Here is a 57245-nt window from a genome sequence, read left to right as displayed (position 1 = left end):
GCGGCGCCTGCCGCGACAGATCCATGGCCGCCGAGGTGTGACAGTTGCGGCATTCCAGACTGTCATTGGCCTTGAGCCGCGCCCATTCGTGCTGCGCCAGTTCCAGCCGTTTTTCCAGAAACTCCTGTCGGGTGTCGATGGTGCCAAAGATCTTGCCCCAGACCTCTTTGCTGGCCTGCATCTTGCGGGCGATCTTTTGCGTCCATTCATGCGGCACATGACAGTCGGGACACGAGGCGCGCACCCCGGAACGGTTCGAGAAATGGATCGTGTGCGACAGCTCTTCATAGACGTTGTCGCGCATTTCATGGCACGAGGTGCAGAATTTCTCGGTATTCGTGACCTCGAGCGCGGTGTTGAACGCGCCCCAGAAAATCACCCCGCCGATGAACCCGCCCAGCACCAGAAACCCCAGGCCAAGCGTGCCCGCCGGCGTCCACAGCACCCGCCAGAGCCAGCGAAAAGGTTGCAATATCCTGCGCATCCTATTCGCTCCCGGCGCTGGTCACGCCCATCTGCGACATGTCGGTGAAGGTATTGCCGATCAGCTCTGGCGCATCGGCCTGGGGCACATGGCATTGCGTGCAGAAATACCGCCGGGGCGATACATCGGCCAGCATCTGCGTGTCGCGGCCCATGTAATGGGTCACCGAAATCATCGGCGCGCCGGCCCCAAGCGAATTTTCGCGCTTGTGACAGGACATGCAGCGGTTGGAATTGACCGAAAGCTGATACCCTTCGATCGAATGCGGGATGACCGGCGGCTGTTCGGGATAGGCCCGCATCAGCCGCTTGTCATCGGTGACGTATTTTTCCAGCGGCGCCGCGGCAATCGGCTTCATCGGGTCGGGCGCGGGGCCATTCAATTCGGGCACGTTCTGGGCCAGCACGAAGCTGGCCGTAAAACAGGCGGCGAGAATGGCGATCAGGCGAAACGGTTTCATCACACGGCCTCGATCTTGACTGCGCATTTCTTAAAGTCGGTCTGTTTGGAAATCGGGTCGGTGGCATCCAGCGTCACCTTGTTGATCAGCTGGCTGGCATCGAACCAGGGCACAAAGATCACGCCCTTGGGCATGCGGTTGCGGCCACGGGTTTCGACCCGCGAACGGATCTCGCCCCGGCGCGAGATGACGCGCACCTCGGCCCCCTGATTGAGCCCGCGTTCCCGCGCGTCGATGGCATTCATGAACACCTTGGCGCCGGGAAAGGCCTTGTACAGTTCCGGCACCCGCATGGTCATGGAACCGGAATGCCAATGTTCCAGCACCCGCCCGGTCACCAGCCACATGTTGTATTCGTCATCCGGGCTTTCGGCCGGCGGCTCATATGGCAGGGCGATGATCACGGCCCGACCATCCGGGCGGCCATAGAATTCGACATCCGTACCCTTGGTGACATAGGGGTCATAGCCTTCGCGGAACCGCCAGCGGGTTTCCTGCCCCTCGACCACGGGCCAGCGCAGGCCGCGCACCTCATCGCTTTGATAGGTGTCATAGGGCGCCAGATCATGGCCATGGCCGCGGCCAAAGGCTGCATATTCCTCGAACAGGCCCTTTTGCAGGTAAAAGCCCAGTTCGCGCGATTCCTGGTTAGCGTAATCTTCACGCAGTTCGGAAATCGGGAACTTGTCGACCTGACCATTGGCGAACAGCACCTGGAACAGGGTCTTGCCCTTGTATTCGGGATTGGCCTCAAGCAGCTCGGCCGGCCACACCTCATCGGTGGTGAAGCGTTTCGAGAACTCGACCAGCTGCCAGGTGTCCGAACGCGCATCGCCGGGCGCATCGACCAGCTGGTGCCAGGCCTGGGTGCGGCGTTCGGCGTTGCCATAGACGCCTTCTTTTTCCACCCACATGGCGGCGGGCAGGATGATGTCCGCGGCCAGCGCGGTGACCGTCGGATAGGCGTCCGAAACCACGATCATATTGTCGGGGTTGCGATAGCCGGGATAGGTCTCGTTCTGGGAATTCGGCGCCGCCTGCAAGTTGTTGGTGACCTGAATCCAATAGAAATTCAGCACCCCATCCTTCAGCATCCGATCCTGCAACACGGCGTGAAAGCCGGGCTTGGTATTCAAAAGACCCTTGGGCAGCTTCCACAATTCTTCGGTATGGGCGACATGTTCGGGATTGGTCACCACCATGTCGGCGGGCAGGCGATGGGCAAATGTGCCTACCTCGCGCGCCGTGCCGCAGGCCGAGGGCTGACCGGTCAGCGAGAACGGCGAATTGCCCGGCTCAGAGATTTTGCCGGTCAGCAGGTGGATGTTATAGACCATCTGGTTGGCCCAGACGCCGCGCACATGCTGGTTAAAGCCCATGGTCCAAAGCGACATGACCTTTTTGGTCGGATCGGCATAAAGCTCGGCCAGCTCTTCAAGAAAGCCCGGTTCGACCCCCGATAGCTCGCTGGTATATTCCAGCGTATATTCGGCCACATGCGCCTTGAAGCTTTCGAAATCCGAAGGCTCCATCTTGCCGGGATCGGAATTGCCGGTCGCCGCCTGTTCCAGCGGATGTTCGGGGCGCAGGCCATAGCCGATATCGGTCTGGCCCTTCATGAAGGTGGTGTGCTTGGCGACGAAATCCTCGTTCACCCGGCCGGTCTGGATGATGTGATTGGCGATATAGTTCAGGATCGCCAGATCGGTGCCCGGTTTGAACACGATCGGAATATCGGCAAGGTCCATGCTGCGATGGGTGAATGTCGACAGCACCGCGCATTTGACCCCCGGTGTGCCCAGCCGGCGATCGGCCAGCCGGGTCCACAGGATCGGGTGCATTTCCGCCATGTTCGACCCCCACAGAACAAAGGCGTCGGCATGTTCGAAATCGTCATAGCAGCCCATCGGCTCGTCGATGCCAAAGGTGCGCATGAAAGCCACCGCCGCCGAGGCCATGCAGTGGCGCGCGTTCGGGTCAAGGTTGTTCGACCGGAAGCCGCCGCGCATCAGCTTGCTGGCGGCATAGCCCTCCATCACGGTCCATTGGCCGGAACCGAACATGCCGACGCCCTGCGGACCCTTGGCCTTGAGCACCTCTTTGGCCTTGGCGGCCATGGTGTCAAAGGCCTCGTCCCAGGTCACCGGTTCGAATTCGCCGTTCTTGTCGAACTTGCCGTTGGTCTTGCGCATCAGCGGCGTGGTCAGCCGGTCCTCGCCATACATGATCTTGGACAGGAAATAGCCTTTGACGCAGTTCAGGCCGCGATTGACCTCGGCCTGCATGTCGCCGTGGCTGGCCACGACCTTGCCATCCTTGACGCCCACCATGACGCCGCAGCCGGTGCCGCAGAAACGGCAGGGGGCCTTGGACCACTTGATCTGAAGCGCTTCGACACCGCCCGGCACCGGCTGCGCCCCCGCAACCAACGGCACCCCCACGGTCGAGGCCGCAAGTGCGGCTGCATGCGCCTTGAGCAGGCGACGTCGGGTAATATCCATGCTCATCGGAAGTCCTCCGTTTCTTCGGCATGTTCATAGACCATGTTCGCGGTCTGAACGCCGGGCATCAGGTTGATACGGGTGAGTTGATCGCCAAGGGCGCGCGTGCTTTGGCCCTCGATCGTGACGATCAGGCGGCTTGCGTCACGGCCGTGAATTTCGACCCCTTCAAGCCCTTCGATCTGTTGGCAAAGCGCCTCCATCGCGCCCGGTGTGACACCGATGACGGCGGATGAGATATGCCAGCGCGGTTCAGGCATCTGCGGGTTCCTTTCGGATGGGCACGATGGCATCGGCGGGACAGGGGGCAATGCAGGCGCCGCAGCCCGTGCACAGCGCCGCGTCCAGCACCGGGTGAAAGGGCGCGCCGATGCGTGACTGCATGCTGATCGCGGCCTCGGGACACATGTCGCGGCAGGACATGCAGGCGATGCCCGCACGGGTCAGACAGTCATCGCCGATGCGGACAAGATGCGCCATGACGCGCGGGGCGACAAAGACCGGCTCGGGACAGGCGTCGGCGCAGGCATTGCAAAAGGTGCATTCGCCCTGTTCGGGAACCAACAGGACGGCATCGTCGCGGATTGTCAGGATATCTTGCGGACAGGCATCGACGCATTGCCCGCAACCCGTGCAGGCGGCAAGACTTTCCGGCAGTGCCCCCGGCGGCAATGTGCGCAAAGGCAAAGCCTGCGCGTGGCCGGCAAGCAAGCGACGGCGGGATATGCTGGCATGGGCTGGCATATCGCCTCAGTGCGACGGAGGCCCCGGAGGCCCGTTCAGGATTTGCAGCATCCAGACCAGGAACCCGTATCCGCCGACGGCGCCAATGGCGACAATCGGCCAGATCCCGAAGGCCAGGACAAGGAATGCCATGATTTCGCTGAACCGGCTGGCGGGGGCCGCTGCTTCGTTTTGTTGCGTCTGCTGGTTATCGGGCATGCGGACCTCGACTGGGTTTGATTGACCGATGCGCCATGCTACAATTTTTAGTTGAAACTCTCAACACAGATATCCCGCCAAGTTCTTAAAAAGACGATGAAACCGCCCTGCTCCCAAGGTTCGCCCCACCGGCGAAGCAATGGAATGCGCCCCGATTTCTAGCGCTGCGGGCGGCGGGCGCCTTGATCTTGCGCAAATTTTGATCCGGATTTTCAAGAAAAGTTATAATGACGCCGCGGGCGAAAAACGCGGCCTCGTTGCACGCATCGACCGCGCGGGAACGCCGGTCCTGTGGTTTTAAGCGCAAGCCTTGGTGCGCCCTGCCCCCGGGGATCCGGCCGCGTGGTTTGGCCCCGGGAACCTGGCCTCGGGGCCTTGGACCAAACCACGCGGCCGGATATCCAGCTTCGCAACGCGAAAGCCACGCATCCCACGAGAACGGGCAAAGACACAACGACGGGCAACCGAAGGAACCTCCAAGCGGATCGATCAAGTCCCTGCGCATAGCGACCGGGGCAAACGCCCCTCGGCGCGCCAGACCCGGTTGCACCAAACCCGGCCATCCGCCTCGGAAAGCCCGCTGATTGGCGGCAGACATCCCTCCAATCACGATCCGACTGAAATCACAGGCGGATCGGCCGAACACAATGTGCATCGTCCCCGTGCCAATCCGAGAAAACAGGGCCGATTGCCCGGCGATCCGACAGCGGCGACAGGCGCAGTCCCCAAACTATATTGTATGGTACGGATGAACGATTGTTTCGCCCCGGCATGCCCGGACGATCCGGCCAAACACACGATTCGGCCGACTTTTCGGGAAACAAGCACCCATGCCCAGAAAGCCTTCGCGCCCTTCGCGCACCATCTGCGGCAGCAAACCGGACCGAAGGCCCGGGTATGATCCCCGGAGACGAGTAAATCCTGCCTGGAGCCGCGCCGACAAACACGGATCGCAGCGCCGGGGACGAAAATCGCCGCTAACCTATATCATTGGTCAGCTTGCGGATTCGGTCCGCCTGATCCCCCTCTGCCGAGCTGGCATGCAGGTTTTTCAGCACCTCTGCCCTGCCAAATTCGCGCATGGCGCGTTGACGCGCGGCATCAAAGCCCGGCAATAGCCTTTGAAGATCCGCCTCTGCGGTCAAAAGCGCCTGACTTTTTTCGCAGGCAATCGCATTGGTCAACCGGGCCTCATTGACCGAAAACGGGCTGTCCGAGCGATAGATCGCCTCCAGTTCCCCCTCGATCCTTGTCACACGCTCGCGCGCCGCAATCAGATGCGCGCGAAACGCGGAAAAGCGGCGCATCTCCAGATCGGATTTCAGCCGCGCAATTCGTTCAAGCTTGCCCAATGCATCTGTTTTTCGGCTCATGTCCGAGGTCCCTTGCGAATCGCCAGACCGCCCCAGCCGTCGCGCGCCTTCTTGCGCACGGCTTCGGCAAATCGGATCGCCGCGGCGACGGGACCGAAATGCTCTGCCCGGATCTCTTCGCCGATTTCCACAGTGGCGTGCAGCGCCCGCGCACAGGGCGGGTCCGACCAGATCGGCACCTGATGTTCGTTCGCGCGTTCACGGATGCGCCGCGCAACCTCGTCAACGCCTTTGGCAAGACAGACCGGCGCCCGACCGCTGCCCCGCTTCCATTCCAACGCCACCGCGTAATGGGTCGGGTTGACGATGATGACATCCGCCTTTTCCACATCCGCAAGCATCGAGTTCAGCACGATATCGACGCTTTTTTGCCGGCGTGCGGCCTTCAGATGCGGATCGCCCTCGCTCTCTTTATGCTCGTCCTGCATTTCGCGCCGTGTCATGCGCTGGCGCTTGAGATATTCCATCCGCTTCCATAGCAGATCGACACAGGCAAAGACCGCACCAATCCCCAGCGCCAGCATCAGCACACGCCGCAAAATGACGGCAAGCCCCTGCACCCATTGCATATCCGCCATGGCATCCGCCGTCAGCAACCAGGACAGCAGCGAGGCATAAAGCAACCAGCCGCCGATCCCGACCAGAATGACCTTGCACAAGGAGATCGCAAAGGTGACGAGTCCGCTTTTGCCAAACTTCTGGCCGGCATTTTTGACCGGGTTGATGCGCTTGATGTCAGGGATCAGCTTCTTGGGTGTAAAGACCAATGACCGCTGCGCCACCATCCCCAACAGAACAGGCATTGCCATGATGCCCACGACAGCCAGCGTCATCAGCCCGGCATATCCGGCAATTCCATGCGCGATATCCATGACCGATTGCCCTCGGGCATCGGGCCAAGGCTCACTTCCCAAAGCCCGCGCCGCCATGCCCATCCAGCCGGGCACCGCCCAGGATATGGCAAAGCTCGCCGCAAGCCATACCCCCAGATACATCAGGACCGACTGCAATTCGGTCGAACGTGGAATATCCCCTTCGCGCCGTGCCTTGCGCAGTTTGCTTTCAGAGGCATCAAATTGTTTGTCGTCCTGGCTTTCCTCGCTCATGGCAGGTCCGTCTGCATGATGCCCATGACCGCCTCTGCCCAGATCGAAATGATCGACGGCACCAGAATGACAAGCGCAAGCAGCGCAAGAAGGATCGCACCGGGCGCGGCGATAAAGACGACAGGAAGCGCCGGCATAACCTTGCTGATCATGCCGGACAGCAGCTGGAACAGGAAGCCGCCCAGAATGAAGGGCGCAGCAAGCATCATCGCAAGCATGAAGCCGCGCTGCACAAAGGAAATCGCCACCGGGAGGATCGCGGTCACGTCAATCGCACCACCTAACGGACGCAAGACAAAGCTTTCGCGCAGCAGGTCACAAACCAACAACGGAAAGCCCAGCGCCATGATCAGGGCAAGCCCCGCCAGATGCAGAATCCCACCGATCGGATGCGGGGAATATTCCGTCGCGACACCAACCAGTTGTGACAGCGAGGCCGTCGCGGCGATGGCCGACGCGGCGACATCAAGGGCGACAGCAAACAACCGGACAAGTCCACCAAGCGCAAGACCGGACACAACCTCAGCCGCTGAAAGCATCGCAAGATGCGCAACCGATTCCGGAAGCCCCCCAATTGTCGCATGTTCGGCCAATAGCGGAGTCAATGACATCGCCAATGCCACGCGCACCCGCATCGGCAACAAGCGCTCGGACAGAACCGGCAATGCCAAAAGGCAAGCCTGAACCCGACAATAGGTCAGCAGAAAACCTATCAGCATCGAATTCATGCCCGGATCCATAGCAGGGAGCATTAGGGATTGACCGTGCCGCAGAGCCGGACCTGCGCCGAAGGGTCGATTTCCTCCAAGCCCATGACAGGAATTGCGATGCCGGAAGCAGACAACATCATCCGTACCAATCGGCGACGGTGATCGGGAACCGCGAGCACCGCATCTGTCGCCGCCGGAGTGTTCGCCAATGTGGCTTGAACAGCATCAGCCAATCGTTTCTGGATGTGCGGAATGGGCGCATTTCCGGTGCGGCCTGCCTCACTTTCGGCGCGGGCGATCTCGGCCTCCCATTTCGGATGAAGTTGCAGAATGTCCAGGTGGCCGTCCTGACCCAGAAACTGTTCGGTAATCTGGCCACGCAGACGCTTGCGAACCAGTTCATAGATAGCTTCCGGGGTGGATGCATTGCGCGCCTCATGGACGGCATCCGTGATCAGGACAAGATTGCGAATGGAGAGCCGCTCATCGAGCATACCTCGCAGCACCGTCAGCAAGAGTTCGGGCGCCACCTTGTCTGGCACCATTCCGTCGAAGAACCGCTGGTTCAATTGAGCTCGATGCTCATCCGAGACATTGCACAGCTCGCGGATCATGCGCTGCATCGAAGACATGGTCAGCAAGACCGACAGATTGGATTTCACAACCTCCATCAAATGGGTGGACAGCACCTCCATAGGTGTAACGACTGTCGCCCCAGCGATCGCAGCTTCATCCTGCGAATCCGGTCCTATCCAACGTGCCGGACTGCCATAGACCGGTTCACGAATACTCTCACCCGGAAGGCCAGCCAACACCGGATCAGCACCTAGTGCTAGGACATATTGCGGATGCAACAGTCCGCGCCCCCGAACCACGCCTTGCAGCCGAATGACATATTCCCCGTCACCAAACCCCGCTCCGTCCGTAATCCGCACGTCTGGAAGAATTAAGCCGTAGGCGCGCGCAACATGCATACGCAGGTTGGTAATACGCTGGCCAAGCCCCCGACTGGTGTCCAATGCGCTGACAATGAGGCCTGCGCCAATTTCAACGCACAACTCATCCGTATCGAGCACATCACCGATACGCGTTTGAACCGGCGTTGCGATCTCAGGCAGTTTTGCAACTTCGGTTTCATCGGTGGCGGCGGCGTTTCGCGTACGGGCGTACCATGCCGCGGCCGCGAGGATCGCCGCAAGAATGAGAAAGATAAATGTGGGCATGCCGGGCACCAACCCAACAAGCATCATCCCTCCTGCAGCAACTGCGGGAACATGCCAGTTGCTGGTCAATTGCTGAGACAGCAGGTCGGCGGTGGTTTCGGTTGCACCGCCACGCGACAAGAGCAAGGCGGCCGCCATGGATGTGATCAAAGACGGAATCTGGCTTACCAGACCGTCACCGATGGTCAGCTTCGAATATGTTTCAAGCGCCTCGCCGATAGGCATCGAATGGATCAATATACCAGCAGCAAGCCCGACAAACAGGTTGATCATCGTGATCACAAGACCTGCGATCGCATCGCCCTTGACGAACTTGGACGCACCGTCCAACGAACCAAAAAAGCTGATCTCACGTTGCTCGCGTACGCGACGACGCTTTGCTTCTTCGTGATCGATCGCTCCGGAATTCAGATCCCCATCGATTGCGAGCTGCTTCCCCGGCAATGAATCAAGGGCGAAACGAGCCGACACCTCGGCCATACGGCCCGAGCCCTTTGTGATCACCATGAAATTCACGATCGAGATCACGGCGAATACGGTCAAACCGATCAGCAGGGACCCCCCGGCCACAAATTCCGCAAAGCCATTGATCACATGTCCGGCGGCGGTGGGTCCATTCTGGCCGTTCGTCAAAATCAACCGTGTCGACGATACATTCAGCGACAGTCGGATCAGCAAAGACACCAGCAGAAGAACCGGAAAGGCTTGGAAATCCGTAGGTCTTTCGACCAACGAAGCCATGACAAGGATGAGGGTTGCTGTCGCGATGGACAGCGCAATCCCGAAGTCCAGTACCGATGCTGGTAGAGGGATCACCATCGACAGCACGATCAGGACCAGAACGCCAGTAATTGCCAGCGGCCTTAGTGAGATTCCCATACTTGTCGTCTGATCGGTCAAGCTCATTTTTGTTGCTCTCCAATCGTGGCCGGTGACAAAAGACGGTCGGCGGTCCAACCAGGACCGGTTATCATCCCCGATCTACGCAGGAAAATCAGCACTTCTATTCTGTCTGCGGGGGGCAGCGCCATCAGCCGCGCATCGATATCGGCCGGCAAAGGTTCACCATTCAACAGATGGTCGGTTGCTTCCTGAATCAGGGCGTCACGCGCCGTCGATACTGTCGAGGGCGCATCGCCAGCCAAGGCAGCCGAAATAAGCAGTGCCACGATCACGATGCCCTCTTAAGTTCCCGCAACGCGTCTTCCAGCTTGCCAAACGTGGGGCGAACATGATCCGGAGCAGCCTGTCGCCCCACCTCGACGCACAGATTCGTCGCGTGCTGATGCAGACCGGCGACCAAGACCGATTTGATGACATCATAAAACGCCTGATCCTGTTTCATGACCGCGCTGAGACGCTGTGCGAACGGAGCAACAAGCGCGTACGCCAAAAACACGCCAAGGAAGGTACCCACCAGCGCCCCACCGATCATTTTCCCCAACACTTCGGGAGGCTGATCGATTGCGCTCATGGTCTTGATTACGCCCAACACCGCAGCAACGATCCCCAAAGCGGGCAACGCATCGGCCATATTCTGAAGCGCGTGAGGCGCGTGCATCGCCTCTTCGTTCATCAGGCCGATCCGCTGCGACAGCATCTCTTCGACCTGGTATGGATCATCATAGTTCAAACTGGTCGAACGCAGCGTGTCCGTGATAAGCCCAATCGCATGCTCATCCGCCATTATCTTGGGGTAGGCTTGAAATATAGCAGACTCTTCCGGGTTTTCGATATGCTGCTCAAGCTCGACCGGGTTGGACCTGGCAACGCGCAGCAATTGAAACAGCAAACACAAGACATCCTGCAAATCGGACTCATGCCAACGCGGCCCTTTAAGACTGCGGCCAATCCCGGAAAGCGCTTGCTTGATCACTGCCGTTTCGTTGGACAACAGGAACGAACCGATTGCTGCCCCGCCGATCATCATCAGTTCGAATGGCAGCGAATGCAGGATTACTTCAAGCTTGCCGCCGGCAAGAATATACCCGCCAAAAACCATCGCGAATGTTAATACGATGCCAATCATTCCAAACATGGTTTCACCTACTTTTCTACCGCCCTGATAGCGCCCATGTAAGAGGTCAGCACCGCCGCCTGACCCGGTTCGACCGAAGCCATAATTCGTGCACCTGTTTCAGGTTGAACGCGTGCAAGAATCTGCGCCGCAAAATCCGGCGGCAGGTTGGAAATAACCATCGCTGCCTGCTCGGGCTTCATCTGGTCATAGACCGCAATTAGCCGGGCTATATCCTCGTTCTGCGCTTGTCGTTGCCCGGCATTGCGCTGCGTACCTTGCTGTTTCAGCTTGCGCAGCTCCACCAATTTTTCGGTCAGCTGCTTTTCGGCGAATGCGATTTCTGCCTTCTTGCGATCAAGTTCCTGCATGTAGCGATCAACGCGCAACGTCCGATCCTTCAGTACCTCGGCCAGAGCCACGGCTTCTGGCACATCAGTGCAACCCGCCATGAGTTCGGAGGGCTCAGCATTAGCGACAAGTCTCGAGGATCCATCGATCAACATCACCGCCTGGCCCGCTGAGGCCAGAACCAAGACACCCCCAAGGATCGAGAAAATCGATCTACGCATCTTGCCCGATCCCTTCGCGGCGCCGACGCCGCTGCAATCTGGCAGGCCGAACAGGACTGCTTTCCGAGAACTTTTTTTGTAAAGTCCAAAAGGCGCGCTCTTCTTTTGCGCGCTCGATCTCATCAGAAAGCGATCTGGTTGCCGTCAACGCCTCACCCTTGGCAAGCAAGATGGACTTTTCCAACCGGCTTATTTCGCTCGTCATCACCGCAATCGCACCACCCAGTCCGGTCTCCAGATCGTTTAGTTTCCGCAGCCTGCGTGCAAGCGTGAAGCAGAAAAGCGAAAGCCCAATCGCGAAAACAATCAGCGCGGCCTGTAGAATCTGAGCAATTGTCATTGAATACGAAACTCCGTAATCAGGATGTCGGTAAATGCGTCCTTGCCCAGAACGAACACAGCCCGGGTGGCAAGCTCATCACGTATGATGTCCAGAATGCCGCGCTTTTCGAAAGCCGCCACATCAATATCCGCCAAGAAGCTGTTAAAGCTGTCCAATAGCCGGGGGGTGAGATGCTCGACCTCGGCTCTCTTGATCTGATTGGTTTCGATCTTGATGGTCATCACAAGCACACGTGAACGTGGCCCGGGCAAGGTCAACACGATCTGCGGAATATCCACAAACTCCACTTTTGGCTCGGTCGCAGCGGGTTCCTCTTCTTTCTTGGCAGAAAGCAGATCCATCGGGGACCAGAAGCCAAGATAGGTCGAGCCGAACCCGGCAGCCGTCAGAACGATGACAAGCCCCAGCGGCAGCAGTGCACGGCGCACCCCTCCGCCACTTTTTTCTTCCGTGATGACATCAGTGGCATCCGTCATGGTGATTCTCCGTCGATCTTTCGAACAGATAACACCTTGGGGCTAACCAATTCTTAATTGCCGCTGTGCCATGAAGATCTGGACAAGATAAGTCCGATTCGAAGGGGGCGGTTTTGCTGAAACTGCAAGACTACTGGCGCGAAAGAAATTCCAAGCAGAAGGCAATCCTGATCGGAGCCTTTCTGGCAACCTTCCTGGCAGTAGCCGGATTATCCTGGCTCGCCAGCCGACCCGGTATGGCATTGCTTTATTCGGGACTTGGCGCACAGCAGTCCGGGGCCGTCATGGCCGCGGTCGAAAAATCCGGTGTCCCATATGAAATTCGTGGCGATTCAATCTGGGTTGAGGCAAGTCGTCGTGATGAGCTGCGGATGTCGCTTGCTGGTGAGGGTCTTCCGTCAGCCGGCGGGACTGGTTACGAAATTCTCGACGGGATGTCGGGATTTGGAACCACATCTCAGATGTTCGACGCCGCATATTGGCGCGCCAAAGAAGGTGAACTGGCCAGGACGATCCTTGCGTTGCCCAATGTCCGCTCCGCTCGGGTTCATCTGGCGGTTCCAACCGGACGCGGGTATCGGCGCGAGGCCAATGCAACCGCCTCCGTCACAATTACGACCGACGGAACCCCGATCACAAAAGCCCAGGCCAAGGCGCTAAAATTTCTTGTCTCATCCGGGGTAGCGGGGATGACCGCCGATCGCGTCACCGTCATCGACAGCGAGCGCGGCATGGTTTCGTCCGGCGAAGAATTTTCGGGGGAAGATCGCGAAGCTGACATGAAGAGCAACGTCGAACGCATACTGGAAGCCCATGTTGGCACCGGAAATGCAATCGTCGAACTGAACCTTGATGTCGTGACGGAATCCGAACTGCTGACCGAGCAGCGCTTCGATCCACAGCAGCGCGCACTGATCGCCCAGGAAAGCGAAGAATCCACCGATCAAAGCAGTAATTCACAAAAAGGCGCTGTCACCGCTGCATCGAACCTGCCCGAGGGTAATGGAAATGACGGAGAAAAATCCACTGCGTCCCGTTCAGAAACCCGGCAACGCCAGAACTATGAGGTAAGTAAAGTCACCCGTGAAGTCACCCGCCAACCTGGTGCGACCCGGCGGCTGACCGTCGCGGTGCTTGTCAACGGTGTAGAACAAACCGGCACTGACGGCACGGTTAAGCTGGTCCCACGCGAGGAAGCTGAATTGCAGTCGATCCGTGAGCTTGTCGCATCTGCTGTCGGTTTTGACGAATCGCGTGGCGATGCAATCACGGTCAAGTCGCTGCCCTTCGCATCGCTCTCCGACAACGGCACACTGGCAAGCCAAGGTGGACTATTGTCCAAGCTCGACTTGAACGGGCTTATCCGAATCGTTCTGGTCGGGCTTTTTGCCCTGGCGCTCGCCGCGTTTCTTTTGCGTCCGATACTCAAGTCAAAACTGACACAGACAAATGCCATGCTGGATCAATCCGCACCTCTTCCCGCCATTCGTGCGCCCGAGGTCGGTCAGCCAGCATTGGCGCGCGCACCATCAGGGACAACAGAGACGCTTCCCGTCGTGTCGACCGCGATACCAGAGATCGATTTCACCCCTTCAAGCGGCCTGAACGCTGACCCTGTGGATCGCCTGAAAGAACTGATGAAATCGCGCAAAGATGAAAGCATCAAAGTTCTGTCTGGCTGGATCGAAAAACGTGAGGATGCGGTATGAAATCGGCGGCGATCCGTCTTGATTCCTTCTCGACACAGCTGACGACCTCCGATTCCTCACGGGCAATTTCCAACGATCTGGATGCTGCCTTCCACCGAGGGTACGAGCAGGGGTTGAATGAAGGGCGCGAAAACAGCTTGGATGCCCTGACAGCGGCGCTGACTGATTTGCAGCGGCATGTTTCGACAAGTAATGAAGATATGGTAACCGCCCGGCAGGAAGCGATCGCCGGTATTGCGCCGGTTCTTTCTGCCATGATCGACATACTTGCGGCACATTCGCACAAGGATCGGCTATGCGAGGCCTTGATGTCGGAGCTGAGGCGGACGGAAGAAACCGCACAGCCGCGCAAATTGCAGATCAGGTGCACACCAGATCTGCGACCGGATATTGAACTCTGTCTAGCCAAAACAGGCTACGCAGACGTTCGAATCGAAGAAACTGGTGACGAAGCGCCCCAGGTTGAACTGATCGCCGACAAAGCGACGATTAGCTTTGATCCTCAGCGGGTGGTCGCGGAACTACAAGCCATCATCGACGACATTTTGACCGAGGACTGATCATGGAAGATATCGCCAACCTGATCGCAACCGATCAGATCCAAGTAGAAGTCACCATTCGTCTGGGCGGCACACAGCTTTCGGTCGCCGAACTTGCCCGACTGCGCCCCAACGATATCCTGACCCTGGACCAGGACATGACCGATGGTGTCGACATCTGTGTCGGCGACAAGGTCATCGCCAAGGGTGAGCTTGCATCCAGCGACGAGACCGATAACCGGTTGTGCGTGCGCATCATTGGCGCGGCCAACGCATCGTGAAACAGCTCTTCTTTTTCCTTGCGATGTTGCTTCTGCCTGGCATCGCGTTCGCTCAGGATATTCCTGGGGCGGCCACTGGTACGGGATTGGATGCCCTCACGGGCGGGATAGGCCGCAACGCGATCACGCTTTTGGCGGTGATGACAGCGCTTTCGCTCGCGCCCGGGATCGCCATCATGGTGACCTGCTTTCCGTTCATCGTCACGGTTCTGTCGATTCTGCGGCAATCCATCGGATTGCAGCAATCACCGCCGAACATGCTGATTGTCAGTCTGGCGATGTTCCTGACCTGGTTCGTCATGAACCCGGTTCTCACCGAGGCCTGGAATACGGCCGGCGCACCGCTACGAGATGGTACAATCACCGTCGAACAGGCATTTGAACGCGGCATGATCCCGTTCCGGGGCTTCATGGAGGCGCGTACGGATCCAGAAATGCTTGCATCACTTGCCGAGGTTTCGCCCGAGCCAGATGCGCCAGCAGACCGGCTTTCGGTTCTGATCCCGGCATTCATGCTGAGTGAAATCCAGCGGGCGTTTGAAATCGGGTTTCTTGTCGCACTGCCATTCCTGATCATCGATCTCGTCGTATCGGCGGTGCTGATGTCCATGGGGATGATGATGGTGCCGCCAACCGTCGTTGCCTTGCCATTCAAGCTTGCCTTTTTCCTGGTGGTCGATGGTTGGGGCATGGTTGCCGCCGCCCTGGTTCGAAGTTACCAGTAAAAATTTAATGTTATTTTTACAGTGGGTTGAGGCGTCACCAATACTATGCAGAAGCCGAAAACGGCATCCTAGATCCGGTACCGGACATATGCTCGGGTGGCTCCTACGTCACCCCAAACCCGACTTCCCCACGGCGCAAAAATCGGGCATCACATCGCAAACAGGCGGCGGGGTGAGCGTGCAGGGCTTAACGACGACAGCTTCGATCCTTGTGGCACTGGCACTTCCCGCCGGGGCACAGACCATCCTTCCGGTCGAATTCGTGAAAGTCGAAGCGACGCCGCTGACTTATGATGCCGCACTGACCGGCACGATCAATGCCAAAGACAGCGTCGAGATTGGCTTTCGACTTGGCGGCCGGATCATGAGCGTTGACGTCCGGGTTGGCGACGAGGTCAAGAAGGGCCAAGCACTTGCGCGGACCGATCCACTACAGCAGGTGCAAGCGCTGCGCGTCGCACAAGCAGCGGAGGCTGCGGCAACCGCAACCTGGGAACAGGCCCGGCAGGCACAAATCCGTGCCGAAGCCATGCTGAGCCGCGGCGTCGGCACCCGTGCCGCATTGGATAGCGCCAATCAATCGCTTTCGGCCGCGGCCGGTGCCTTGACACAGGCCAAGTCCACTTTGGGCCAAGCTCAGCGCGCCTTGGCGGATACAGTCTTGCGCGCACCGCATAATGCGATCGTGACCACGCGCAATGCCGAGGTCGGACAGATTGTCGGCGCGGCGCAGACCGTTCTTGGACTTGCTTCGCAATCGGGGCGCGAGGCCGTCTTTCGCACCCCTGACACACCGCTTTTGCGCCACGCGATTGGTGCCCCGGTCACACTGGCGGGCATTGACGTGCCTGACTTACAAATGACCGCCTATGTCAGCGAGATTTCACCAATTGTGGACCCCGGCACCGGTTCGGTCACGGTTCGCGCCACGATCAAAGATGCGCCGACCAACAGCAATCTTTTGGGTGCGGCGGTCCATGGGGCGATCCATTATCCGGCCGGTACCGGGGTCGCCGTGCCCTGGACGGCGCTGACTTCGACCGGCGACAGCCCGGCGGTCTGGTTGGTGGACGCAAATGGCCGCGTCGCCATGACCCCCATTGGGATCGAACGGTTCAGCAACGGCACCGTGATCCTCAACAGCGGCGTCTCGCCGGGACAGATCGTCGTCGGCGCTGGCTCGCAATTGCTTTACCCCGGCCGTCAGGTCCAGGATGCGGCAACGATCCCGAAAGGCAGCCCCTGATGATCAGGATGCTTGTCATCGCCAGCATCGTGATCGCCGCCCTGACTGGGATCGCGGTCGTTCTGAAATGGCCCTGGCAGGCGCCGGTGGGCACGGAAACATTGCCGCCGCGCCCCGTGGCCAGCATCATCGTCACCGATCAACCGCCCGTAGTGCAGTCCACGCCCGGCGTCATCGCCGCACGGATCGAGGTCGCATTGGGCTTTCAGACGCTGGGTCGGGTCACGGCGCGCAATGTCGATATCGGCGCAGTCGTCAGACAGGGCGATGTGCTGGCCACACTGAATCCGGACGACCTGCAAGGCGACGTGCGGACCGCCCAGGCGGCGGTCGAGGCCACGCAGGTCGAGCTGCGAACCGCCCAAGCCACGGCCGAGCGCACGCGCGCGCTGGCGCGGCGCAACGTCGCCTCGACCGCACAGCTTGAACAGGCTGAACGCGCCCTGGCCACGGCCCATGCCGCTGTGCAACAGGCACTTTCCGAACTGATCCGCGCCCGCGACGCCGAGGGCTTCGCCGATATGAAAGCCCCTTTCGACGGCGTCATCAGCGCTGTCTATGTCAATGCCGGCGCGGTGGTGAGCGCCGGCGAGCCGGTGATCAAGCTTTCTGCGGAAGAAGGGCTTGAGGCGGTGATCGACCTGCCCGAAGCCGCCCTGCCCCGGGTCAGGATCGGCGACCGCTATGAGGTCTGGTCGGAATATGACGAAACCGACCTGCAAGCCGCCACCATCTCGCAGATCGAGCCGGTGGCCGATGCCGCCACGCGGACGCGACGCATCCATCTGGCGATGGTGAACGACAACAGCTTCCGGCTGGGCGCCCTGATCCGGGCCCGCCCGGCAAGAAGCCGCGTTGAAAGGTGGATTTCCGTGCCGCAAAGCGCAATCGTCAGACCCGGCGACAAGCAAAAGATCTGGATCGTCACCCGCGACGGCGCCGAGGGCACGGTCGCCTTGCGCGACATCACCGCCGCGGGACCGGCCCTGAACGGTTGGGTGGTGGTCACATCCGGCCTTGCCTCGGGGGACGAGGTCATCATTCGCGGCATCCATTCGCTGAAAGAGGGCCAGCGCGTCGGCCAGAGTGTCGTCCCATGAATCGCAAGCCCTTCAACCTGTCCGATTGGGCCCTGCGCCACCGTTCGCTGGTCTGGTTTCTGCTGATCATCTCGATGATCGCCGGAACGTTCAGCTATGCCCGTCTGGGGCGCGAAGAGGACCCGGATTTCACCATCAAGATCATGGTGATCAGCGCCTCGTTGCCCGGTGCAACCACCGAGGACACGCTCAAGCAGGTCACCACCCGGATCGAAACCAAGCTGGAAGAGCTGGATGAGCTGAAATACACGCGCTCGGTCACCATGCCGGGGCAATCGGTGGTCTATCTGGAACTGGACCCCACTACTCGCGGCGCCGACGTGCCCGAGGTGTGGAAACGCGTCCGCAGCATGATGGCGGATATCCGCCCTGAATTCCCGCATGAATTCCAGGGCTTTCAGTTTAATGACGATTTCGGCGACGTGTTCGGCAATATATACGCCTTTACCGCCGACGGCTTTACCAAGCGCGAATTGCGCGACCGGGTCGAGGATATCCGCAAGCAGGTGCAGGCCCTGCCGATGGCGGGCAAGACCTCGCTTCTGGGGGTGCAGACCGAAGAAATCTATCTGGAATTCTCGTCCGTGCGACTGGCCGCGCTGGGTGTGAACCAGTATCAGGTGATACAGACCCTCGCGGTTCAGAACGCCATCGCGCCCTCGGGCATCGTTCAGGCGGGCCCTGAACAGGTGCTTGTGCGCGTGGGCGGCCAGTTCGGCGATGCGGCGGCCATCGCGGCCGTGAACCTTCGGCTGGGGGATCGCTTCTTCAATATCGGCGACGTCGCCACCGTTCGCCGCGGGTATGAGGATCCGCCCACGGCCCTGTTCCGCTATAACGGCGCGGATGCGATCGGATTGCAGATCGGCATGCGCAATGGCGGCAATATTCTGGAATTCGGCCAACAGGTGGATGCGCTGATGGACCGGGTCGCCCGCGACCTGCCCGTCGGGATCGGCATGTCCAAGGTTGCCGACCAACCCCATGTCGTGGACGAGGCCGTCGGCCATTTCGTCAAGGCACTGGTCGAGGCGGTGGCAATCGTGCTGTTGGTCAGTTTCATCAGCCTTGGCCTGCGCGCCGGATTTGTGGTGACGCTTACGATTCCGCTGGTTCTGGCGATCACCTTTATCGTCATGGATATCTATGGCATCACGCTGCAACGGATTTCGCTTGGGGCGTTGATCATCGCGCTGGGGCTCTTGGTCGACGACGCGATGATCGCCATCGAGACCATGATTTCGCGCCTTGAACTCGGCGAAAGCCTGGAACGGGCGGCCAGCTATGCCTGGACCTCGATCGCCTTTCCGATGCTTACGGGAACGCTGATCACGGTCGCGGGCTTTATCCCCATCGGGCTGAACAGTTCGGCGGCGGGCGAATTCACCTTTTCGCTTTTTGTGGTCATCGCCGTCTCGCTGATCGCAAGCTGGATCGTCGCGGTGCTGTTCTCGCCGTTGCTGGGCGTCACCCTTTTGCCCGCGCGGGTCAAGCATCACAGCGGCAATCCGGGCTGGCTGCGCCGCCGCTTTCATCGCGTGCTGCAATGGAGCATGCGCCACAGATGGCTGACCATCGGCATCACCGTGGCCATTTTTACGGCTTCGGTGCTGGGCATGCGTTTCGTCGAACAGCAGTTCTTTCCGACCTCGGACCGGACCGAGATCGTCATCGACATCAACGAACGGGCCAATGCCTCGATCGCCAAGACGAATGCCAGCATCGCCAAGCTTGAGGTCATGCTGGCCGAACAGCCGGATGCCCTGTTCTGGACCAGCTATATCGGTCATGGCGCGCCACGTTTCGTCCTGTCGATGGAGGTGCTGACCCCCGGTCCCTATATGGGCCAGATGGTGATCCAGACCCCTGATCTGGTGGCGCGCGACCGGCTCAAGGCGCGGATCGTCGAATTCGGTCAGCAGGAACTGGTCGGCACCGATCTTTACGTCAAGAACCTTGAAATCGGGCCGCCGGTCGGCAAGCCGATCCAGTATCGCGTCACCTCGCCGGATCTGGATCAGGCGCGCGACACCGCCCGCGATCTGGCGGCGCTGCTGTCGACCGAGCCGCGTCTGCGCGACATCACGCTGGACTGGAACGAACCCGCGCGGATGGTGCGCCTGCATGTCGATCAGGATCAGGCCCGGCAGCTGGGCATATCGAATGCCGATGTCGCCGATTCGCTGGCGGCGACTTTTACTGGCCGGACCATCACCCAGATCCGCGACGATATCTTTCTGATCGACGTGATCGCGCGCGGGGCGGAGCTGGACCGTACCTCGCTGGATTCGATCCAGAACCTGCAACTGGCCACGACGACGGGGACGCCGATCCCGCTGGCGGCGCTGGCCAAGCTGGAATTCGGCACCGAACAGCCGCTGGTGATGCAACGCGACAGCATGCCGACCGTCACCGTCAAGGCCGATATCGCGGGCATCGACCAACCCGCGACGCTGGTCAATGCGCTGGCCGGAAAGATCGCCGCGTTTCAGGCCGGATTGCCACAACAGGTCCATATCAGCGTTGGCGGCACGGTCGAGAATTCGACCGAAAGCCAGCAGCCGATCGCCGCCGTGGTTCCGGTCATGCTGTTGATCATTGCCGTTCTGGTGATGGTCCAGATGCAAAGCTTCCGGCTGTCCTTTATCGTGCTGGCGACGGCACCGCTGGGGTTGATCGGGGTGGTCGCGGCGCTTTTGCCCTTTGGCGTGCCGATGGGGTTCGTGGCCATTCTGGGCATTCTGGCCCTGGGCGGCATTCTGATCCGCAACTCGATCATTCTGGTTCACGAAATTCAGGTCCTGATCGCCAAAGGCCATAGCAAATGGAACGCGGTGTTCGAGGCATCGGACAGCCGCGCGCGACCGATCCTCTTGACTGCGGCGGCGGCCAGTCTGGCACTGATCCCGATTTCGCGGCAGGTGTTCTGGGGACCGATGGCCTATGCGATGATGGGCGGCATCATTGCCGGCACATTGATCACGCTGATCTTTGTGCCCGCGCTTTATTGCGCGATCTTTCGCGTCCCCCCGCCAGATAAGGGCGGGGACAATCCCGGTGACATGCCGCGCGCCGCTGGGGAAGCGTGATCAATCGGCCTCGATTTCAGCCAGAAAGGCGGCGCCGAACCGTTCCAGCCGCGCCGCGTCCAGATAGCGCGAAAGCTCGCGGGGGCGATCCTCGGCAATGCGGCGCAGGGTCGGGTTTCCGACCGAAAGCGGCTTGCCCGTGCCATCCTCACCGCGCGTAAGGCGCCCCTGTGCCTGTGCCAAACGGTCGAACAGCGCCGCCGCAGGACGCCCGGCCAAGGCCCGGCGCGCCGGGTGCATGGGCGCGACCTCACCCGCGATGACACTCAGAAATGCCTCGCCATAGCTTTCGAGCTTTTTCGCCCCGACGCCGTTCACACCCGCCATCTCGTCCAGAGTCTGGGGCCGGGATTGCGCCATTTCGATCAGGGTGCGGTCGGGAAAGATGACATAGGCGGGCACGCGCGCCGCCTCGGCCAAGGCCCGGCGTTTGGCCTTTAGCGCCGAAAGAAGCGGCGCGTCCTCATCGTCGACCTGGGCGCGGATGACGGTGGCGGGGCGCGCGCGCGCCGCCGGATCATGGCGCAGGGTGATGCGAATTTCACCGCGCAGCACCGGATGGGCGCTCAGCGTGATCGCCAGCCCGCCATGGCGTTCGGGATCGGGGCGGATCAGATCGCGGCCCAGCATCTGACGGATCACCACCTGCCATTGCGGCTTGGACAGGTCGCGCCCGACGCCAAAGGTCGGCAATTGATCATGGCCGCGCTGGCGGATGCGGTCGGTCATGGTGCCGGTCAGCACGTCGATGATATGGCCGGCACCAAAGGTCTGGCCGGTGCGCAGCACCGCCGACAGCGCCTTTTGCACCGCCTCGGTCGCATCGAAGGTTTCCGGCGGCGCATCGCAGGTATCGCAATTGCCGCAGGGGCCGGCCTCTTCGCCGAAATAGCGCAACAGAACCTCGCGCCGGCATCCGGGCGCCTCGGCCAGACCCAGTAGCGCGTTCAGCCGGGCGTGATCGGCGGCCTTGCGTTCGGGCGGCGCCAGACCCTCGTCGATCTGGCTGCGGCGCAAGCGGATATCGTCGGGACCGAAGAGGGTCAGCGTCTCCGCCGGCCCGCCGTCGCGACCGCCGCGACCGATTTCCTGATAATAAGCCTCGATGGATTTCGGCAGATCGGCATGCGCGACCCAACGGATATCGGGCTTGTCGATGCCCATGCCAAAGGCCACGGTCGCCACCACGATCAGCCCGTCTTCGCGTTGAAACCGGGTTTCGACCTGCCGGCGGCTGTCGGCCTCCATCCCGCCATGATAGGCGGTCGCGGCCAGCCCGGAATCGTTCAATGCCTGGGCCAGCGCCTCGGTCTTGGCGCGGGTGCCGCAATAGACGATGCCCGATTGCCCGCGCCGGGCGGCGGCGAAATCCAGAATCTGGCGGCGCGGCCCGTCCTTGGCCTGAAAGGCCAGATGGATATTCGGGCGGTCGAACCCGCGCAGAAAGCTTTGCGGCTGTGCCCCGGCAAAAAGCCGGGCGACGATTTCCTCGCGCGTTTCGGCATCGGCGGTGGCGGTGAATGCCGCAAGCGGCACATCCAGCGCCCGGCGCAGTTCCCCGACGCGCAGGTAATCGGGACGGAAATCATGGCCCCATTGGCTGACGCAATGCGCCTCGTCGACGGCAATGCCGCGCACGCCGGCACGGCGCAGCATCGGCACCGTCGCCCCCGAAGCCAGCCGCTCGGGTGCCATGTATAAAAGCCGCAGCTCGCGCGCGTTCAGGGCGCGGATCACCTCGGCGTTCTCATCCTCGGAATTGCCGCTGGTCAGTGCGGCGGCGGCCACGCCCGCCTCGGTCAGGGCGCGGACCTGATCCCGCATCAGCGCGATCAGGGGCGAGATCACCACCGTCAGCCCGTCGCGCATCAGCGCCGGCAGCTGATAGCACAGCGATTTTCCGCCCCCGGTCGGCATGATCGCAAGCACATCGCGGCCCGCCGCGACCGCCTCGACGATCTCTTCCTGACCCGGCCGAAAAGCGTCGAAGCCAAAGACCTGCCGCAGAAGGGGGGCGGCCGACATCCTAGAACCCGTGGAACCAGCCGTAATTGTTGATCAGCGCGCGTTGCAGGATGATGATCGCGATAAAGACGATCAGCGGCGCCAGATCCAGCCCGCCGGTATTGGGCAGAATGTTGCGCACCGGCGTATAGATCGGCTCAAGCAGACGGTTGAGACCGTTCCACAGCTGCCAGATCAGCGGCTGGCGCAGGTTGAGCACCTGAAAATTGATAAGCCAGGACATGATGATATGCACGATCATCACGAACCAGACCACGTTGAGTATCAGCATCAATGCGTCGTAGAGCGTACCCATTCCGTCCCCTTCGGCTGTCTGGCGACAGGTAAGCCAGCCCGCCCCGCTGCGCAAGCCACAGCGACACGGTCGCAGCGTCGTGATTGACGCGCGCCGGCCCTCCCGCTAGCCCGAATCCGGTGCTACGGGCTGAAAAGGTTGTTCATGTATCCCTTGCTTCGCTTCGCCAAGGAAATGGTGAAATTCCGCAATGCGCCGCGTCTCGACCTGCTGGCGCCGCATGTGTCGACGCATCGTTGCTGGCCCTGGGATCTGGATCCGTGGATCGAACTGAACAATGGCCGCACGCTGACATTGTATGATCTGGGCCGCCTGCCGATGGCGGTGCGCACCGGTATTGTCGGCACGATGCGGGCCAAGGGATGGGGGATCACCGTCGCCGGCAATTCCGTCCGCTATCGGCGCCGGATCAAGGCGTTCGACCGCTTTACGATGGTGTCGCGCGTGCTGGGCTGGGATGCGCGGTTTCTCTATATGGAACAAAGCATGTGGCGGCGGGGCGAATGCTGCAATCACATGCTTTTGCGCGGCGCGTTCACCTCGGCACAGGGGATCGTGGCGCCGGCCGATCTGGTCGCGGCCGCCGGGCGCGACACGCAAAGCCCTGAGCTGCCCGATTGGGTTCAGGCCTGGATCGCGGCCGATGCGATGCGCCCCTGGCCGCCGACACTGCCCGCCATCCCCCCCGCCGAGCATAAGGGTGACTTGCCAGGCTGATCCTCTTGCGGCCTTATGCGCGCAAAGCGGACAGGGCCGGGGGCGGGAAACGACATGGAGCGCAAGCGCATCTGGGGCTGGTGGTTTTTCGACTGGGCCAGCCAGCCTTTTGCGACCCTGCTCACCACCTTTGTCTTTCCGGTCTATTACGCGGGCGTCGCGCGGGGGCATTACACCGCCCAAGGCATGACCCCCGAGGCGGCGGGCGCGGCCGCCCAGGCGCTTTGGGGTTACGGGCTGGCGATCTGCGGGGTGATTATCGCGCTTTTCGCGCCGATCCTGGGCAGCATCGCCGACAGCAGCGGGCGGCGGCTGATCTGGATCTGGTTCTTTTCGGTTTTTTATGTCGCCGGCTCATGGGGGCTGTGGTTCCTGATGCCCGATCAGCCCGACCTGCATCTGGCGGTGCTGTCGTTCGGGATCGGGCTGATCGGGCTGGAATTTGCCAATATCTTCGTGAATGCGCTCTTGCCCGATCTGGCGCCGCGCGATGAAATCGGCCGCATATCCGGGTCGGGCTTTGCCTTTGGCTATCTGGGCGGTCTGGTTTCGCTGGCGATCATGCTGTTGTTTCTGGCCGAGGGTGCGGAAACCGGGCGCACGCTTTTGGGCATTCCGCCAATTCTGGGCCTTGACCCGCTGCTGCGCGAGGGGACGCGCGCCGCCGGCCCCTTTACCGCGCTGTGGTATCTGCTGTTCATGATCCCCTTTGCGCTTTGGGTGCGCGAAACGCCCGGGCCGCGCGCGCCGCTGCGGCTGGGCGCGGCGATGGCCGATCTGTGGCGCCTGCTGATCAGCCTGCGTCACAGGCGGTCGCTGGGCGCATGGCTTTTGTCGTCGATGTTCCTGCGCGATGCGTTGAACGCGCTTTACGCCTTTGGCGGGATCTTTGCGGGCACCGTGCTGGGCTGGCCGGTGATCTGGGCGGGCGCCTTTGGCATTGTCAGCGCCATCTCGGCCGCGATCGTCAGCTGGATCGGCGGCCGGGCGGATCGGCGCTGGGGGCCCAAGCCGGTCATCATCATCTCTACGCTGGTCCTGACCGCCGTCTGTGTCCTGATCGCGGGGCTTGGCCGGCAACAGGTCTTTGGCCTGCCGCTATCTGCGGAATCCCGCCTGCCGGACGTCCTGTTCTTTCTGTGCGGGGCGTTGATTGGGGGGGCGGGGGGCGCGTTGCAGGCCGCGGCCCGGACCATGATGGTGCGCCACACCACCCCCCAACGCGCGACCGAAGCCTTTGGCCTTTATGCGCTTTCCGGCAAGGCCACGGCCTTTCTCGCGCCCTTGCTGATCGCGGTCGTGACCGATCTGACCGGCAATCCCGGGCTGGGTGTATCGCCGCTGATCGTGATATTCCTTCTGGCGCTGGTTCTGCTAGGTTGGGTCAAACCAACAGGAGAGGCCCAGCAGTGATCCGCAATTTCCTGACAGCCGCCATTCTGGCTTTGGCCGGGCTGGGCACGGCTTTGCCGGCACAGGCCGATCCGCTGGCCAAGGATGTGTTTGGCGCCACGCCCGGGCCGACCGGCGGCCAGCCCGTCGCCATCGGCTTTTATTCCAAGGGCTGTGTCTCCGGCGCGGTCCAGCTGCCCGAGACCGGGCCGACCTGGCAGGCCATGCGCCTGTCGCGCAAGCGCAACTGGGGCCATCCCGAAATGGTCGGCTTTCTGATCGGTCTGTCACAGGCCGCGCGTCAGGCCGGCTGGCAGGGCCTTTATATCGGCGATATCAGCCAGCCACGCGGCGGCCCGATGGTTTCGGGCCATGCCAGCCACCAGATGGGGCTGGACGCCGATATCTGGATGCTGCCGCCGGCAAACCTGCATCTCAGCGCGGCGCAGCGCGAAAAGCTGTCATCGGTTTCGGTGGTGAACCGGGCGGGCACGGCGCTAACCTCGGCCTGGAATCCGGGCCATATGGCGATCATCCGCGCCGCCGCCCGCGATCCGCGGGTCGAGCGGATCTTTGTCGATCCGGTGGTCAAGGTCGCGATGTGCGAGATGGAGGGCGGCAACCGCGCCTGGCTGCGCAAGGTGCGGCCGCTGAACAATCACGACTATCATTTCCACGTCAGGCTTGGCTGCCCCGCCGGTTCGGCCTGTCAGCAACAGGACCCGCCCCCCGCCGGGGATGGCTGCGACGAAGCCGCCGAATGGATCAAGAACCGCATCGACCCCAGCCGCGTCAAGCCGGTGCCCCCGGACCCCGACTATCGCCACCCCCGCAGCTTCCGGCTCAGCGAGATGCCCCGGCAATGTCAGGCCGTCGCCACCGCCCGCTAGGGCGGGCCGGGGCGCGGGGCCGGCCGATGCGGTGGACCTGCCGATTGCCCGGCCTTGCCCTTGTCGTCACGCTAAGCTCGGTGCTGGCCGCCTGCGCGGCCGAGCCTGCGCCCCTGGGCGCCCAGCGTCTGGATCACCTGTCGACCTATGTCTGGCAACGGGATGACACCGATTTCGGCGGCTTTTCCGGCATCGAACTCAGCGATGATGGCAGTCGCTTCACCGTCATTTCCGACCGCGCGACGATCCGCTGGGGCGGGGTCCACCGCGATGCGGGGGGCCGCATCACCGCGCTTGATCCGGTGCAGAGCGCGCGTCTGCACGACCGCAAGGGCAAGCCGCTGAAACCCGATTGGCGCGGCGACAGCGAAGGCTTGGCCATCGGCGCCGATGGCCGGATCTGGATCAGCTTCGAGGGCACGACCCGCATCGCCCGCTATGACCGGCCCGATGGTCCCGCCCACCCGCTGCCGCGACCTGCGGCTTTCGACGACATACAGCGCAATTCGTCCTTTGAGGCGCTGGCCATCACCGCAGACGGCACCGTTCTGACCTTGCCCGAACGCTCGGGCAAGCTGACGCGGCCATTCCCGGTCTGGCGCTGGCGCGATGGTGTCTGGGACCAACCATTTTCCATCCCGCGCAGCGGCGATTGGCTGGCGGTCGGGGCCGATATCGGGTCGGATGGCCGCTTTTACCTGTTGGAGCGCGATTTTCGCGGGCTTCTGGGCTTTCGCAGCCGTGTGCGACGGTTCGATCTTTCGGAAACCGGGCTGACCAACCCGGTGACATTGCTCGAATCCTATCCGCTGCAATATGACAACCTTGAAGGCATATCCGTCTGGCAGGATGATCAGGGCATTCGCATAACATTGATTTCAGACGATAATTTCGGCATGTTCCAGCGCACCGAGCTGGTCGAATTCCGACTGAGCGAATGAGCATTTCCACCAGCATCGCGGCACTGGACCGCGCCGTGGACAAGGCGCTTTCAGAACAGCGCATCGTCGGCTGCACCGTCATGCTGTCGGAAAATGGCCGCCCCGTCCATATCCGCAGCGCGGGCCTTGCCGACCGTGAGGCGGGCGTACCGATGCGGTCCGGGACCTGGATGCGCTATGCCTCGATCTCGAAACTCTTCACGACGGTGGCGGCGCTGCGGCTGATGGATATGGGTCGGCTGACGGCGGGGGATCCGGTCACGCGCTGGCTGCCCGATTTCACCCCGGCGATGCCCGACGGGCGGCGGCCGGTCATCACCGTCGATCAGCTGATGTCGCATATGGCGGGGCTGGACTATCCGTTCAACCAACCGCCGGACGGGCCCTATGCGCGGGCGGACGTCTCGGACGGAATCGGCGATACCGGCATCACGCTGGCCGAGAATCTGCGCCGCATCGCCTCGGTGCCGCTGGACCGGATGCCAGGCACGCGCTGGCGCTATTCGGTCGCGACCGATGTGCTGGGCGCGGTGATCGAGGCCGCCTGCGACATGCCGCTATCCGATGCCATGGCCCGGCTCGTGACCGATCCGCTGGGCATCGAGGCCGGCTTTCACGTCGATGACGCCGCAAACCTGGCCGCGAATTACGCCGACGACACCCCCCAACCGCGCCGGATGCAAGGGTTGACCCATGTGCCCAACCCCAGACATCCGGGCCAGATCTATTCCTATCTGCCAGAGCGGATCTGCGACCCCACGGCCTTTCCCTCGGGCGGAGGCGGGATGGCGGGAACCGCGCAAGCCGCGCTGACGCTTCTTGAGACGCTGGCCGCCGGCCCGTTTCTCAGCGATGCCATCCGCGCCGAGGCCCATCGCAACCGCATCGCGCAACGTCATCCGATGCGCGGTCCGGGCTGGGGTCACGCCTGGGCGGGGGCCGTGCTGACCGATCCCGTGGCGGCGGGAATCGGGCTGCCGCCGGGATGCCTCAGCTGGGGCGGCATCTATGGGCATAGCTGGATTCTGGATCCCCTTCGCCACCGCTGTGTGGTGGCGCTGACCAATACTGCCGTCGAGGGGATGAACGGCAAATTCGCCGCCAGAATCGCCCATGCGATGGCGGAATGACCGCGAAACCGCATTGACACGGCACAGGGGCCGGACCTATTCCGCCTTGCCCGCTTTGGGCCGAGTCTCCGCCACCTTGTCAAAACGGATCAGGACATGTCCCGCATCGTTCCCGGCGTCATCGCCATGGCCATCATTGTCGTGGCCTCAAACATTCTGGTTCAGTACCAGCTGGGCAAATGGCTGACCTGGGGCGCGCTCAGCTATCCGGTGGCGTTTCTGGTGACCGACATCATGAACCGGGTCTATGGCAGCACGGCGGCTCGCAAGGTGGTGCTGGCCGGATTCGTGACCGGGGTGCTCTGTTCGCTGGTCGCGGCCGGGCTTGACAAGACCACGCTGCGCATCGCCATCGCCTCGGGCGCGGCCTTCCTTTCGGCACAGCTGATGGATATCGCGGTCTTCAACCAGTTGCGAAAATACAACTGGTGGCTACCACCCCTTGTGGCCAGCATCGTCGGATCGGTGCTGGATACGGCTGTCTTCTTCAGCATCGCCTTTGCCGCCGAACTGACCCCGATCTTTCCCAGTGACGATGTTTTCTGGGCAAATGAACGGCTTCCACTGCTGGGTAGCGGTCCCGTCGCGCCGCTCTGGGTTTCGTTGGCGGCTGCCGACTGGCTGGTCAAACTGGCCATGGCCATCCTGGCGCTGGTTCCTTTCCGTATATTCGTCGGAAATTTGATCCGGCGCCGGACGCAAATTAATTGACTGTTCATCCTTCTATGTCACGCTGATCGCATACGGCAACACATTGAAAGGAGGTGGTCCAGTGTCGAGAGTGATAGTGGAGAGAGGTGTCGGGACAGTCAGGGGGGCCGTGGCCTGAGGGCAACCCCAAGGGTCGTAAACCCTGGCTGGGACGGTTGGCACCAAACCCTAACCGGACCATCTCCTTAGATCTCGCGAGCCGTTCCTTCGTGGAACGGCTCGTTTCATTTCTGGCGGTTCACAAGCTTTGATTGCACCGCAACGCGTCACGGCCAATGCCCGCGCCACTTGCCACGCCGGCATGGATATTTGAGTGAAGAAGAAACCGGGCGCCCTGCTTCTTCTTCATTCAAATATCCAGACACAACCTCGGCAAAGCGAAACCCCGCCCCTATTCCGGGAGCGAGGTCCCAACCCTTAGAAGAAAGCGGCCTGCGACGATCAGATGCGCTCGATGGCCAGCGCGATCCCCTGACCGCCGCCGATGCACATGGTGATCAGGCCCTTGCGGCCACCGGTCCGCATCAGCTCATACATGGCCTTGACCGTCACGATCGCGCCGGTCGCGCCGACCGGATGGCCCAGCGCGATGGCGCCACCATTCGGATTGACCTTGGCCGGATCAAGGCCCAGTCCCTTGTTCACCGCCAAAGCCTGTGCGGCAAAAGCCTCGTTCGATTCGATCACATCGAAATCCCCGATCTTAAGGCCGGTGCGCTTCAACAGCGCCTCAACCGCGGGAACCGGGCCGATCCCCATCACCTCGGGGCGGACACCGGCAACCGCATAGCCCAGCACCCGGAGCAGGGGCTTTGCGCCCGCAGCCTGCGCCGCGTCGGCGCGGGCCAGCACGATGGCCGCGGCACCGTCATTGATGCCCGAGGCATTGCCCGCCGTCACCGATCCGTCCTTCTGGAAGGCCGGGCGCAAACCGGCCAGCTTGTCCAGATCGGTGGCCTTGGGATGTTCATCCGTATCGAAGGCCACGACGCCCTTGCGAGTCTTGATCTCGACCGGGACGATCTGTTCCTTGAAATAGCCCTGGGCAATGGCATTGGCGGCCCGACGCTGGCTTTCCAGCGCGAACTCGTCCTGGGCCTGACGCGAGACGTCATGTTCGCGCGCCACGTTCTCGGCGGTGACGCCCATATGCCCGGTCCCCATCGGACAGGTCAGCGCGCCGACCATCATGTCGAGCATCTGCACATCGCCCATCTTGGCGCCAAAGCGCGCCGCAGGCACGGCATAGGGCGCGCGGCTCATCGATTCCGCACCGCCCGCGACCGCGAAATCGGCATCGCCCAGCGCCAGCGACTGCACGGCCGACACGATGGCCTGCGCGCCCGAACCGCAAAGCCGGTTCACGTTCATCGCGGGCGTCGCATTGGGCACACCGGCATCCAGCATCGCCACACGCGACAGATACATGTCGCGCGGCTCGGTGTTCAGGACGTGACCAAAGACCACGTTCCCGATCTTTTCCGGGCCGATCCCCGCACGCTCGATCGCGGCGCGCGTGACCACGGTCGCCAGCTCGATCGGCGGCACCGCCGCCAGGCTGCCGCCAAAGGTTCCGATCGCTGTGCGCGCACCCGACAGGATGACGATTTCAGGTTCCGACATGGGTTCCTCCCCCGGAAGTTTCGATGAGATATGGTGCTATCAGATAGACATCGAATCGCGCGCGAGAAAGCCCCGCATGAAAACGACCCTACGGCACTGCAAAGGAACCCGCCAATGACAGAGGACCCCAGGCTCAGCCTGCGGCTGCATTTCGACAGCGGCATGACCTTTGGCCGGGGCAAGGCCGACCTGTTGCAGGCCGTCGACGAGGAAGGATCCATTTCCGCCGCCGGCCGGCGCATGGGAATGAGCTATCGCCGCGCCTGGTCGCTGGTCGAGGAAATGAACGGACATTTTGCCACGGCATTGGTCGATAGCAGCCGGGGCGGCGCCCGGGGCGGCGGGGCGGCATTGACCGAGGCGGGCCGGCAGGTTCTGGCCGATTACCGCGCGCTTGAATCGCTTTTGCGCGAAGAGGGCGCGCAGCGGTTGCAGCGCCTGCGGGCGGCCCAGCGTTATGCCCAGCCGTAAATAACGCTTGCCTTGTAAGCCGGCGGCTGGTTATGTCCACGCGGATATAACGAAGGATCTGCACGATGCGCCTGCCCCTTGTCGCCGCCGCTCTGATTGCTTTGGCCCCCACAGCCCAAGCTGATGAAATCACGATCTTTGCCGCCGCAAGCCTGAAGACCGCACTGGATGAAATCGCTGCCGACTGGCAGGGCAAGCATGGTGATCAGGTGGTGATTTCCTATGCCGGCAGTTCTCAGCTGGCCAAACAGATCCAGCAGGGCGCGCCGGCGGATCTGTTCATTTCGGCCTCGACCGGCTGGATGGATGCGGTGCAGGACAGCGGCAGCATCGACCCCGCCACGCGCCGCGACCTGTTGGGCAATACGCTGGTGCTGGTCGGGACCGGCAAGCCGGCCGAGGCCCCGATCGCCGATCTGCCCAAGCTTTTGGGCGACGCCAAGCTGGCCATGGCGCTGGTCGATTCGGTTCCCGCCGGCCAATATGGCAAAGAGGCGCTGACCTCGCTGAAGCTCTGGGACAAGGTCGAGCCCCAGGTCGCCCAGGCCGACAATGTCCGCGCCGCGCTAAAGCTGGTCGCGACCGGCGAGGCCCCGCTGGGCATCGTTTATGGCAGCGATGCCGTGGCCGAGCCGGGCGTCAGCGTGGTCGCGACCTTCCCCGAGGACAGTCACAAGCCGATCACCTATCCGGCCGCCGTGACCAAGACTGCCGACACCCCGCAGGCGGCCGTCTTCCTTGACAGCCTGTCGCAGGAACCGGCAAAGTCCATCTTTGAAATGCAGGGCTTTACCGTCAAACAATGACCTTCGGCGACTGGCTTGGCCCACAGGAATGGCAGGCGGTCGGCCTGTCCCTGCGGGTGGCGGGCGTGGCCATGCTGGCCAGCCTGCCGCTGGCCGTCGCTGTGGCCTGGCTTCTGGCGCGGCGGCGTTTTCTGGGGCATGGGCTGTTGAGCGGGATCGTGCATCTTCCGCTGGTGCTGCCGCCGGTCGTCACGGGCTATCTGCTTTTGCTGACATTTGGCACGCAGGGGCCCATTGGCGGGCTGTTGCAGCCTCTGGGCATCACCTTTGCCTTTCGCTGGACCGGGGCCGCACTGGCGGCCGGGGTCATGGCATTTCCGTTGATGGTGCGCGCGATCCGGCTTGGGTTTGAGGCCGTGGATCCAAGGCTGGAACAGGCGGCCGCGACGCTGGGCGCGCCGCGCATCTGGATTTTTCTGACCGTGACGCTGCCCCTGATCCTGCCGGCGATCTTGGCCGGGGCGACGCTGGGCTTTGCCAAGGCCATGGGCGAATTCGGCGCCACGATCACATTCGTTTCGAACATCCCCGGCCAGACCCAGACCCTGCCATCGGCCATCTATGCGCTGTTGCAGGTCCCCGAGGGCGAGGCACAGGCGATGCGGCTGGTGCTGGTCTCGGCCGTCATCGCCATCGGGGCGGTGCTGGCATCCGAATGGCTGGCCCGGCGGATGCAGGGGCGGCGCTGATGCTTGAGGTTGCCTTTCGCCACGATTTTCCCGACCGGGCGCTGGATGTTGCGTTTCAGGCGCCGGGTGGGGTGACGGCGCTGTTCGGACCCTCGGGTTGCGGCAAGACCACGACGATCAATGTCATCGCCGGTCTGATGCGGCCGCAACAGGGGCGGGTCGCGCTGGACGAAAGGGTGCTCTTCGATGCCGCGACCAACCTGCCGTCTCAGGCGCGGCGCATCGGCTATGTCTTTCAGGACGCGCGGCTTTTCCCGCATATGACGGTCGGCGCGAACCTGCGTTACCCGTCACGGTGGCGGCCGGGGGCGGCGCGCGATTTCGACCGCATCGTGGATATGCTGGCGCTGGGGCCGCTTTTGGACCGCCGCCCCGCCACCCTGTCGGGGGGCGAGCGTCAGCGCACAGCCATCGGCCGGGCGCTGTTGTCGGACCCGGCGCTTTTGGTGATGGACGAACCGCTGGCCGCGCTGGACGAGGCCCGCAAGGCCGAAATCATGCCCTGGCTGGAACGTCTGCGCGACGAGATCCGCCTGCCGATCCTTTATGTCAGCCATTCTGTCCCCGAGGTGCTGCGACTGGCCAATACGCTGGTCCTGATGCAGGCGGGCCGCGTCACCCATGCCGGCCCCCTTAGCGGCGTGCTGGCCGATCCCGATCTGGCGCCGCATCTTGGCGCGCGCGAGGCCGGTGCCCTGATCCGTGCCCGCATTCTGGGGGCCGAATCCGACGGGCTGATCCGCGCGGCGACCGGGGGCGGCGAGTTCCTTTTGCCGCCCGGTTCGGGCGTGGCGGGACAGGAATTGCGCCTGCGCATTCTGGCCCATGAGGTGATCCTGTCGCGACAGGCGCCCGAGGGGCTTTCGGCGCTGAACGTGCTGCCGGTCCGGGTGCTGCGCATCGAGGGGGGGCTGGTGCAGCTGGCTCTGGGGGATGAGCGGATGCTTGCGCAGGTCACGCCGCGTTCGGTCAAGGCATTGGATTTACAGCCCGGAACCGCCTGCCATGCCATCGTGAAAACCGTTTCGGTTCTGCCCAGCTAGGCCGATCACGCCGATCCTATTTGCGCGGGACCGCGATTTCCGCTTATTCTCGCCCAAAAAACATGAGGGCAGTATGAACAGGTTTCTCAAGCTCGCCATTATCGGGCTGGTCGCCTCGTGCGGGGGCGGCGGCAGCTATAAGGCGCCGCGCAATCTGGAAAACGCCTGCGCCATCGCCGCCGAGCGGCCGGCCTATATGCGTGCCATGAAGGCGACGGAACGGCGCTGGGGCGTGCCCGTTTATGTGCAAATGGCCACAATTCATCAGGAATCCAAGTTCATCGGCGACGCGCGCACCCCGCATCGCTATGCGCTGGGGATCATTCCGGTGGGGCGGCAAAGCTCGGCCTATGGCTATAGTCAGGCGCTGGACGGCACCTGGGACGAATACCGCAAATCCACCGGCAACCGCCGCGCCCGGCGCGACAATATCCGCGACGCTACCGATTTCATGGGCTGGTACATGAATGATTCGTCGCGGATCCTGGGGATTTCGAAATACGACGCTGCGTCACAATATCTGGCCTATCACGAGGGGCGCAACGGGTTCGCCCGCGGCTCGCATCAGGGCAAGGGCTGGCTGATGGGCGTCGCCGGCAAGGTGAATGCGCGCTCGGAACTCTATCGGATGCAGCTGGCCTCCTGTCGCTGAGGGATCGCGGGGCGCGCCGGCCTGTAAGGCACCCCGCGCATCGCGCCTGATCACTGGCGGCGGGCGATTTCGTTGGGGATCGCGAAAGCCGATGCCGGGATCGAAACGCCGGTCTTCATCTCGCCAAGGATGACGGTCGTGCGCTGACCGGCATCATCGGTCACCACCCATTGCCGCAGCTGGGTGGGATTGGCCGAAAACACCATCTGGATATTGCCGTATTCGGGATGCGCCGGATCCTGCGCGGTGACCACGGTCGTGTTCTTTTTCTCGGCATAGCCAGTGACCATCCGGGCCTGACCCAGATTGATGTTCGGCGCCAGAATCAGCGACAGCGGCGTTTTCGACAGCGGATATTGCTGCGGCCCGCTGCGCGATTTGCCATCAAAGACCGCGACCTGTCCGGCCGAGGCCAGAACCAGCGTTCGGTCGCCCTTATATTCGAAACGCACCCGGTTCGGGCGGTGAATATAAAGCGTGCCCGTGGACATCGAGCCGTCGCTGTTCACCTGGGTGAAATCCGCCTTGGCGGTCTTGAGCGCGTTGAGATAGCGCGAGATCTCGTTCAGGGAAATCTTCTCGGCCAGGGCGGGAAAGGCCATGGCAAGGACAAGGACGGGCGCAAGGGCGAGCGATCTGAGTTTCATGTGCCGAAAATACCGTTTCTGCGATTTTGATGCACATCACGTTCGCTTGGACATGCCGGGACTGAACGCTCGCACCGCCGTGACCGTTCCATGCCGTTTTCGTGCGTGATCTCCGCGCCTAAAGCCGCTGCCCGGTCAGGAGCCGCGGCATCGGGTCAAGGCTCAGCCCCGCCGCCTGTCGCATGAAACGCCGCCGCAGCGGCGGAACCGCATCGACCAACCCCATGCCCAGTTCACGCGCCGCGCGCAGCATGGGATTGCCGTTCGAAAACAGCGCGTTGACCCCGTCCATCCCCAAAGCCAACGCGGTCGCATCCGGCCGGCGCCAATCCTGATAACGGCTCAGAACCGACAGGGTGCCGATATCCTCGCCCCGGCGATGGGCGGTGACCAGAACCTCGGCCAAGGCGGCCACATCGCGCAGACCAAGGTTCAGCCCCTGTCCGGCGATGGGATGGACGCCATGCGCCGCATCCCCGATCAACGCGATGCGCGGCGCGACATAGCTCTCGGCCAGCGTCAGGTTCAGCGGATAGGAAAATCGCGGCCCCGCCAGACTGATTTCCCCAAGGAAATCGCCGAAACGCGGGCGCAGCACCGCCAGAAATTCGTCATCGGGCAGCGCGGCGATGGCGCGGGCATTGTCGCGGGTCTCGGACCACACGATCGAACTGCGATTGCCCGGCAGGGGCAGGATCGCCAAGGGCCCGGTCGGCATGAAATACTGATAGGCGGTGCCCTCATGGGGCAGGGCGTGATCGACGGCCGCGACCAGCGCGATCTGGCCGTAATCATGACCGCTGCGCCGGATCCCGGCCCGGGCGGCGGTGCCCGATTGCCGGCCATCGGCTCCGACGAGCAGCCGTGCCCGCAATTCGCGCCCATCCGACAGGGTAACCCCGATCCCGGCGGGACCGGGCGCCTGATCTTCGACCGAGAGGCCGGGCAGATGCGTCACGCGCCCCGCCATCGCCGCCAGCAGCGCGCGATAGAGAAACCGGTCCTCAAGCATATAGCCCAGCCGGCCCTCTTCGATTTCGGCGCCGTCGAAATGCAGGCCGAACGGGCCGGGGCCGCTGCCGGGCTGACCCTGTGTGGCCTGAACCCGGCGGATGACCTGGGCCTGATCTTGCAAGGCTGGCCACAGGCCCAGCGCCGCGAACAGCCGCTGCGACGCCAGCGCCAGCGCATAGGCGCGCCCGTCAAAGGCATCGCCCGCCCGCGCATCGGCGGGACGCGCATCGACGACCGCGACCGACAGGCCCGCATCGGCCAGCGCCAAGGCCAGCGCCGGGCCATTCAGCCCGCCCCCTGCGACAACGATGTCGAAATCCCTATCCATGCCGCGCAATATGACCGCCCCGCCGGCAATGTCCATGCGGCAAAAGCCATCGCCCGGCATCCCTTGCCGATTGCAGGCGCATCACGCCGCGGATACCCTAGGCGTAACGGGAAGATACGAGGGACCATATGGATTGGCTAAAGGCACCGGCGGCCGAACAGGGGCGCGCCATTCTGGCCGGGCTGATCAGCCCGGTCGAACAGGCCGAAGCCTATCTCGATGCCATCGCCCGCCATCCTTACGGCAAACGCATCTATGCCCGCACCACGCCCGGACGCGCCCGCGCCGAGGCCATCGCCGCCCATGACCGCGCCCGCGCCGGGCTGCGGCGCGGGCTTCTGGACGGTGTCGCGATCAGCTGGAAGGACAATATCGACAGCTCTGGCATCGCGACCGAAGCCGGTTCGCGCCTGTTGAGCAAGCGCATGCCGACGCAGGACGCGGCGATCCTGGCCGGGGCGACGCTGGACGGGCTGGTCTGTCTGGGCAAGACCCATATGACCGAGCTTGCCTTTTCCGGGCTGGGCGTGAACCCGATGACGGCAACGCCGCCCAACAGCATCGATCCGGCGCTTGCCCCCGGCGGGTCCAGTTCGGGGGCGGCGGTGTCGGTCGCGCTGGGGCTGGCGGCGGCGGCCATCGGCACCGATACCGGCGGGTCGTTGCGGGTGCCGGCGGCCTGGAACGGGCTGGTGGGTTACAAGCCGACCCATGGCGCGGTCAGCGGCGCGGGCGTGGTGCCGCTCTGCCGGCGCTTTGACGTGGCCGGCCCCATTGCCCGCACGGTCGAGGATTGCGCCGAAATCTATGCCGCGCTGCGCGGCGACAATGCGACCGACCTCAGCAGCGCGTCGGCGCGCGGACTTCGGCTGATGGTGCTGGACGGCATTCCCTTTGACGGCGCGCGCCAAGGTCCCGTCGCCGCCTTCGAGGACGCGGTGCGGCGGCTGGCGGGCGCGGGCGCGCGTGTGACCCATGCCGCACCCCCCTGCATCGCCGAGGCGATCGCCCTGGCCCCGACCCTGTTTGCCCCCGAAGCCTATGGCATCTGGCGCGATCAGATCGAGGACGCGCCCGAACTGATGTATCCGCCCATCCTGGAACGGTTCCGGGGCGGGCGCGATATCACGGCCGCCGATTACGTCGCCGGCTGGGAGGAGCTGAACCGCCTGCGCGCCGACTGGTCGCTTCTGGTTGCGGGCTTCGACGCGGTGATTCTGCCGACCGCGCCGATCCTGCCGCCGGATGTGGACCGGCTGTTGTCCGAGCCGGATTTCTTTGCCGCCGAAAACCTGCTGACGCTGCGCAATACCCGCATCGCGAACCTTCTGGGCCTGCCCGCGATCAGCCTGCCGACCGGACAACCCGCCTGCGGCATCATGCTGATGGGCCGGGCCGGACAGGACCGCGCGCTGTTGACCGCCGCCGCCGGCGCCGAGGCCGCATTGCGCGGCTAGCTGTGGGAATCGCGGCAAAATGCCGGGAAAACAGGGCGGAATGGGCCGCGAAACTCTGGACGCACGGCCCCAATGCCGGTAATCTTGCCGCAAACGGGGCGAAACGACCCCGAATGAGAGGCAGACATGGCATCACCCGAGCGGTTCGCGAACCTGCCGGATTACGCGTTTCCGCGCCTGCGGGCGCTGCTCGCGGGCATTGAACCCGGCGGCGAACCCACCGTCATGACCATTGGCGAGCCGCGCCATGCGCTGCCGGATTTCACCGGCCCGATCCTTGCCGCGCATGTAGACGAGTTCAGCAAATACCCTTCGAATGAGGGCACGCCCCAGCTGCTGGCCGCGATTTCGGGCTGGCTGGAACGCCGCCACGGCATCGAGGTCGCGCCCGAACGGATCGTCACGCTGAACGGGACCCGCGAGGGGCTGTTCAACGCGGCGCTTGCCCTGTCGCCGGAAACCAAGAACGGCCAGCAGCCGGCGATCCTGATCCCGAACCCCTTCTATCAGGTCTATGCCGTGGCCGCCGCCGCCGTGGGCGCCGAGCCGGTCTTTGTCCCCGCGACGCCGGACACCGGCCATATGCCGCGTTACGCGGATCTGGATCCGGCGGTTCTGGACCGCACGGCGATTGCCTATCTGTGTTCGCCCGCCAATCCGCAGGGCGCCATCGCCAGCGAGGATTTCCTTGAAGAGCTGATCGCGCTGGCGGATCGGCACGATTTTCTGATCTTTTCCGACGAATGCTATTCCGAGATCTGGCGCGACGCACCGTCCCCCGGCGCCTTGGCCGTGGCCACGCGCATGGGGCTGGCCGACCGGGTGGTGATGTTCAATTCGCTGTCCAAGCGGTCGAACCTTGCCGGGCTGCGCTCGGGCTTTGCCGCGGGCGGGCCGGGCCAGATCGCACAGATGCGGCGGCTGCGCAGCTATGCCGGCGCGCCCCTGCCCCTGCCGGTGCAGCGCGTCAGCGCCGCCGCCTGGAGCGATGAAGATCACGTCACCGCCAGCCGCGCGCTTTATCAACAGAAATACGCCATCGCCGACCGGGTTCTGGGCAATATCCCCGGCTATCAGCCCGTTCAGGGCGGGTTTTTCCTGTGGCTGCCGGTGCCGCCGGAAATCGGGGACAGCGAGAATGCGGCGAAAAAGCTGTGGGCCGAGGCGGGTATTCAGGTGCTGCCCGGCACCTATCTGTCGCGCGATGGCGCGGGCGGAAATCCGGGCCGGAATTTCATCCGGGTGGCGCTGGTCGCTTCGGCAACCGAGACCGAGGCGGCGCTGAACCGCCTGAAAAACTGTTTGTATCAAGAGGGTTGACGCATGGCGAGCTGGCAGGCGAAACACCGCGATCCGCTGTTTGACCAGAACACCCAGGCCGCGCTGGAACGGCGCGGCAAGGAATTGCTGGGCGCGGGTCTGGTGGTTCTGGGCGTATTGATCGCGATGATGCTGATCAGCTATTCGCCCGAGGATCCCAGCTTCATGTCGGCGACCGACCAGCCGGCGGTGAACTATCTGGGCCGGCCTGGCGCCTATATCGCCTCGGCACTGTTCATGATCACCGGCTATGGCACCTGGGCGCTGGTGCTGGGCGCGGTGGTCTGGGGGCTGCGGCTGATGCTGCACCGGGGCGAAGAACGGATCATGCGCGGGATTTTCCTGCCCATCGCGGTGGTCCTGGTTTCGGTCTATGCGACCTCGCTCGCGCCGCCGGCGGATTGGACGCAAAGCTTTGGGCTGGGCGGGCATCTGGGCGACATGCTGATGGGGGGCATGCTTTCGGCGATGCCGATCCGGGCCTCGATCGCGATCAAGTTTCTGGCACTGCTGACCGCCGCCGGGGCGGTCGCCTTTCTGGCCTTTGTGCTGGGCTTTGACAGCAAGGAACTGACCGCGATCCGGCGTTTCCTGCTGGACGGGCTGGCGACGGCGCGGCTGTTGGCGCTGCATGCGCTGGACCGGGGCGCAAGGCTTTCATCAGGTGCAGCGCGCGAGCTGAAATCCCGTGCCGACGCCCGCCGCGAACGCACCGCGCGCGCCGGCGCCGCCAGCCTGCCGCAACCGGTGCTGTCGCGCGATGCCGCCATGCCCACGCTGGGCCGCGCGCCCGCGCCCCTGCCCGAGGATCGCGGCATCGAACCCGAGCTGGTCGAGGCCGAAACCCATTATGACGACGATGACGAGGCCCCCAGCAATGCCGCGATCAGCGCCCGCATCACCGATGCGATCCGCCAGCGCGGCGAACGCCCCGAGGGCAAGGGCCTTTTGTCCGCCGTCACCCAGCGCCTGACCGGAAGCCGCGCCCCCCTGCCCCGGACCGAACCGCCGCTCAGCATGGATGAGGACGGCAACGACCTGCCGCCGCCCGCGACCGCGACCCCGTTCGGGGCCGAGACGGCCCGTGTCGTGGTGCCGCCCAAAAAGCCCGCGCCCGCCTCGCGTCAGGCCCAGTCCGAGGCCCAGCCGGCACTGCGTTTCGACGAAACCGCCAATCATTACGAGCATCCGCCGCTGTCGCTTTTGGCCGCGCCCGATGCCGTGCCCCGCCATCAGCTGAGCCAGGAGGCGCTGATGGAAAACGCCCGCATGCTTGAGGCGGTGCTGGACGATTACGGCGTCAAGGGCCAGATCACCGAGGTTCGCCCCGGCCCGGTGGTCACGCTTTACGAACTGGAACCGGCGCCGGGCCTGAAAGCCAGCCGGGTGATCGGGCTTGCCGACGATATCGCGCGCTCGATGTCGGCGCTTTCGGCGCGGGTTTCGACAGTGCCGGGGCGCAGCGTGATCGGGATCGAATTGCCCAATGCGCGGCGCGAAAAGGTGGTGCTGCGCGAAATCCTTGCCTCGAAATCCTATGGCGACGGCACGCAGCCGCTGCCGCTGGCGCTTGGCAAGGATATCGGCGGCGGCCCGGTCGTCGCAAACCTTGCCAAGATGCCCCACCTTCTGATCGCGGGGACCACCGGTTCGGGCAAATCGGTCGCGATCAACACCATGATCCTGTCGCTGCTCTACAAGCTCACGCCCGAGGAATGCCGGCTGATCATGATCGACCCCAAGATGCTGGAGCTTTCCGTCTATGACGGCATCCCGCATCTGCTGTCGCCCGTTGTGACCGACCCGAAAAAGGCGGTCGTCGCGCTGAAATGGGTCGTGGGCGAGATGGAGGAACGCTATCGCCGCATGTCCAAGATGGGCGTCCGCAACATCGAGGGCTATAACGGCCGCGTCCGCGAGGCGCTCTCCAAGGACGAGATGTTCAAGCGCACCGTCCAGACCGGCTTTGACGAGGATACCGGCGAGCCGGTCTTCGAGACCGAGGAATTCCAGCCCGAGACCTTCCCCTATATCGTCGTCATCGTCGACGAGATGGCCGACCTGATGATGGTCGCCGGCAAGGAAATCGAGGCCTGTATCCAGCGTCTTGCCCAGATGGCGCGGGCCTCGGGGATCCATCTGATCATGGCGACGCAACGGCCGTCGGTCGATGTCATCACCGGCACGATCAAGGCGAATTTCCCGACCCGGATCAGCTTTCAGGTCACCTCGAAAATCGACAGCCGCACCATCCTTGGCGAACAGGGCGCCGAGCAATTGCTGGGCCAGGGCGACATGCTCTATATGGCCGGCGGCTCGAAAATCACCCGCGTCCACGGCCCCTTTGTCAGCGACGAAGAGGTCGAGGAAATCGTCAACCACCTGAAATCCTTTGGCCCGCCGAGCTATATGTCCGGCGTGGTCGAGGGCCCGGACGAAGACAAGGCGGACAGCATCGACATGGTGCTGGGCCTGTCCACCGGCGAAGGGGGCGATGCGGAACTTTACGACATGGCCGTGGCCATCGTCGCCAAGGACCGCAAATGTTCGACCAGCTATATCCAGCGCAAGCTGGCCATCGGCTATAACAAGGCCGCCCGTCTGGTCGAACAGATGGAGGATCAGGGCGTGGTTTCGCCGGCCAACCATGTCGGCAAGCGCGAGGTGCTGGTCCCCGAGGTGTGAACGCCCTAGATTGCGCCCCGAAACAACCGGGCCAAAAGGGGCCAAGGGGCGATGACTGTCTGGAACATTCACTTTCTGAACGCGCGCGACGATCTGACCGGCGTTCTGCCTGAAATCAGGGCGGCGGCGCGGGACGCGGTCGCGCGGGTCGCGGATCACGCCGAACTGCCGCGCTTTGATCTGGTCCTGCGCGCGCAGGTCGAGGGCGTGATCCCCGATTGGGGTCTGCGCGGGGCGGCACCCGCGCCCGGCGTGATCGAAATCGTGCTGACCCCGGCGCGCTTTGACCCCGATCTTATGGTGCGCACGCTGGTGCGTGAATTTCACCATCTGATCCGGCGCGACGGGCCAAATCCCGGCCGGTCGCTGGGCGATGCGCTGGTCGGTGCCGGGCTGGCGGGTCATTTCGTCCTGCAAGTGCTGGGCGGAAAGCCCGATCCCTGGGACGCGACGGCGCCCGCGTCCGGCCTTGCGCGGCGGGCGATCAAGGAATGGTCGCGGCTGGATTTCAGCCATGACGACTGGTTTCTCGGCAAGGGCGATATCCGCAAATGGTCGGGCTATGGGCTGGGCCACAAGCTGGTTGCGGAATTCATGACGCGAAACCCCGGCGAGAATGCGGTGACCCTTGCCCATCGCAAGGCCGACGATTTCCGCGCAATCGTCCGCCAGATGGTCGATGGCGAAAATGGCGGCGCTGAGCCGTCCGAAAAGGATTGACCACGCACCAGCAACACGCATTGTGCGACGCAGTAGATCAGAACTAAAAAAGCTAGATAAGTTTGGCACCACGCCAAGTCTTTTAATGCACAGGCGCAAGCCCTCCGAGAGGCGGGCAATAGTGAAGTGTAGAGGCTAGAGGTAGCTGACGCATTCGCATCTGCTTTATGCCCATCATTTCTTCCCCGAATAAAATCATACGCGTTCAGTTCGTAAGAGATCCGTGCCGCGCAATTTACCTGGCTCAAGGGCAATCCAAACCGATCGGCGGCATAGGTCGGGTTCACGAAAAATGCAGAAATAACATCTAAACTTATGTGAAGGTTCGGTGACATCATAAGCAGTTAGTGACAACGGGCGGTGGCCCTGATACGCAACTGTAAGTTTCCCATCCTTCAAGGAGGCCGAATGTCCCGCTGGTCCGAACAATTCGACAATCACCAAATCCACATGACTGTTCAGACTTTGCAGAGCTGGCTGGAAGTAGAGGTGCAAGAGATCGATGCCGAGCATGAGGAAGAGCGCCGCAGACTAAAAAAGGTGATCGCCCTCATAAAAACGGCGTTAGATCGGCAGGACCCAGAGCTATTTTCTGAGAGCCTTTTGACAAATCTCAACAATCAACTCCGACATCCTCAAGCCTGGAATCAGGCAGATAGTTATTCATCCAGCGGAAATGTTCAACATATTCGACACATCAACGACCACCTGACCAGCCAATTACATTTAGTTAATCAAATTCCCACATTTTCTCACCCAAAAGAAACTTCAAAAGCGATCCGATCCATTGAAGAGGCTTTTGACAAGTTCTGCGTACTGATTGAGCGCACAAAGCAAAGCTTTGAGACAGATATGTCTGAAGCGAATAAGAATCTGACGGAGCTTCAAGCCGGGTTGGTCGAGCAGAAAGCGGACCTTGAGCACCTTAAGGCAGAGACGGATTCAGCACTTGGTGCATGGCAACGCGAATTTGGAGACACACAAAACTCAAGGGCAGAAGAGTTTTCTTTGGCTCAGATTCAGCGTGGTGAAAAATTTGACGAAACTGTGCGAAATATCCGATCAAATTCGGAAACTGAGACGAAAGAAGTTAACGCAAAACACAATGAGCAGCTGAAATCCAGCTTTGAGGCATACACTACGAATGCCCAGAGATATATCGACGACATGAAGGCGAAGCATATGGCGATCCTAGAAATCCACGGTTTAGTTGGAACCGATGGTGTCGCGGGTGGCTATCAAAAGACGGCGACTGATGAACACAAAGCCGCAAATGCCTGGCGCATCATTGCGATGATTTCATTAGCGCTTACAGCAATTTGGCTGCTGGTGAAGCTTTTCACCGGGTTCGGGGAAACCCCATCTGGCGGCATCAACTGGTCGGAGCTTGTAACGGCCGGATCCCTGACGATGGTTCTTTTGGCCGCAGCTGGATACGCTTCAAGGCAATCAAAAGCCCATCGAGACCTTGAGCAACAGATGCGGTGGTTCTCTCTCGAAGTCAAAGCCATCGACCCCTTCCTATCCTCGCTTGAAGACCACGATCAGAAGGAATTGAAAAAGCAACTGAGTGAACGAATTTTCGGTAAGGATCGGACTGCAAACCAAGCGAAAAGGAACGGCTTAGACGTCGGTACATACAAGGAACTGAGTGAGTCCATTCTCTCACCAGTGCATGAGATCATAAAGCTTGTTGGTAAAGGTCAATGAGCCTAGAGAACCATCCTCCCCCAAATCAAACGCGACTATTTCGACACCTTCACCCTGCCCGACTGAACTGCCCTATCCCCTGGGCCCCATCACCGCCGCACCGGTCTGGGCGATGCCGTCGCCCTGCCCGGGGTCCACGGTCACCACGACCGACAGGCCGGGTTCAAGAAATTCCGCCATGTCCTGATCCGGGTCGATGCTGATCCGCACCGGCAGCCGCTGCGCGACCTTGGTGAAATTCCCGGTCGCGTTCGTGGCCGGAAGGATGCTGAACTCGGACGCGGTGGCGGGGGAAAAGGACTGGACCCGACCGCTGAAACTGCGGTGCTGCAAGGCATCGACGTCAAAGCGGGCCGGATCGCCGACGCGCATCCCGTGAAGCTCGGTCTCGCGGAAATTGGCAATGACCCAGATATCGGCGCCGACATGGCTGACCAATGCGGTGCCGGGCGTGACATATTGGCCGGGATGCACGCCGACCTGTCCCAACGTGCCGTCCGAAGGCGCGCGGATCACGGTATTGTCGAGGTCTATCCGGGCCAGTTCGACCGCCGCCTGCGCCGATGCGATATCGGCCCGTTTCGCGGCAAGCCCGACGCGGGCGCCGTTGACGTTTTCGCGGGCGACGGCGATCGCGCTTTCCGACTGGGCGACCGAGGCCACGGCCTGTCGCAGCGCCAGATGGGTCTGATCGGCCGCACGCTGGGCGGTCACGCCGCGTTCTTGCAGGGCGCTGTCGCGGTCCCAATTCGATTGCGCGGTATCATGCGCGGCCCCTGCGGCCCCAAGCGCGGCCTCGGCCGATTGCAGGCTGGCCTCGGCCGAAAGCACGTTCTGGTTCTGGATCTGCAATGCCGCCTCGGCGGCCTGAAGGCTGGCCTGTGCCTGATTCAGGCGCTGGCGGAACTGGCGGTCGTCGATGCGGGCGATGACCTGCCCTGCGGTGACGTGATCGAAATCCTGCACCTCGACCGTGGAGATATAGCCCGAAAGCTGCGGCGCGAGGCTTGTCACCTTGCCACGGATATAGGCGTTTTCGGTCTGGGGATAGGCCGGCCGGAACGGCGGCAGATGCCATGCGAACAGCACGATCAGGATCCCGGCAATGCCGGCGACAAGGGCGATCAGAGTGGGGATAAGGTGGTTTTTGCCGGTCATTTCGGTTCGGTCCGGTTGATTTGCGATGAAGCCGGCGCCGCAGGCGATGCGGGCCGGAAAGATGCGGCAAGGCGGTCGCGGAACATATGCAGCACCAGCGCCGCCAAGGCCCCGGCCGCGACCAGCGCGATCAGGCGATAGGCATCGTTATAGGCCAGCACAAAGGCCTGGGTCGTGGCGTCGCCCGCGATCTGCACGACTGCCTGCGCCCTGCGCATGGCGCCATCGGCGATCTGGGGGGCCAGCGCCGCCGAACGGGCCGCGATCTGTTGCACCAGCATGGGCGAGGTGGTCGTCAGCTCTTCGCGCAGCACCTGCATATGCACGGCTTCGCGGTGGTTGATGAAGGTCACAAAGGCGCCCGACCCGATCACGCCGCCCAGGCTTTGCGTGGACAGAAAGATGATGATGAAGGACAGGATGTAATTCGGCCCCCGCGCCAGCGCGGAAAGCAGCCCCTGCATCATCGCGGGCGCAAGATAGAGCGTGCTCGCAAAGGCGATCATCGCCTGGCTCAGCATCATCTGCGCGGGCCGGGTGTCGACCGTGGCGTGGCTGTCCATATAGGCGCCGATCCCGATCATCGCCAGCGCGACCAGGTGCAGCCGTGGCACGTTTCCCGGCTTCATGAACGGGATCAGCGCCAGCGCACCGGCAAAGGTCGCCACGATCAGCACCGCGAACAGCGGCATCAGCTGGTCCTGGGTCACGCCCAGCACCTGAAACATGCGCGGCGCGCCCGCGCTTTGCTCGGACAGGATCAGCCGGAACAGCAACAGCGTCACGGTCAGATGGACGACAGTCGGACTGGCCAGCCAGCGGATATCCAGAAGCGGCGCCTTGCGGTGCAGCTCGACGATCACCGCCAGCGTCAGCGCGCCGATAGAGGCGGCGAACACCATGCCCAGCCAGGCGGTATCGGTCCACCAATAGATCGCGCCCATGGTAAAGGTCGCGGACAGACCGCCAAAGCCTGCGGCGATCAACAGCCAGCTGACGATATCGAGCGGCGCGATCGCCTTGACCCGGGGCGGCGAGGTCAGCGGCAGATAATAGACCAGCCCCAGCGCCAGCGCCGCCAGACCAAGCCCCAGCGCATGCAACCCCGCCAGACCCGATCCGGCCAGCAGCGGCGGCGACACGACGCGCGCCAGCATCGGCCCCGCACTGATCGCGGCCATGACCAGCGGCAGGCCCAGCCGCATCTTCCATTGCGGCGGCAGCGGCTCGAGCATGTACATGAAAGCCAGCGTCGACAGCGGCGCGGCCGACATCCCGGACAGAGCCTGCACCAGAACCGCCGAGCGCAGGTCAATGGCCTCGATGCTGATCAGGGACACCACCAGATAGATCGCGACCGCGATCTCGGCAAAGCGGCGCAGGCCGAACTGCATGCGGATCTTGACCAGCATCAGCGGCAGCGCGACGCGCGGAATGGTAAAGGCGACCGTCAGCCACGTCGCCTGTGTGGTCGTCACCCCCAGATTCCCGGCGACCTGGGGGATATTGGTGCTGACAAATCCCTGCGCCACCCCCTGGGTCAGCGCGACAAAGAGCGACACCCCGATATAGGCCAGCGCCACCGGCCATGAATAGGCCGGTGCCGCCGGCGGGCTGGCGGGCGCGGGCGCGGCCGGAACGGGATCCCCGCCGGCATCTATGGCGACCTGGGCGGTGGTCATGGCTTGTCCCGTTCGTCGCCTTCGGCGCGTTGCAGATGCTCGGCATTGGTGGCCATGCGCGCCAGAACACGGCGCGTCGTGGCCACATCCTCGGGCGGGATGCCGTCGATCAATGCATTCTCGACCTCGGCCCGGAACCCCAGCAAAGGCTCGATCCGGGCGGTGTCGGTCAGGTGGACCGCATATTTGCGCGCGTCGCCCGGCAGGGGTTTCCGACGGGCCAGCCCCAGTTCCTCCAGCGCATCGAGCTGGCGTTTCAGGGTGGGCGTCTCGATCCCCAGCGCGGCGGCCAGCTCGGCCTGACTGGCGCCTTCGTTATGGCCGATGGTGACCAAAAGCCGCGCTCGGGCAAAGGTCAGGCCCTGATGCTGCTGCACACGCGATTCGAACCCGGCGCGGATGGTCCGGGTCATGTTCAGAATCGTTTCGAAAAGGGTCGGGGCACGCTGCGGCATGGTTATTAGCTTGCTAATGATTTTCGTTAGCAAGCTAATAACCGTGCCGCAGCCTGTCAAGCCCGCCCAAAGAGAAAAGGCCGGGCGTCCCGGCCCGGCCTTTTCAGATCCTGCGACGGCGCGCGCCGCCTAGTAGTCGCGTTCGTAAAACAGGCCCAGCGTGCTTTCGCCCTCGCTGTCGACGGAACCGCGCGCGGTCAGCGTCTTGGACAGATCAAGGTTCAGGTTCAGCTTGGTCTTGCCGTCCCCTCCAAGCTGGACATCGGTATAGACGTTTTCCGTCAGATACTTGCCGGCACGGACCGAAACATTGCCCTCGTCATCGGTGGTCAGGTCCAGATCGTCCAGCCCGGTCGAGGCCCGCAGCCGCGACACGATCCCGTCCCCGCCGCGCCCGGCCAGAACGGCCACCGCGCTGGCCAGCTGGGCGGCCTGCAAGGCGCTGATATTGCTGAGGCCACGGCCGAACAGCAATTGCGACAGCACCTCTTCCTCGGGCATCTCGGGCGAGGATTCAAAGGCAATTTCGGGGTCGTGCGCCTCGCCATCGATGATGATGCGGGTGGTGATGTCGTCCTGTTCGGTTTCGGCGACAAGGCGGATCACCGGGATCAGGCTGCCCTGCATCTCGATCAGCCCCTCGGTCAGGTCGAAGCGCTTGCCCAAAAGATCGACCCGACCCCGGATCAGTTCCAGCTCGCCAATAGGAACCGGCTGGCGGGCATTGCCGGTCAGACGGATCTCGCCACCCAGTTCGGCATCGACGCCACGCCCGCGCACAAAGACCTGATCGGGCGCCGACAGCAACAGGTCGAACCGCGCCGCCTTGGCCGGCGGGGTCGCGGGCGGGGCGGTCATGCCCGCATCGATCGCCGCCTGGCTGGGATATTCCAGCAGCCCGGCCTTGGCGCGGGTCTGGCGCTGGGGCGGGCGTTCGGACAGATGCTTGATGTCGGGGATCGCCTTGGCGCCGCCCAGCCCGGTCGAGGGGATGCGGATCTCGGCCCGCTGGACATCGATGCGACCCGCGATCAGCGGCCCCTCGCCCAGCATGCCCGAAACCTTGATGCGGCCGCTTTGCAGGGTCTCATAAAGGCTGGGATCGCGCAGCACGACATTATCGGCCGTCACGTCCAGATCGATCCGCCGCGCGCCGGTCAATTCGACGGGCCCGGTGACGGTGATCGTGCCGCCGGCTTCGACCGCGCCGCGAACATCGACCATGATCCGGCCGCCATTGAAATCGGCATTGGCGTCCAGATCGTCGATTGCCAGACCAAAGCGCGGCTCGGCCAGACGCCCGCCGCTGAGCGATGCCCGCCCGCTGAGCGATTCCAGCGCCGGGCGGCCGTTCAGGCGCAGATCAAAGGTCAAAGGCCCCTCGACGCTGCGGGTGCGCAGGAACGGGTTCGCGACCGCCGCATTGGTGCCGCCGGCGACGCGGATATCTGCGTTCTGCATATTGGTGGCGACCGAACCGGCAATGGTGGCACGGGTTTCGCCGGGCGCGGTCGCGCTTAGGTCCAGGTCATAGGTCGTGCCGGTATTGCGGATCGAGCCGCGCAATTCCGCCGGCCCCGGAAGGCCCGGCACCACAAGGCTCAGATCGTTGAGCCGCGCGTCAAGGTTCAGCCCGTCGGTCGGACTGCCGTCGCCGGTGATGCGGAACTGGCCGTTGCCGCCGCGCAGGCGATCCACCTTGAGACTGCCATCGGCAAGTTGTCGGGCCACCACGTCGATGGTGGTTTCCCCCGCCAGCACGGCATCCGCCTTTGGCTGGCCGATGGCCAGGCCGCGCGCCTGTCCCTGTGCGGTGATCCGGCGCCCGCCTTCGGGCTGGTCGGTCACCTGTCCGGTGGCATTGACGGCGCCCCGGAACCCGCGTCCCAGAAAGCGCAGGTCGTCGGCCCGCAGCGTCGCGGTCACATCGGTCGCGCCGCCGCCGACCTTGCCCGTCGCGCCAAGATTCAGGCGCGGATTGCCGATGGTCGCGGTCTCGATGGTAAAGACGCCGCCGGTCTCGATGCCCTTCACCGCCAGCTGCGTTTCGCCCGCCAGCGCGCCATCGACCTGCGCCTGGCCAAAGGACAGGTCGCGGGCGGTGCCGGTGACGTCCAGCCGCCGCGCGCCGGTTCCGTCATCCTTGAAACTGCCCTGCGCCTGCAAGGCGCCACGCCAGCCACGGCCAAAACTCGCCAGCGATTTCACGTCCACGCGGCCGGTCATATCGGTGCCGAACTGGCCGATCTTGCCCTGGGCGGTGGCCAGCATCTGGGCATTGCGCAAATCAAGGCTTTCGACCGCGATCTCGCCCTTGGTTTCCTCGGCGATCAGCTTCAGCTCGGTATCGCCGGGAAGGGCGCCGTCGGTGTCCTGCTGGCCCAGCCGCAATTCCTTGCCCAGGCCGGTCAGCTCGATCCGCCGCGTATCCCCGTTCTGCGAGGCCACGGCCTGCGCGGTAAGCGCCCCCGAGAATCCGCGCCCCAGCGCCGTCAGATCGGGGATCGAGACGTTCAGCCGCCCGTCCACCATCTGGGCCGAGAAATTGCCGTCGCCATTCGCCGCCAGCTGCGGGTTCGACAGCTGGAACTGCTGCACATTGAAGGTGCCGCCGGTTTCCTGCGCCTCGATCAAAAGATCGGTTTCGCCGCGCAGCATGCCGTCCAGCTCGGCCATGCCCAGCACCAGGTCCTGCGCCTTGCCGGTCAGGCTGACCACGCGCTTGCCATCGGCGCCGGTGACCTTGGCATCGGTGCGAAACGCCCCCGACCAGGCGGGATCGGCGACCGAAAGGTCGGGCATTTCGATATGCGCCGTCAGGTCGCTGGAACCGCTGCTGATCAGGCCCTGCGCCTGCGCGGTCAGGTTCTGCGCGTTCACCGTCAGCTTGCGCAGATTGATGCCCGTCGTGTCGCGCCGCGCGCTCAGTTCGATGCGGGCCTGTCCGGCCAGCATGCGGTCGGCATGGGTCTGGCCAATGCCGATATCGGTGCCGGCAATCTGTGCCTCGATGTCGAAACCTTTGCCCAAAAGCGCGTATTCGCCCTTGATATGGGCGTTGGCCGCCCCTTTCAGCGGCCGCCCGGCGAGGGTCGAGAAATTGTCCAGATCGCGATGTTCGGCATTGATGTCGCTGGACAGCCGGATCCCGGTGGACAGGCCCGACACATCGGTCTGACCGGTCAAAAGGAAATTGTCGCCATTGATGTTCATGCCCCAGATCTTGAGGTCGTTTCCGGGCGCAAAGGCAAAGTTCAGGCCGCCGTTCAGCGTGTCGCCCAGGGCCTGCGCCAATCCGGGATCCGCCGGTTCCAGCGCCGTCATGCCAAAGGCCAGCCAGCCGCGCAGCTCTTGCAGGGCCTGCGTCTCGTTCAGGATGACCCGGCCACGGCCGCCCAGCTCAAGCTCGGACAGGGAGATATCGTCGCGCGCGATCTCATGCACCTTGCCCTTGAGGGTCCAGCCCGCCCCCTGCGCCGCGTCGTAATCCAGCCGCAGCGCCCCGGTCTGTACCGTGGTCGGCCTGTCGGCCCATGGCAACAGGACCGGCAATTGCGTGGCCCCCGCCTCTTGTCCCAGAAGCAGGGTCAGATGCGCGCTTTCGGGACCGCCCTGCGCATTGGTCGCAACATTGCCGTCCAGCTTCAGCGCCTCGGTCGTCAGGCTGAGCGAGGGGATCAGAAGCCGCCCGTCCCCCCCGCGCCAGCCCTGCGCCAGAAGCCGGGACTGGCTGCCGAAAAACGCCTTGTGCTGGGGCGGTGCCAGGGCGGCGACATCGCCGCTGAGTTCGGCGTGAAAGGCGGTGCCGGGCACGCCGTCCTGGGTCTGGGTCTGGACCGCGACCTTGCCGGTGATGCGCGGCTGACCATCGGTCGCCAGCGTGATATCGGCGGTATAGTCGGACAGCGGCCCGTCGCCCTTGATCTCGGCGGTGACGGCCGGACGCCCGTGCAGCTGGACAATGTTCGAAAACAGCCCGTTGGCGTCCTCGTCCAGTTTCAGGTCCAGATTGAGCACCCGGGTTTCATTCGAAAACCCGGCATCCAGCGCGAATTGCCCGCGCGGGCCATCCACCCGGTCGATGGTCAGCGCGGTCTTGCCCTCGCCCCCCGACAGGTTCATCGAGCCGTTGATGGCCAGCACCGCCTCTTGCCCGATGATATCCTTGCCCAGCTCGACCCGCTGGATCGCGATCTTGTCGATATTCACCCCCACCGGCAGCTGCGGCAGGGAAAATTCGGTCGCCTCGGCCTTGGGCGCGGCCGCATCGCCGCCACCACCTGGCAGACGCGGCAGGATGACACGTTCGGCCGACAGTTCGTTGATTTCGACCCGACGGGCCAAAAGGGCGGCGCGGCTCCATTGCATGGCGCCGTTTTCAAGCGTGATCCAAGTGCCGTCATCGTCCGAAATGGTCATGCGGGTAAAGGTCGCGCGCGACGAAAGCGCGCCCTGGAACCCGTCGATCACCACGCTGCGCCCGGCGCCCGACAGCTTTTCCTCAAGAAAGCGGGTGACGAAACCCTTGTCGTCATCGACCTCTTGCGAGATGTCGGCGGCGCTGTCCTGTGCCAGGGCGGCCAGCGGCTGCGCCAGAACAAGGCACAGGGCGAGCAGAATACGATAAGCCAGATCCCGCATCAGAACGCCTGCCCCAAACCGATATAGACCTGAAGGCCGCTGTCATCGTCATAGCCGCCGCCCAGCGGCAGCGCGAGATCGAAGCGCAGGGGCCCGATCGGCGTCTTGTAGCGGATGCCCGCACCCGCGCCCGCGTGCCAGTCGGTGCCACCCGAGAACCCGCCATCGTCCCAGACCCGTCCGGCATCGACGAAAAAGGCGGTGCCGATCTTTTCGCGGATCTGGATGCGGGCCTCGGCGGTCAGGTTGACCACGCTCATGCCGCCGGTCTTGACCGGGCCGTCCTGACCCGGAATGACTTCGACGCCCAGCGATTCATAGGGCTGGCCGCGCACGGTGCCGCCTCCGCCGGAATAGAACAGATAGTCGCGCGGTGTGTTGTCGATATCCGACCCCAGAACCGTGCCCAGCCGCGCCCGCCCCGCCAGCGTGAAGCGGTCGTTTTCGCCAAAGCTGTGATAGATCCGGCTTTCGGCCAGAACCTGCGCGCCGGTCCCGGTTTCATCCTGAAGGCCCAGGAAAGGCACCAGCCCACCTTGCAGGTAATAGCCCTTGTGGGCGTCGGTCTTGTCGTCGCGCATGTCCAGCGTCAGCGACATGGGCAGGGCGATCAGCCGGAAATTCGTCACCCCGGAATCGTCCTCGGCCCGCAGCGCCCGGTATTGCAGCGCGACATCGGCCGTCAGCTCATCGCTGGGCTGCCACAGAAAGCCCAACCCGAACGTGGCGAATTTCAGGTCGTAATCCTCTTCCTGAAGGCTGCCGATATCGGCCTCGACATAGGCGGTGGTGTCGGCATTCAGCGTGGCGGGCCGGTCGATGCGCAGGCCCAGCAGGTAATCCAGCCCGGTATCGCCGCCGATATCCTCGACCTCGGCATCGATGCGCAGCCGCTCGCCGCCCCGGAACAGGTTGCGGTTGATCCAATAGCCGGTCAGCGACAGCCCGTTGGTGTTGGAATATTCAAAGCCCGCGCCCAGCCGGCGCAGCTTTTGTTCCGTCACCATAAGATCCACGTCCAGCGTGTTGCCGGGGCTGACATAGTCCGCCTCGGTCAGGGTGATCCCCGAAAAGATGCCCGAGCGGCGCAGACGCTTGCGCACGTCCTCAAGCTCTTCGGGGTCGAAACGCGCGCCTTCGGGAAAGCCCGCGATCTTGTGCAGGCGCCGGTCGCTGAGGCGTTTGTTGCCATGGGTGGTCAGCTTGCCAAAACGCAGCGCCGGCCCGGGCGTAATGGTGATGCGGCTGTCCACGCGATTGGTGGCGTGATCGGCGGTGATGTCGGTTTCGGCCACGCTGGCCTTGGCGTAACCCACGTCGCGCCAGCCCGAAACCGCCGAGGTGGCGGCGGTCTTCATGTCGCCGGTGCGGGCGATCTTGCCCTTGTGATAGCCGCTGGGCAGTTCGGTGCCCGGCGCCACCGGCGCGATATCGGCGCGGCTGTATTTGAAGATCGGCCCCGGCGTGACCGAAATCACGACCTTGCGCACCACCTGCGGCGCGTCCAGCGGCGCGATGCTGGCCGCCTCGACGCCGTCCAGACTGATATCGATGACGCCGGAATAATAGCCTTCGTCATAAAGCACGCCCAGAATGCGGGCATAATCGCCCCGCGCCGCCGCCAGCATATCCTGGCCGGTCACGCGCCCCTCGTCCTGGGCGCTGACCAGAAGCGAGGTGTTGCGGATCGCCGCAAGCAGCCCGTCATCGCCGCCATGCATCTGGAAATCCAGATCCACGGGCGATGCCTCATTGCCCTTGGACCCGCCGAACCAGCCCGAAAAGGGCGAGGATGCCGATGAGGACGACCCCGAGGAGGGCCGCGAAGACGAAGACGAGGATCCCGAGGATTGCGCCACAACCACGCCCGCGCCCGCCACCAAAACGATGGCAGCAGCGGTTCCCGCCTTGATCCAATTGTCCATATCTTGCTTCGCTGCTCTGCCTATAGGTTTTGCCCAAGCATTGCAGGCCGCGTTAATAAAATCCAGCGCCCCGGCCCGCAGAGGGGCAAATTTCACCGAAGTGCAGCAAGACAGCCATGCAGCGCCGCCATGTCGTCGCGGATCACCCCGATCGGCACTGCGTCGGGGATGCTGTCCATCAGCGGATCGGACAGAAAGGCCGCCTCGAAGATGTCGAAACGGTCGGTGCAGGACCGCGCCACGCTGCCGGCCAGGAACATGCCCTCCATCGGCATGAAACGCAGCGCCAGTTCGCGGCAGATCAGCCCGAAAAGATGGGCGTAAAGCGCACAGGTCGCCTCGGCCGCCTCGTCGCCGCTGGCGGCGGCGGCGACGACTGCCTCGGCGCGGATCGGGGCCACGCCGGCATAGCGCGCATGCAGCCGCGCCAGACCGCGCCCGGCAAAAAGTTCCTCGACGGAATCGAACCCGGTGATGTCGCCCAAAGCCTCGGTCAGCGGCAACCAGACCGAATGCGGAAGGCGGGTATGACCCTCTTCGGCCTCAAGACAGGCGATGCCGCCATCGGGCAGCACCTTGACCGCGCAGACATTGAAACCGGTGCCGGCATTGACGACCAGCCGCTGGCCATTGCCCCGGGCGGTTTCGGGCAAGCGACGCAGAAAGCCCGCCGCCTCGCCATCCAGCGCCGGGGTGGCATAGCCAAGGGCGATCAGATCGTTGATCAGCCGTGCGCGCGGCGCCCCGGTCAGGTCGCGCAGCCGCGCCTCGGTGAAATCCCAGTCGCGATTGGTCAGCTGTGCCTGACCGCCGGAAACCGGGCCGGCCACGTCGACACAGACCGCGTCGATGCCGGGATTGCCCTGTTGTTCCAGAAACAGGCTGACCACCTCGTCAAAGCTGGCATGATCGTCGCCGCGAAACCGCGAGATCGTGGCGCGATCGATCACGCCATCCCGCGCCAGCGCCAGCCGCGCATTGGTGCCGCCCACATCCGCCAGCAGAAAGATCATGTCGCCTACCCCCGATCACTCATCCCAGATCACCTTGCATAGCGCATCCCGGTTGTTTTCGGGACCGCCCTTGCAGGCCGTTCTAGGCGATCCCGAGGCCCTCTGCTAGCGCTCGCAATGGGGGCGACCGGAACCTTTCGGGAACCTGCGCGGGTTTCGGGCGTTTTTGCCCGGATCAGACGCGCAAGCGAAAGGTTGACGATATGAAAATGCCGAAACTCACACGCATCGCACCGGCCGCGCTGGTGGCTTTGGGGATGATGGCCGCCGGCAATGCGGCGACCGCCGCCATCACATCGCATGACGACAATCAGGCCAATCCGCGTGGCTGGTCGGCCGTCGCCGGCATGGAAACAAGCGCCGTGATCGAACTGGCCCGCACGCTGCCGCTGTCGCGCGACGCCCGCGCCGATCAGCCCTGGTGCGATCAGAGCGATCAGCTGGCCCAGACGCTGTCGCATGATTTCGCTGAGGAAAAGGTGGCGACCGGCGCCAAGGGGACGCAGCTCTGGGGTTCGGCGCTGATGGGGACATGGACCATGGTGCTGGATCGCGGCGATGCGACCAGCTGCATCGTCGCATCGGGCATCGGCTATCGCGACGGCGCCAGCCCGCGCCAGTTCTTTACCCAAGCCGGGCTTGGCGGTTAGGGCGCGGTCGCGCGCCGCGCGCGCCTATGCTTCGGGGATTTGCAGAGTCGGGGCGGAAATGTTAACCCCGCGCAAATTTCCATAGACGGGGGCCACATGGCCGATCACATCATCCGCGACATTTCACTTGCCGGTTTTGGCCGCAAGGAACTGGACATCGCCGAAACCGAAATGCCGGGCCTGATGGCGCTGCGTGCCGAATATGGCGCGGCCCAGCCGCTGAAAGGCGCGCGCATCGCCGGTTCGCTGCACATGACCGTGCAGACCGCCGTGCTGATCGAAACGCTGGTGGCGCTGGGGGCCGAGGTCCGCTGGGCGTCCTGCAACATCTTCTCGACCCAGGATCACGCGGCGGCGGCGATCGCGGCCGCCGGGATCCCGGTTTTCGCCATCAAGGGCGAGACGCTGCCCGAATACTGGTCCTATACCGACCAGATTTTCCAGTTCGCCGAAGGTACGGCGAACATGATCCTGGACGATGGCGGCGACGCCACCATGTATATCCTGCTGGGCGCGCGGGTCGAAGCCGGCGAAACCGGCCTGATCGAGACCCCCACCAGCGAAGAGGAAGAAGCCCTTTTCGCCCAGATCAAGAAACGTCTGGCGCAATCGCCCGGCTGGTTCACCCAACAGCGCGCCGCCATTCAGGGCGTGTCCGAGGAAACCACCACCGGCGTGCATCGTCTTTACGATCTGCACAAGAAAAGCCTGCTGCCCTTCCCGGCGATCAACGTCAATGACAGCGTCACCAAGTCGAAATTCGACAACAAATACGGCTGCAAGGAATCGCTGGTCGACGGTATCCGCCGCGCGACCGACGTAATGATGGCCGGCAAGGTCGCTGTGGTCTGCGGTTACGGCGATGTGGGCAAGGGCTCGGCCGCAAGCCTGCGCGGCGCCGGCGCCCGCGTGAAGGTGACCGAGGTCGATCCGATCTGCGCCCTGCAAGCCGCCATGGACGGGTTCGAGGTGGTGACGCTTGAGGATGTGGCCGACAGCGCCGACATCTTCATCACCACCACCGGCAACAAGGACGTGATCCGCATCGAGCATATGCGCGCGATGAAGGACATGGCCATCGTCGGCAATATCGGCCATTTCGACAATGAAATTCAGGTCGCCGCGCTGAAAAACCACAAATGGACCAATATCAAGGACCAGGTGGACATGATCGAAATGCCCTCGGGCGCGCGGATCATTCTTTTGTCCGAAGGCCGGCTTTTGAACCTTGGCAATGCCACCGGTCACCCGTCCTTTGTGATGTCGGCCAGCTTCACCAATCAGGTGCTGGCGCAGATCGAGCTGTGGACCAAGGGCGACGAATATGCGCCCGGCGTCTATATCCTGCCCAAGGCGCTGGACGAAAAGGTCGCCCGCCTGCATCTGGACAAGATCGGCGTCAAGCTGACCCAGCTTTCGCCCGAACAGGCCTCGTATATCGGGGTCACGCCCGAAGGCCCCTTCAAATCAGACCATTACCGCTACTGATCCACGGTATAGGTTGATATTTATCCCGCTCGCGCTAGGCTTCCCCCGGACATGAACATCCGGGGGACGGA

General features: G+C 63.1%; 51 protein-coding genes (1 of these 51 running past the window's edge). 25 read left to right on the top strand and 26 right to left on the bottom strand.

Annotation, left to right across the window (positions count from 1 at the left end):
• The 15 genes from ACFOMH_RS06505 to ACFOMH_RS06435 form a co-directional block, all read right to left on the bottom strand.
• A protein-coding gene (locus tag ACFOMH_RS06505; protein ID WP_377743363.1) for a NapC/NirT family cytochrome c crosses the window boundary here: on the bottom strand, positions 1 to 484 show its 5' portion. The gene continues 209 nt to the left of window position 1, outside the view; only the first 484 of its 693 coding nucleotides appear in the window; its start codon is at positions 482 to 484; its stop codon lies beyond the left edge, outside the window.
• Position 485: 1 nt separating this feature from the next.
• Positions 486 to 944, bottom strand: coding sequence for a nitrate reductase cytochrome c-type subunit (locus ACFOMH_RS06500; protein ID WP_374425130.1), 459 nt, complete (start codon positions 942 to 944; stop codon positions 486 to 488).
• Entirely contained in the window at positions 944 to 3445 is a 2502-nt protein-coding gene (gene napA, locus ACFOMH_RS06495; protein ID WP_377743437.1) for a periplasmic nitrate reductase subunit alpha, read from the bottom strand. The genes ACFOMH_RS06500 and napA overlap by 1 nt, the downstream gene beginning before the upstream one ends.
• 2 nt (positions 3446 to 3447) lie before the next feature.
• Positions 3448 to 3705 (bottom strand): chaperone NapD, encoded by a 258-nt coding sequence (locus tag ACFOMH_RS06490; protein WP_374425129.1) that lies wholly within the window; start codon positions 3703 to 3705, stop codon positions 3448 to 3450.
• Positions 3698 to 4156, bottom strand: coding sequence for a ferredoxin-type protein NapF (locus tag ACFOMH_RS06485; RefSeq protein ID WP_377743361.1), 459 nt, complete (start codon positions 4154 to 4156; stop codon positions 3698 to 3700). Before ACFOMH_RS06485 ends, ACFOMH_RS06490 begins: the two co-directional genes overlap by 8 nt.
• Positions 4157 to 4195: 39 nt before the next feature.
• A complete protein-coding gene (locus ACFOMH_RS06480) occupies positions 4196 to 4387 on the bottom strand; it encodes a periplasmic nitrate reductase, NapE protein (RefSeq protein ID WP_374425127.1) in 192 nt (63 codons plus the stop codon).
• A gap of 977 nt (positions 4388 to 5364) precedes the next feature.
• Positions 5365 to 5760 carry a hypothetical protein gene (locus ACFOMH_RS06475; RefSeq protein WP_374425126.1) on the bottom strand — a complete coding sequence of 132 codons (396 nt, stop codon included), beginning with the start codon at positions 5758 to 5760 and terminating at the stop codon, positions 5365 to 5367.
• Complete coding sequence (flhB, locus tag ACFOMH_RS06470; protein ID WP_377743358.1) at positions 5757 to 6866, bottom strand: flagellar type III secretion system protein FlhB; 1110 nt, start codon at positions 6864 to 6866, stop codon at positions 5757 to 5759. Before flhB ends, ACFOMH_RS06475 begins: the two co-directional genes overlap by 4 nt.
• A complete protein-coding gene (locus ACFOMH_RS06465; protein WP_374425124.1) occupies positions 6863 to 7594 on the bottom strand; it encodes a flagellar biosynthetic protein FliR in 732 nt (243 codons plus the stop codon). The genes flhB and ACFOMH_RS06465 overlap by 4 nt, the downstream gene beginning before the upstream one ends.
• Before the next feature lie 23 nt (positions 7595 to 7617).
• The gene (locus ACFOMH_RS06460; protein ID WP_374425123.1) at positions 7618 to 9705 is read right to left on the bottom strand and encodes a flagellar biosynthesis protein FlhA; all 2088 of its coding nucleotides are present in this window, start codon (positions 9703 to 9705) and stop codon (positions 7618 to 7620) included.
• Entirely contained in the window at positions 9702 to 9974 is a 273-nt protein-coding gene (locus ACFOMH_RS06455) for a hypothetical protein (RefSeq protein WP_377743356.1), read from the bottom strand. The genes ACFOMH_RS06460 and ACFOMH_RS06455 overlap by 4 nt, the downstream gene beginning before the upstream one ends.
• Positions 9971 to 10837 carry a flagellar motor stator protein MotA gene (gene motA / locus ACFOMH_RS06450; RefSeq protein ID WP_374425121.1) on the bottom strand — a complete coding sequence of 289 codons (867 nt, stop codon included), beginning with the start codon at positions 10835 to 10837 and terminating at the stop codon, positions 9971 to 9973. Before motA ends, ACFOMH_RS06455 begins: the two co-directional genes overlap by 4 nt.
• 8 nt (positions 10838 to 10845) lie before the next feature.
• Positions 10846 to 11388 (bottom strand): MotE family protein, encoded by a 543-nt coding sequence (locus tag ACFOMH_RS06445; RefSeq protein ID WP_374425120.1) that lies wholly within the window; start codon positions 11386 to 11388, stop codon positions 10846 to 10848.
• Positions 11381 to 11728 (bottom strand): hypothetical protein, encoded by a 348-nt coding sequence (locus ACFOMH_RS06440; protein ID WP_374425119.1) that lies wholly within the window; start codon positions 11726 to 11728, stop codon positions 11381 to 11383. The genes ACFOMH_RS06445 and ACFOMH_RS06440 overlap by 8 nt, the downstream gene beginning before the upstream one ends.
• Positions 11725 to 12207: a flagellar basal body-associated FliL family protein gene (locus ACFOMH_RS06435; RefSeq protein WP_377743354.1), complete on the bottom strand. Its 483-nt coding sequence runs from the start codon at positions 12205 to 12207 to the stop codon at positions 11725 to 11727. Before ACFOMH_RS06435 ends, ACFOMH_RS06440 begins: the two co-directional genes overlap by 4 nt.
• A gap of 113 nt (positions 12208 to 12320) precedes the next feature.
• Between ACFOMH_RS06435 and fliF the strand changes: the two genes are divergently transcribed.
• From fliF to ACFOMH_RS06400, 7 genes are all read left to right on the top strand, one after another.
• Positions 12321 to 13916 (top strand): flagellar basal-body MS-ring/collar protein FliF, encoded by a 1596-nt coding sequence (fliF, locus tag ACFOMH_RS06430; RefSeq protein WP_377743351.1) that lies wholly within the window; start codon positions 12321 to 12323, stop codon positions 13914 to 13916.
• Positions 13913 to 14476: a hypothetical protein gene (locus ACFOMH_RS06425; RefSeq protein ID WP_377743349.1), complete on the top strand. Its 564-nt coding sequence runs from the start codon at positions 13913 to 13915 to the stop codon at positions 14474 to 14476. The genes fliF and ACFOMH_RS06425 overlap by 4 nt, the downstream gene beginning before the upstream one ends.
• A gap of 2 nt (positions 14477 to 14478) precedes the next feature.
• Positions 14479 to 14736, top strand: a complete 258-nt coding sequence (locus ACFOMH_RS06420) for a FliM/FliN family flagellar motor switch protein (RefSeq protein ID WP_374425115.1) — start codon at positions 14479 to 14481, stop codon at positions 14734 to 14736.
• Between the two features lie 23 nt (positions 14737 to 14759).
• Positions 14760 to 15461, top strand: a complete 702-nt coding sequence (gene fliP, locus ACFOMH_RS06415) for a flagellar type III secretion system pore protein FliP (protein WP_374425264.1) — start codon at positions 14760 to 14762, stop codon at positions 15459 to 15461.
• 88 nt (positions 15462 to 15549) lie between these two features.
• Positions 15550 to 16707: an efflux RND transporter periplasmic adaptor subunit gene (locus ACFOMH_RS06410; RefSeq protein WP_374425114.1), complete on the top strand. Its 1158-nt coding sequence runs from the start codon at positions 15550 to 15552 to the stop codon at positions 16705 to 16707.
• Positions 16707 to 17807 (top strand): efflux RND transporter periplasmic adaptor subunit, encoded by a 1101-nt coding sequence (locus ACFOMH_RS06405; protein WP_377743346.1) that lies wholly within the window; start codon positions 16707 to 16709, stop codon positions 17805 to 17807. Before ACFOMH_RS06410 ends, ACFOMH_RS06405 begins: the two co-directional genes overlap by 1 nt.
• Positions 17804 to 20896, top strand: a complete 3093-nt coding sequence (locus ACFOMH_RS06400; RefSeq protein ID WP_377743344.1) for an efflux RND transporter permease subunit — start codon at positions 17804 to 17806, stop codon at positions 20894 to 20896. The genes ACFOMH_RS06405 and ACFOMH_RS06400 overlap by 4 nt, the downstream gene beginning before the upstream one ends.
• Here ACFOMH_RS06400 and recQ read toward each other — a convergent pair whose 3' ends face one another.
• Positions 20897 to 22921: a DNA helicase RecQ gene (gene recQ, locus ACFOMH_RS06395; RefSeq protein WP_377743342.1), complete on the bottom strand. Its 2025-nt coding sequence runs from the start codon at positions 22919 to 22921 to the stop codon at positions 20897 to 20899.
• A 1-nt stretch (position 22922) separates the two neighbouring features.
• On the bottom strand, positions 22923 to 23216 hold the full coding sequence (locus tag ACFOMH_RS06390) for a YggT family protein (protein WP_374425110.1): 294 nt from the start codon (positions 23214 to 23216) through the stop codon (positions 22923 to 22925).
• A 144-nt stretch (positions 23217 to 23360) separates the two neighbouring features.
• Between ACFOMH_RS06390 and ACFOMH_RS06385 the strand changes: the two genes are divergently transcribed.
• The 6 genes from ACFOMH_RS06385 to ACFOMH_RS06360 all read left to right on the top strand — a co-directional run bounded on the left by ACFOMH_RS06385 (position 23361) and on the right by ACFOMH_RS06360 (position 28997).
• Complete coding sequence (locus ACFOMH_RS06385) at positions 23361 to 23933, top strand: acyl-CoA thioesterase (protein ID WP_377743339.1); 573 nt, start codon at positions 23361 to 23363, stop codon at positions 23931 to 23933.
• Positions 23934 to 23987: 54 nt separating this feature from the next.
• Positions 23988 to 25346 carry an MFS transporter gene (locus ACFOMH_RS06380; RefSeq protein WP_374425108.1) on the top strand — a complete coding sequence of 453 codons (1359 nt, stop codon included), beginning with the start codon at positions 23988 to 23990 and terminating at the stop codon, positions 25344 to 25346.
• Positions 25343 to 26215 carry a penicillin-insensitive murein endopeptidase gene (mepA, locus tag ACFOMH_RS06375; protein ID WP_377743337.1) on the top strand — a complete coding sequence of 291 codons (873 nt, stop codon included), beginning with the start codon at positions 25343 to 25345 and terminating at the stop codon, positions 26213 to 26215. Before ACFOMH_RS06380 ends, mepA begins: the two co-directional genes overlap by 4 nt.
• Positions 26216 to 26241: 26 nt before the next feature.
• On the top strand, positions 26242 to 27156 hold the full coding sequence (locus ACFOMH_RS06370; protein WP_377743336.1) for an esterase-like activity of phytase family protein: 915 nt from the start codon (positions 26242 to 26244) through the stop codon (positions 27154 to 27156).
• The gene (locus ACFOMH_RS06365; RefSeq protein WP_377743335.1) at positions 27153 to 28286 is read left to right on the top strand and encodes a serine hydrolase domain-containing protein; all 1134 of its coding nucleotides are present in this window, start codon (positions 27153 to 27155) and stop codon (positions 28284 to 28286) included. Before ACFOMH_RS06370 ends, ACFOMH_RS06365 begins: the two co-directional genes overlap by 4 nt.
• Before the next feature lie 96 nt (positions 28287 to 28382).
• Positions 28383 to 28997, top strand: coding sequence for a VUT family protein (locus ACFOMH_RS06360; RefSeq protein WP_377743334.1), 615 nt, complete (start codon positions 28383 to 28385; stop codon positions 28995 to 28997).
• Positions 28998 to 29438: 441 nt separating this feature from the next.
• Here ACFOMH_RS06360 and ACFOMH_RS06355 read toward each other — a convergent pair whose 3' ends face one another.
• Positions 29439 to 30620, bottom strand: a complete 1182-nt coding sequence (locus ACFOMH_RS06355; protein ID WP_377743333.1) for an acetyl-CoA C-acyltransferase family protein — start codon at positions 30618 to 30620, stop codon at positions 29439 to 29441.
• A 114-nt stretch (positions 30621 to 30734) separates the two neighbouring features.
• Between ACFOMH_RS06355 and ACFOMH_RS06350 the strand changes: the two genes are divergently transcribed.
• From ACFOMH_RS06350 to ACFOMH_RS06330, 5 genes are all read left to right on the top strand, one after another.
• The gene (locus tag ACFOMH_RS06350) at positions 30735 to 31091 is read left to right on the top strand and encodes a winged helix-turn-helix domain-containing protein (RefSeq protein WP_374423414.1); all 357 of its coding nucleotides are present in this window, start codon (positions 30735 to 30737) and stop codon (positions 31089 to 31091) included.
• A gap of 65 nt (positions 31092 to 31156) precedes the next feature.
• Complete coding sequence (gene modA / locus ACFOMH_RS06345; protein ID WP_377743330.1) at positions 31157 to 31897, top strand: molybdate ABC transporter substrate-binding protein; 741 nt, start codon at positions 31157 to 31159, stop codon at positions 31895 to 31897.
• Positions 31894 to 32586 carry a molybdate ABC transporter permease subunit gene (gene modB, locus ACFOMH_RS06340; protein WP_377743329.1) on the top strand — a complete coding sequence of 231 codons (693 nt, stop codon included), beginning with the start codon at positions 31894 to 31896 and terminating at the stop codon, positions 32584 to 32586. The genes modA and modB overlap by 4 nt, the downstream gene beginning before the upstream one ends.
• Positions 32586 to 33629 (top strand): molybdenum ABC transporter ATP-binding protein, encoded by a 1044-nt coding sequence (modC, locus tag ACFOMH_RS06335; RefSeq protein WP_377743328.1) that lies wholly within the window; start codon positions 32586 to 32588, stop codon positions 33627 to 33629. Before modB ends, modC begins: the two co-directional genes overlap by 1 nt.
• Positions 33630 to 33702: 73 nt before the next feature.
• The gene (locus ACFOMH_RS06330; protein ID WP_374423422.1) at positions 33703 to 34281 is read left to right on the top strand and encodes a transglycosylase SLT domain-containing protein; all 579 of its coding nucleotides are present in this window, start codon (positions 33703 to 33705) and stop codon (positions 34279 to 34281) included.
• A gap of 50 nt (positions 34282 to 34331) precedes the next feature.
• Here the strand turns inward: ACFOMH_RS06330 and ACFOMH_RS06325 are convergent, their stop codons facing one another.
• Positions 34332 to 34928: a LolA family protein gene (locus ACFOMH_RS06325; RefSeq protein WP_374423424.1), complete on the bottom strand. Its 597-nt coding sequence runs from the start codon at positions 34926 to 34928 to the stop codon at positions 34332 to 34334.
• A gap of 118 nt (positions 34929 to 35046) precedes the next feature.
• Positions 35047 to 36270: a UbiH/UbiF/VisC/COQ6 family ubiquinone biosynthesis hydroxylase gene (locus ACFOMH_RS06320; protein ID WP_377743435.1), complete on the bottom strand. Its 1224-nt coding sequence runs from the start codon at positions 36268 to 36270 to the stop codon at positions 35047 to 35049.
• Between the two features lie 128 nt (positions 36271 to 36398).
• Here ACFOMH_RS06320 and ACFOMH_RS06315 point away from each other — a divergent pair, with 128 nt between their 5' ends.
• From ACFOMH_RS06315 to ACFOMH_RS06295, 5 genes are all read left to right on the top strand, one after another.
• A complete protein-coding gene (locus tag ACFOMH_RS06315; RefSeq protein ID WP_377743326.1) occupies positions 36399 to 37727 on the top strand; it encodes an amidase in 1329 nt (442 codons plus the stop codon).
• Between the two features lie 126 nt (positions 37728 to 37853).
• On the top strand, positions 37854 to 39047 hold the full coding sequence (locus ACFOMH_RS06310) for an aminotransferase class I/II-fold pyridoxal phosphate-dependent enzyme (protein ID WP_377743324.1): 1194 nt from the start codon (positions 37854 to 37856) through the stop codon (positions 39045 to 39047).
• A 3-nt stretch (positions 39048 to 39050) separates the two neighbouring features.
• Positions 39051 to 41732, top strand: coding sequence for a DNA translocase FtsK (locus tag ACFOMH_RS06305; RefSeq protein ID WP_377743322.1), 2682 nt, complete (start codon positions 39051 to 39053; stop codon positions 41730 to 41732).
• 51 nt (positions 41733 to 41783) lie between these two features.
• The gene (locus ACFOMH_RS06300; protein ID WP_377743321.1) at positions 41784 to 42452 is read left to right on the top strand and encodes a DUF2268 domain-containing putative Zn-dependent protease; all 669 of its coding nucleotides are present in this window, start codon (positions 41784 to 41786) and stop codon (positions 42450 to 42452) included.
• Between the two features lie 408 nt (positions 42453 to 42860).
• Positions 42861 to 44162 (top strand): hypothetical protein, encoded by a 1302-nt coding sequence (locus ACFOMH_RS06295; protein WP_377743320.1) that lies wholly within the window; start codon positions 42861 to 42863, stop codon positions 44160 to 44162.
• Positions 44163 to 44234: 72 nt separating this feature from the next.
• Here the strand turns inward: ACFOMH_RS06295 and ACFOMH_RS06290 are convergent, their stop codons facing one another.
• The 6 genes from ACFOMH_RS06290 to ACFOMH_RS06265 all read right to left on the bottom strand — a co-directional run bounded on the left by ACFOMH_RS06290 (position 44235) and on the right by ACFOMH_RS06265 (position 55036).
• Positions 44235 to 45320 carry an HlyD family secretion protein gene (locus ACFOMH_RS06290; RefSeq protein WP_377743318.1) on the bottom strand — a complete coding sequence of 362 codons (1086 nt, stop codon included), beginning with the start codon at positions 45318 to 45320 and terminating at the stop codon, positions 44235 to 44237.
• The gene (locus ACFOMH_RS06285; protein ID WP_377743317.1) at positions 45317 to 47002 is read right to left on the bottom strand and encodes an MFS transporter; all 1686 of its coding nucleotides are present in this window, start codon (positions 47000 to 47002) and stop codon (positions 45317 to 45319) included. Before ACFOMH_RS06285 ends, ACFOMH_RS06290 begins: the two co-directional genes overlap by 4 nt.
• Positions 46999 to 47415 carry a MarR family winged helix-turn-helix transcriptional regulator gene (locus ACFOMH_RS06280; protein WP_377743315.1) on the bottom strand — a complete coding sequence of 139 codons (417 nt, stop codon included), beginning with the start codon at positions 47413 to 47415 and terminating at the stop codon, positions 46999 to 47001. The genes ACFOMH_RS06285 and ACFOMH_RS06280 overlap by 4 nt, the downstream gene beginning before the upstream one ends.
• A 171-nt stretch (positions 47416 to 47586) precedes the next feature.
• Positions 47587 to 52098, bottom strand: a complete 4512-nt coding sequence (locus ACFOMH_RS06275) for a translocation/assembly module TamB domain-containing protein (RefSeq protein ID WP_377743313.1) — start codon at positions 52096 to 52098, stop codon at positions 47587 to 47589.
• On the bottom strand, positions 52098 to 54023 hold the full coding sequence (locus ACFOMH_RS06270; RefSeq protein WP_374423442.1) for an autotransporter assembly complex protein TamA: 1926 nt from the start codon (positions 54021 to 54023) through the stop codon (positions 52098 to 52100). The genes ACFOMH_RS06275 and ACFOMH_RS06270 overlap by 1 nt, the downstream gene beginning before the upstream one ends.
• Before the next feature lie 92 nt (positions 54024 to 54115).
• Positions 54116 to 55036 carry a glucokinase gene (locus tag ACFOMH_RS06265; RefSeq protein WP_377743311.1) on the bottom strand — a complete coding sequence of 307 codons (921 nt, stop codon included), beginning with the start codon at positions 55034 to 55036 and terminating at the stop codon, positions 54116 to 54118.
• Between the two features lie 203 nt (positions 55037 to 55239).
• Between ACFOMH_RS06265 and ACFOMH_RS06260 the strand changes: the two genes are divergently transcribed.
• Together ACFOMH_RS06260 and ahcY are read left to right on the top strand one after the other, a co-directional pair.
• The gene (locus ACFOMH_RS06260; RefSeq protein WP_374423445.1) at positions 55240 to 55686 is read left to right on the top strand and encodes a hypothetical protein; all 447 of its coding nucleotides are present in this window, start codon (positions 55240 to 55242) and stop codon (positions 55684 to 55686) included.
• Between the two features lie 96 nt (positions 55687 to 55782).
• Positions 55783 to 57174, top strand: a complete 1392-nt coding sequence (gene ahcY, locus ACFOMH_RS06255; protein ID WP_377743309.1) for an adenosylhomocysteinase — start codon at positions 55783 to 55785, stop codon at positions 57172 to 57174.
• The last annotated feature ends 71 nt before the right edge of the window (positions 57175 to 57245 follow it).

Origin of the sequence: Paracoccus mangrovi (assembly GCF_042648425.1) — a bacterium.
GTDB lineage: Bacteria > Pseudomonadota > Alphaproteobacteria > Rhodobacterales > Rhodobacteraceae > Paracoccus > Paracoccus mangrovi.
This window is presented reverse-complemented; position numbering and strand designations above follow the sequence as displayed.

Excerpts from the sequence above, each read along its gene's own strand:
- ACFOMH_RS06500 (WP_374425130.1), bottom strand. The coding sequence starts at position 944 with ATGAAACCGTTTCGCCTGATCGCCATTCTCGCCGCCTGTTTTACGGCC.
- napA (WP_377743437.1), bottom strand. The coding sequence starts at position 3,445 with ATGGATATTACCCGACGTCGCCTGCTCAAGGCGCATGCAGCCGCACTT.
- ACFOMH_RS06490 (WP_374425129.1), bottom strand. The coding sequence starts at position 3,705 with ATGCCTGAACCGCGCTGGCATATCTCATCCGCCGTCATCGGTGTCACA.
- ACFOMH_RS06480 (WP_374425127.1), bottom strand. The coding sequence starts at position 4,387 with ATGCCCGATAACCAGCAGACGCAACAAAACGAAGCAGCGGCCCCCGCC.
- ACFOMH_RS06475 (WP_374425126.1), bottom strand. The coding sequence starts at position 5,760 with ATGAGCCGAAAAACAGATGCATTGGGCAAGCTTGAACGAATTGCGCGG.
- flhB (WP_377743358.1), bottom strand. The coding sequence starts at position 6,866 with ATGAGCGAGGAAAGCCAGGACGACAAACAATTTGATGCCTCTGAAAGC.
- ACFOMH_RS06465 (WP_374425124.1), bottom strand. The coding sequence starts at position 7,594 with ATGAATTCGATGCTGATAGGTTTTCTGCTGACCTATTGTCGGGTTCAG.
- ACFOMH_RS06460 (WP_374425123.1), bottom strand. The coding sequence starts at position 9,705 with ATGAGCTTGACCGATCAGACGACAAGTATGGGAATCTCACTAAGGCCG.
- motA (WP_374425121.1), bottom strand. The coding sequence starts at position 10,837 with ATGTTTGGAATGATTGGCATCGTATTAACATTCGCGATGGTTTTTGGC.
- ACFOMH_RS06445 (WP_374425120.1), bottom strand. The coding sequence starts at position 11,388 with ATGCGTAGATCGATTTTCTCGATCCTTGGGGGTGTCTTGGTTCTGGCC.
- ACFOMH_RS06440 (WP_374425119.1), bottom strand. The coding sequence starts at position 11,728 with ATGACAATTGCTCAGATTCTACAGGCCGCGCTGATTGTTTTCGCGATT.
- ACFOMH_RS06435 (WP_377743354.1), bottom strand. The coding sequence starts at position 12,207 with ATGACGGATGCCACTGATGTCATCACGGAAGAAAAAAGTGGCGGAGGG.
- ACFOMH_RS06425 (WP_377743349.1), top strand. The coding sequence starts at position 13,913 with ATGAAATCGGCGGCGATCCGTCTTGATTCCTTCTCGACACAGCTGACG.
- ACFOMH_RS06420 (WP_374425115.1), top strand. The coding sequence starts at position 14,479 with ATGGAAGATATCGCCAACCTGATCGCAACCGATCAGATCCAAGTAGAA.
- fliP (WP_374425264.1), top strand. The coding sequence starts at position 14,760 with ATGTTGCTTCTGCCTGGCATCGCGTTCGCTCAGGATATTCCTGGGGCG.
- ACFOMH_RS06410 (WP_374425114.1), top strand. The coding sequence starts at position 15,550 with ATGCTCGGGTGGCTCCTACGTCACCCCAAACCCGACTTCCCCACGGCG.
- ACFOMH_RS06405 (WP_377743346.1), top strand. The coding sequence starts at position 16,707 with ATGATCAGGATGCTTGTCATCGCCAGCATCGTGATCGCCGCCCTGACT.
- ACFOMH_RS06400 (WP_377743344.1), top strand. The coding sequence starts at position 17,804 with ATGAATCGCAAGCCCTTCAACCTGTCCGATTGGGCCCTGCGCCACCGT.
- recQ (WP_377743342.1), bottom strand. The coding sequence starts at position 22,921 with ATGTCGGCCGCCCCCCTTCTGCGGCAGGTCTTTGGCTTCGACGCTTTT.
- ACFOMH_RS06390 (WP_374425110.1), bottom strand. The coding sequence starts at position 23,216 with ATGGGTACGCTCTACGACGCATTGATGCTGATACTCAACGTGGTCTGG.
- ACFOMH_RS06385 (WP_377743339.1), top strand. The coding sequence starts at position 23,361 with ATGTATCCCTTGCTTCGCTTCGCCAAGGAAATGGTGAAATTCCGCAAT.
- ACFOMH_RS06380 (WP_374425108.1), top strand. The coding sequence starts at position 23,988 with ATGGAGCGCAAGCGCATCTGGGGCTGGTGGTTTTTCGACTGGGCCAGC.
- ACFOMH_RS06370 (WP_377743336.1), top strand. The coding sequence starts at position 26,242 with ATGCGGTGGACCTGCCGATTGCCCGGCCTTGCCCTTGTCGTCACGCTA.
- ACFOMH_RS06365 (WP_377743335.1), top strand. The coding sequence starts at position 27,153 with ATGAGCATTTCCACCAGCATCGCGGCACTGGACCGCGCCGTGGACAAG.
- ACFOMH_RS06360 (WP_377743334.1), top strand. The coding sequence starts at position 28,383 with ATGTCCCGCATCGTTCCCGGCGTCATCGCCATGGCCATCATTGTCGTG.
- ACFOMH_RS06355 (WP_377743333.1), bottom strand. The coding sequence starts at position 30,620 with ATGTCGGAACCTGAAATCGTCATCCTGTCGGGTGCGCGCACAGCGATC.
- ACFOMH_RS06350 (WP_374423414.1), top strand. The coding sequence starts at position 30,735 with ATGACAGAGGACCCCAGGCTCAGCCTGCGGCTGCATTTCGACAGCGGC.
- modA (WP_377743330.1), top strand. The coding sequence starts at position 31,157 with ATGCGCCTGCCCCTTGTCGCCGCCGCTCTGATTGCTTTGGCCCCCACA.
- modB (WP_377743329.1), top strand. The coding sequence starts at position 31,894 with ATGACCTTCGGCGACTGGCTTGGCCCACAGGAATGGCAGGCGGTCGGC.
- modC (WP_377743328.1), top strand. The coding sequence starts at position 32,586 with ATGCTTGAGGTTGCCTTTCGCCACGATTTTCCCGACCGGGCGCTGGAT.
- ACFOMH_RS06330 (WP_374423422.1), top strand. The coding sequence starts at position 33,703 with ATGAACAGGTTTCTCAAGCTCGCCATTATCGGGCTGGTCGCCTCGTGC.
- ACFOMH_RS06325 (WP_374423424.1), bottom strand. The coding sequence starts at position 34,928 with ATGAAACTCAGATCGCTCGCCCTTGCGCCCGTCCTTGTCCTTGCCATG.
- ACFOMH_RS06320 (WP_377743435.1), bottom strand. The coding sequence starts at position 36,270 with ATGGATAGGGATTTCGACATCGTTGTCGCAGGGGGCGGGCTGAATGGC.
- ACFOMH_RS06315 (WP_377743326.1), top strand. The coding sequence starts at position 36,399 with ATGGATTGGCTAAAGGCACCGGCGGCCGAACAGGGGCGCGCCATTCTG.
- ACFOMH_RS06310 (WP_377743324.1), top strand. The coding sequence starts at position 37,854 with ATGGCATCACCCGAGCGGTTCGCGAACCTGCCGGATTACGCGTTTCCG.
- ACFOMH_RS06305 (WP_377743322.1), top strand. The coding sequence starts at position 39,051 with ATGGCGAGCTGGCAGGCGAAACACCGCGATCCGCTGTTTGACCAGAAC.
- ACFOMH_RS06300 (WP_377743321.1), top strand. The coding sequence starts at position 41,784 with ATGACTGTCTGGAACATTCACTTTCTGAACGCGCGCGACGATCTGACC.
- ACFOMH_RS06295 (WP_377743320.1), top strand. The coding sequence starts at position 42,861 with ATGTCCCGCTGGTCCGAACAATTCGACAATCACCAAATCCACATGACT.
- ACFOMH_RS06290 (WP_377743318.1), bottom strand. The coding sequence starts at position 45,320 with ATGACCGGCAAAAACCACCTTATCCCCACTCTGATCGCCCTTGTCGCC.
- ACFOMH_RS06285 (WP_377743317.1), bottom strand. The coding sequence starts at position 47,002 with ATGACCACCGCCCAGGTCGCCATAGATGCCGGCGGGGATCCCGTTCCG.
- ACFOMH_RS06280 (WP_377743315.1), bottom strand. The coding sequence starts at position 47,415 with ATGACCCGGACCATCCGCGCCGGGTTCGAATCGCGTGTGCAGCAGCAT.
- ACFOMH_RS06275 (WP_377743313.1), bottom strand. The coding sequence starts at position 52,098 with ATGCGGGATCTGGCTTATCGTATTCTGCTCGCCCTGTGCCTTGTTCTG.
- ACFOMH_RS06270 (WP_374423442.1), bottom strand. The coding sequence starts at position 54,023 with ATGGACAATTGGATCAAGGCGGGAACCGCTGCTGCCATCGTTTTGGTG.
- ACFOMH_RS06265 (WP_377743311.1), bottom strand. The coding sequence starts at position 55,036 with ATGATCTTTCTGCTGGCGGATGTGGGCGGCACCAATGCGCGGCTGGCG.
- ACFOMH_RS06260 (WP_374423445.1), top strand. The coding sequence starts at position 55,240 with ATGAAAATGCCGAAACTCACACGCATCGCACCGGCCGCGCTGGTGGCT.
- ahcY (WP_377743309.1), top strand. The coding sequence starts at position 55,783 with ATGGCCGATCACATCATCCGCGACATTTCACTTGCCGGTTTTGGCCGC.